The 57,671-nt window shown below is 34.6% G+C and carries 54 protein-coding genes and 1 pseudogene (2 of these 55 cut by a window edge); 22 read left to right on the top strand and 33 right to left on the bottom strand.

The features are described 5' to 3' along the window. The 4 genes and pseudogenes from MRZ19_RS04245 to MRZ19_RS04230 form a co-directional block, all read right to left on the bottom strand. A pseudogene (locus MRZ19_RS04245) lies at positions 1-304 on the bottom strand (type IV secretion system protein) (its annotated part extends 239 nt beyond the left edge of the window); the annotation flags it as partial. A 326-nt stretch (positions 305-630) separates the two neighbouring features. Next, positions 631-2,265: a hypothetical protein gene (locus MRZ19_RS04240; RefSeq protein WP_291030663.1), complete on the bottom strand. Its 1,635-nt coding sequence runs from the start codon at positions 2,263-2,265 to the stop codon at positions 631-633. Continuing rightward, the gene (locus tag MRZ19_RS04235; protein ID WP_291030661.1) at positions 2,262-2,468 is read right to left on the bottom strand and encodes a hypothetical protein; all 207 of its coding nucleotides are present in this window, start codon (positions 2,466-2,468) and stop codon (positions 2,262-2,264) included. Before MRZ19_RS04235 ends, MRZ19_RS04240 begins: the two co-directional genes overlap by 4 nt. A 96-nt stretch (positions 2,469-2,564) precedes the next feature. Then, complete coding sequence (locus MRZ19_RS04230; RefSeq protein ID WP_291030659.1) at positions 2,565-3,185, bottom strand: hypothetical protein; 621 nt, start codon at positions 3,183-3,185, stop codon at positions 2,565-2,567. Between the two features lie 150 nt (positions 3,186-3,335). Between MRZ19_RS04230 and MRZ19_RS04225 the strand changes: the two genes are divergently transcribed. Then, entirely contained in the window at positions 3,336-3,782 is a 447-nt protein-coding gene (locus tag MRZ19_RS04225; protein ID WP_291030657.1) for a hypothetical protein, read from the top strand. 235 nt (positions 3,783-4,017) lie between these two features. Here MRZ19_RS04225 and MRZ19_RS04220 read toward each other — a convergent pair whose 3' ends face one another. Then, positions 4,018-5,394: a methyl-accepting chemotaxis protein gene (locus MRZ19_RS04220; RefSeq protein WP_291030655.1), complete on the bottom strand. Its 1,377-nt coding sequence runs from the start codon at positions 5,392-5,394 to the stop codon at positions 4,018-4,020. Beyond that, positions 5,391-5,927, bottom strand: a complete 537-nt coding sequence (locus MRZ19_RS04215) for a PAS domain-containing protein (protein WP_291030653.1) — start codon at positions 5,925-5,927, stop codon at positions 5,391-5,393. Before MRZ19_RS04215 ends, MRZ19_RS04220 begins: the two co-directional genes overlap by 4 nt. A 135-nt stretch (positions 5,928-6,062) precedes the next feature. Between MRZ19_RS04215 and mqnE the strand changes: the two genes are divergently transcribed. Next, positions 6,063-7,115 carry an aminofutalosine synthase MqnE gene (mqnE, locus tag MRZ19_RS04210; protein WP_291030651.1) on the top strand — a complete coding sequence of 351 codons (1,053 nt, stop codon included), beginning with the start codon at positions 6,063-6,065 and terminating at the stop codon, positions 7,113-7,115. A gap of 86 nt (positions 7,116-7,201) precedes the next feature. On the opposite strand, the gene MRZ19_RS04205 is transcribed toward mqnE, so the two are convergent. Beyond that, a complete protein-coding gene (locus MRZ19_RS04205; protein ID WP_291030649.1) occupies positions 7,202-7,651 on the bottom strand; it encodes a Fur family transcriptional regulator in 450 nt (149 codons plus the stop codon). Positions 7,652-7,810: 159 nt separating this feature from the next. On the opposite strand from MRZ19_RS04205, the gene MRZ19_RS04200 reads away from it, so the two are divergent. Next, positions 7,811-8,122: a DUF2325 domain-containing protein gene (locus MRZ19_RS04200; RefSeq protein WP_291030647.1), complete on the top strand. Its 312-nt coding sequence runs from the start codon at positions 7,811-7,813 to the stop codon at positions 8,120-8,122. An 85-nt stretch (positions 8,123-8,207) separates the two neighbouring features. Beyond that, positions 8,208-8,918, top strand: a complete 711-nt coding sequence (locus MRZ19_RS04195) for a response regulator (RefSeq protein WP_291030645.1) — start codon at positions 8,208-8,210, stop codon at positions 8,916-8,918. 13 nt (positions 8,919-8,931) lie between these two features. Here MRZ19_RS04195 and MRZ19_RS04190 read toward each other — a convergent pair whose 3' ends face one another. From MRZ19_RS04190 to MRZ19_RS04180, 3 genes are read right to left on the bottom strand one after another with little or no spacing between them, the layout of a single operon-like run. Further along, complete coding sequence (locus MRZ19_RS04190) at positions 8,932-9,057, bottom strand: hypothetical protein (RefSeq protein ID WP_291030643.1); 126 nt, start codon at positions 9,055-9,057, stop codon at positions 8,932-8,934. 10 nt (positions 9,058-9,067) lie between these two features. Next, complete coding sequence (locus tag MRZ19_RS04185; protein WP_291030641.1) at positions 9,068-9,436, bottom strand: helix-turn-helix transcriptional regulator; 369 nt, start codon at positions 9,434-9,436, stop codon at positions 9,068-9,070. Positions 9,437-9,445: 9 nt separating this feature from the next. Continuing rightward, positions 9,446-10,306, bottom strand: a complete 861-nt coding sequence (locus tag MRZ19_RS04180) for a DnaJ C-terminal domain-containing protein (protein WP_291030639.1) — start codon at positions 10,304-10,306, stop codon at positions 9,446-9,448. A 118-nt stretch (positions 10,307-10,424) separates the two neighbouring features. Here MRZ19_RS04180 and MRZ19_RS04175 point away from each other — a divergent pair, with 118 nt between their 5' ends. Both MRZ19_RS04175 and nhaA read left to right on the top strand, forming a co-directional pair. Next, positions 10,425-13,226 carry a RecB-like helicase gene (locus MRZ19_RS04175; protein ID WP_291030637.1) on the top strand — a complete coding sequence of 934 codons (2,802 nt, stop codon included), beginning with the start codon at positions 10,425-10,427 and terminating at the stop codon, positions 13,224-13,226. Between the two features lie 9 nt (positions 13,227-13,235). Continuing rightward, positions 13,236-14,561, top strand: a complete 1,326-nt coding sequence (gene nhaA, locus MRZ19_RS04170; protein ID WP_291030635.1) for a Na+/H+ antiporter NhaA — start codon at positions 13,236-13,238, stop codon at positions 14,559-14,561. A 12-nt stretch (positions 14,562-14,573) separates the two neighbouring features. Here the strand turns inward: nhaA and MRZ19_RS04165 are convergent, their stop codons facing one another. From MRZ19_RS04165 to MRZ19_RS04145, 5 genes are read right to left on the bottom strand one after another with little or no spacing between them, the layout of a single operon-like run. Then, on the bottom strand, positions 14,574-17,798 hold the full coding sequence (locus tag MRZ19_RS04165; RefSeq protein ID WP_291030633.1) for a type ISP restriction/modification enzyme: 3,225 nt from the start codon (positions 17,796-17,798) through the stop codon (positions 14,574-14,576). Between the two features lie 9 nt (positions 17,799-17,807). Further along, positions 17,808-18,911 carry a tRNA (uridine(54)-C5)-methyltransferase TrmA gene (gene trmA / locus MRZ19_RS04160; RefSeq protein WP_291030631.1) on the bottom strand — a complete coding sequence of 368 codons (1,104 nt, stop codon included), beginning with the start codon at positions 18,909-18,911 and terminating at the stop codon, positions 17,808-17,810. A 2-nt stretch (positions 18,912-18,913) separates the two neighbouring features. Beyond that, positions 18,914-19,654: a flagellar type III secretion system pore protein FliP gene (gene fliP, locus MRZ19_RS04155; RefSeq protein ID WP_291030629.1), complete on the bottom strand. Its 741-nt coding sequence runs from the start codon at positions 19,652-19,654 to the stop codon at positions 18,914-18,916. Then, positions 19,655-20,488: an OmpA family protein gene (locus tag MRZ19_RS04150; RefSeq protein WP_291030627.1), complete on the bottom strand. Its 834-nt coding sequence runs from the start codon at positions 20,486-20,488 to the stop codon at positions 19,655-19,657. It lies immediately after the preceding gene. Positions 20,489-20,491: 3 nt separating this feature from the next. Beyond that, the gene (locus MRZ19_RS04145; RefSeq protein WP_291030625.1) at positions 20,492-21,256 is read right to left on the bottom strand and encodes a MotA/TolQ/ExbB proton channel family protein; all 765 of its coding nucleotides are present in this window, start codon (positions 21,254-21,256) and stop codon (positions 20,492-20,494) included. A gap of 104 nt (positions 21,257-21,360) precedes the next feature. Here MRZ19_RS04145 and glmU point away from each other — a divergent pair, with 104 nt between their 5' ends. From glmU to MRZ19_RS04110, 7 genes are read left to right on the top strand one after another with little or no spacing between them, the layout of a single operon-like run. Then, a complete protein-coding gene (gene glmU / locus MRZ19_RS04140) occupies positions 21,361-22,668 on the top strand; it encodes a bifunctional UDP-N-acetylglucosamine diphosphorylase/glucosamine-1-phosphate N-acetyltransferase GlmU (RefSeq protein ID WP_291030623.1) in 1,308 nt (435 codons plus the stop codon). Positions 22,669-22,699: 31 nt separating this feature from the next. Further along, complete coding sequence (gene thiS / locus MRZ19_RS04135) at positions 22,700-22,897, top strand: sulfur carrier protein ThiS (RefSeq protein WP_291030621.1); 198 nt, start codon at positions 22,700-22,702, stop codon at positions 22,895-22,897. A gap of 18 nt (positions 22,898-22,915) precedes the next feature. Then, positions 22,916-23,926, top strand: a complete 1,011-nt coding sequence (gene argC / locus MRZ19_RS04130) for an N-acetyl-gamma-glutamyl-phosphate reductase (RefSeq protein ID WP_291030619.1) — start codon at positions 22,916-22,918, stop codon at positions 23,924-23,926. Next, a complete protein-coding gene (locus tag MRZ19_RS04125; protein WP_291030899.1) occupies positions 23,916-24,665 on the top strand; it encodes a metallophosphoesterase in 750 nt (249 codons plus the stop codon). The genes argC and MRZ19_RS04125 overlap by 11 nt, the downstream gene beginning before the upstream one ends. 49 nt (positions 24,666-24,714) lie before the next feature. Continuing rightward, positions 24,715-25,626 carry a chemotaxis protein CheV gene (locus MRZ19_RS04120; protein WP_291030897.1) on the top strand — a complete coding sequence of 304 codons (912 nt, stop codon included), beginning with the start codon at positions 24,715-24,717 and terminating at the stop codon, positions 25,624-25,626. A 23-nt stretch (positions 25,627-25,649) separates the two neighbouring features. Next, positions 25,650-28,043 (top strand): chemotaxis protein CheW, encoded by a 2,394-nt coding sequence (locus MRZ19_RS04115; protein WP_291030617.1) that lies wholly within the window; start codon positions 25,650-25,652, stop codon positions 28,041-28,043. Then, positions 28,043-28,537: a chemotaxis protein CheW gene (locus tag MRZ19_RS04110; RefSeq protein WP_291030615.1), complete on the top strand. Its 495-nt coding sequence runs from the start codon at positions 28,043-28,045 to the stop codon at positions 28,535-28,537. Before MRZ19_RS04115 ends, MRZ19_RS04110 begins: the two co-directional genes overlap by 1 nt. Before the next feature lie 66 nt (positions 28,538-28,603). Here the strand turns inward: MRZ19_RS04110 and hypA are convergent, their stop codons facing one another. After that, a complete protein-coding gene (gene hypA / locus MRZ19_RS04105; protein ID WP_291030613.1) occupies positions 28,604-28,948 on the bottom strand; it encodes a hydrogenase/urease nickel incorporation protein HypA in 345 nt (114 codons plus the stop codon). 81 nt (positions 28,949-29,029) lie between these two features. On the opposite strand from hypA, the gene argF reads away from it, so the two are divergent. From argF to MRZ19_RS04060, 9 genes are all read left to right on the top strand, one after another. After that, entirely contained in the window at positions 29,030-29,950 is a 921-nt protein-coding gene (argF, locus tag MRZ19_RS04100) for an ornithine carbamoyltransferase (protein ID WP_291030611.1), read from the top strand. Then, positions 29,929-30,330, top strand: coding sequence for a DUF2603 domain-containing protein (locus MRZ19_RS04095; protein WP_291030609.1), 402 nt, complete (start codon positions 29,929-29,931; stop codon positions 30,328-30,330). The genes argF and MRZ19_RS04095 overlap by 22 nt, the downstream gene beginning before the upstream one ends. Positions 30,331-30,351: 21 nt before the next feature. After that, positions 30,352-31,713: an oxygen-independent coproporphyrinogen III oxidase gene (gene hemN, locus MRZ19_RS04090; protein ID WP_291030896.1), complete on the top strand. Its 1,362-nt coding sequence runs from the start codon at positions 30,352-30,354 to the stop codon at positions 31,711-31,713. A 9-nt stretch (positions 31,714-31,722) separates the two neighbouring features. Continuing rightward, positions 31,723-33,030: a (Fe-S)-binding protein gene (locus MRZ19_RS04085; RefSeq protein ID WP_291030607.1), complete on the top strand. Its 1,308-nt coding sequence runs from the start codon at positions 31,723-31,725 to the stop codon at positions 33,028-33,030. 70 nt (positions 33,031-33,100) lie between these two features. Beyond that, positions 33,101-34,756 carry a methyl-accepting chemotaxis protein gene (locus MRZ19_RS04080; RefSeq protein ID WP_291030606.1) on the top strand — a complete coding sequence of 552 codons (1,656 nt, stop codon included), beginning with the start codon at positions 33,101-33,103 and terminating at the stop codon, positions 34,754-34,756. An 82-nt stretch (positions 34,757-34,838) separates the two neighbouring features. Next, entirely contained in the window at positions 34,839-36,038 is a 1,200-nt protein-coding gene (locus MRZ19_RS04075) for a bifunctional 2-C-methyl-D-erythritol 4-phosphate cytidylyltransferase/2-C-methyl-D-erythritol 2,4-cyclodiphosphate synthase (protein ID WP_291030604.1), read from the top strand. A 12-nt stretch (positions 36,039-36,050) separates the two neighbouring features. Further along, positions 36,051-36,944: a response regulator gene (locus MRZ19_RS04070; protein ID WP_291030602.1), complete on the top strand. Its 894-nt coding sequence runs from the start codon at positions 36,051-36,053 to the stop codon at positions 36,942-36,944. Beyond that, positions 36,922-38,157, top strand: coding sequence for a sulfate adenylyltransferase (locus MRZ19_RS04065; RefSeq protein ID WP_291030600.1), 1,236 nt, complete (start codon positions 36,922-36,924; stop codon positions 38,155-38,157). Before MRZ19_RS04070 ends, MRZ19_RS04065 begins: the two co-directional genes overlap by 23 nt. Before the next feature lie 9 nt (positions 38,158-38,166). Further along, positions 38,167-38,700, top strand: a complete 534-nt coding sequence (locus tag MRZ19_RS04060; protein WP_291030598.1) for a phosphatidylglycerophosphatase A — start codon at positions 38,167-38,169, stop codon at positions 38,698-38,700. On the opposite strand, the gene MRZ19_RS04055 is transcribed toward MRZ19_RS04060, so the two are convergent. The 17 genes from MRZ19_RS04055 to MRZ19_RS03975 all read right to left on the bottom strand — a co-directional run. Next, on the bottom strand, positions 38,690-39,136 hold the full coding sequence (locus MRZ19_RS04055) for a hypothetical protein (protein ID WP_291030596.1): 447 nt from the start codon (positions 39,134-39,136) through the stop codon (positions 38,690-38,692). The two genes, MRZ19_RS04060 and MRZ19_RS04055, sit on opposite strands and share 11 nt — an antisense overlap. Then, positions 39,120-39,452: a class I SAM-dependent methyltransferase gene (locus MRZ19_RS04050; protein ID WP_291030594.1), complete on the bottom strand. Its 333-nt coding sequence runs from the start codon at positions 39,450-39,452 to the stop codon at positions 39,120-39,122. The genes MRZ19_RS04055 and MRZ19_RS04050 overlap by 17 nt, the downstream gene beginning before the upstream one ends. A 14-nt stretch (positions 39,453-39,466) precedes the next feature. Next, on the bottom strand, positions 39,467-40,426 hold the full coding sequence (locus tag MRZ19_RS04045; protein WP_291030592.1) for a chemotaxis protein: 960 nt from the start codon (positions 40,424-40,426) through the stop codon (positions 39,467-39,469). Between the two features lie 57 nt (positions 40,427-40,483). Continuing rightward, positions 40,484-42,187, bottom strand: a complete 1,704-nt coding sequence (locus MRZ19_RS04040; RefSeq protein ID WP_291030590.1) for an ABC transporter ATP-binding protein — start codon at positions 42,185-42,187, stop codon at positions 40,484-40,486. Between the two features lie 18 nt (positions 42,188-42,205). Beyond that, the gene (locus MRZ19_RS04035) at positions 42,206-44,158 is read right to left on the bottom strand and encodes a PBP1A family penicillin-binding protein (RefSeq protein ID WP_291030588.1); all 1,953 of its coding nucleotides are present in this window, start codon (positions 44,156-44,158) and stop codon (positions 42,206-42,208) included. A 36-nt stretch (positions 44,159-44,194) separates the two neighbouring features. Next, positions 44,195-45,358, bottom strand: coding sequence for an FtsW/RodA/SpoVE family cell cycle protein (locus tag MRZ19_RS04030; RefSeq protein ID WP_291030586.1), 1,164 nt, complete (start codon positions 45,356-45,358; stop codon positions 44,195-44,197). 17 nt (positions 45,359-45,375) lie between these two features. Then, on the bottom strand, positions 45,376-46,410 hold the full coding sequence (locus MRZ19_RS04025; RefSeq protein WP_291030584.1) for a YeiH family protein: 1,035 nt from the start codon (positions 46,408-46,410) through the stop codon (positions 45,376-45,378). A gap of 60 nt (positions 46,411-46,470) precedes the next feature. Then, on the bottom strand, positions 46,471-47,394 hold the full coding sequence (locus MRZ19_RS04020) for a methylenetetrahydrofolate reductase (RefSeq protein ID WP_291030582.1): 924 nt from the start codon (positions 47,392-47,394) through the stop codon (positions 46,471-46,473). Between the two features lie 77 nt (positions 47,395-47,471). Next, a complete protein-coding gene (gene dapE, locus MRZ19_RS04015; RefSeq protein WP_291030579.1) occupies positions 47,472-48,635 on the bottom strand; it encodes a succinyl-diaminopimelate desuccinylase in 1,164 nt (387 codons plus the stop codon). A gap of 30 nt (positions 48,636-48,665) precedes the next feature. Next, on the bottom strand, positions 48,666-49,265 hold the full coding sequence (locus tag MRZ19_RS04010) for a type II restriction endonuclease (protein ID WP_291030578.1): 600 nt from the start codon (positions 49,263-49,265) through the stop codon (positions 48,666-48,668). Positions 49,266-49,304: 39 nt separating this feature from the next. Next, a complete protein-coding gene (locus tag MRZ19_RS04005) occupies positions 49,305-50,378 on the bottom strand; it encodes a hypothetical protein (RefSeq protein ID WP_291030576.1) in 1,074 nt (357 codons plus the stop codon). Continuing rightward, positions 50,375-51,301, bottom strand: a complete 927-nt coding sequence (yhdJ, locus tag MRZ19_RS04000) for an adenine-specific DNA-methyltransferase (RefSeq protein WP_291030574.1) — start codon at positions 51,299-51,301, stop codon at positions 50,375-50,377. Before yhdJ ends, MRZ19_RS04005 begins: the two co-directional genes overlap by 4 nt. 1 nt (position 51,302) lies before the next feature. After that, positions 51,303-52,289: a DNA adenine methylase gene (locus MRZ19_RS03995; protein WP_291030572.1), complete on the bottom strand. Its 987-nt coding sequence runs from the start codon at positions 52,287-52,289 to the stop codon at positions 51,303-51,305. Positions 52,290-52,323: 34 nt separating this feature from the next. Beyond that, positions 52,324-55,653 (bottom strand): type ISP restriction/modification enzyme, encoded by a 3,330-nt coding sequence (locus tag MRZ19_RS03990; RefSeq protein WP_291030570.1) that lies wholly within the window; start codon positions 55,651-55,653, stop codon positions 52,324-52,326. A 1-nt stretch (position 55,654) separates the two neighbouring features. Continuing rightward, positions 55,655-56,362: a carboxy-S-adenosyl-L-methionine synthase CmoA gene (gene cmoA / locus MRZ19_RS03985; RefSeq protein WP_291030568.1), complete on the bottom strand. Its 708-nt coding sequence runs from the start codon at positions 56,360-56,362 to the stop codon at positions 55,655-55,657. Then, the gene (locus tag MRZ19_RS03980) at positions 56,355-57,230 is read right to left on the bottom strand and encodes a bifunctional riboflavin kinase/FAD synthetase (protein ID WP_291030566.1); all 876 of its coding nucleotides are present in this window, start codon (positions 57,228-57,230) and stop codon (positions 56,355-56,357) included. The genes cmoA and MRZ19_RS03980 overlap by 8 nt, the downstream gene beginning before the upstream one ends. Beyond that, positions 57,196-57,671: the 3' portion of a TlyA family RNA methyltransferase gene (locus tag MRZ19_RS03975; RefSeq protein WP_291030564.1), read on the bottom strand. The gene runs 268 nt beyond the window's last position; the window shows 476 of its 744 coding nt (coding positions 269-744); the start codon falls outside the window, past its right edge; its stop codon occupies positions 57,196-57,198. The genes MRZ19_RS03980 and MRZ19_RS03975 overlap by 35 nt, the downstream gene beginning before the upstream one ends.

Below are 57,671 nucleotides of genomic sequence, written 5' to 3'. Positions count from 1 at the left end.
TGTTTTTAACTACACCTTGTTGTGTGGTTGCGATAAAATCCACTAAAGCAACATTTTTACTTAGGATAGAAGTGTTGATAATTTCAATTTCTCTATAAAGATTAGGAGTTGTGTAAATGCTTCCTCGTTGGGTTACTAATCTTTCAAAAGCTTTCCAGACTTTGTTTTCGCTCTGTGAAGCTATCTTTCTGTATCTCTCTTCATCATTAATTCTATTAATCGTTTCTCTATCAAGCACATAACCGCTTATAATGCTTTTTAATAAGGCTGTATCAGCCTTTATATTGTAGTTGCCTTGCACTACTCTTACAAAATTATTGTCTGCATTTTGAAAAGAATACCAAGTAAGGCTCTTTTTCCTTAAGCGGCATTAGCATTAAGATAATCAATAGCGCAAGCATTAATAAGATTGATAAAATTGCAACTAAAAGCAAAAGTGTTTTTTGATGTTTTTTTCTAAACTAAAGATGTAATTAGGGTCTTTTCTTAAATCATTATCGTTAGCTACCATTATTTATCCTAGTATCTCTTCGTATGTAAAACAAGCACAAGGGCTTGTTTTATGGATTTTTGAACCACAACCACTGATGAATATAATCATTCCTGCTGTAAGGATTAATTTGGCTAACATTAACTTTCTCCTTGTAAATATAATTCTCTCCACTTATCCGTGTGGAATCTTTTTAAATCCATCATTCTATTGACATCTAATGCTTCAGAGCTAAAAGTGTTTAAATACCCTCCTAAAGAAGATAAATCCACATCTAAAATTGCGCTTTTATTGAGTCTTTTTTGTTTTAAAAGGATTTTTCTTTCGCTGATTTGTGTTTTTCTTAAAAAGTCAATTTCCCCGCCTGTTAATTGCGCTTTTATTTGTAGATTTTCTAAAACGCTTTCATCAGTTGTTGGAAAAATGATAAAGTTACTCATATTATCAATGAAGCTTTGGCTTTTAGGGATTACATTAAAAAAGTCTAAATTTTGAACTGCCATCATAATAATCCCATTAATTTTTCTAATCTCTAGGATTGATTCACGCATTGTTTCTTCTAATAGGTAGTCTTTTAATTCATCAATGAAAATAAAAAATCCCTTGCCACTATTTTTAGAAACATTTTTTAATTTATGGAATATATAAAGTGCTGATAGGCTTGCTAAGTCTGGATTTTTCAATATGGAATCCATATTTAAGATAGAGAGTTGCTTAGAAAAATCTAAAGTATCTTCTTTATTGTTAAACATAGAATCTAAATATTTTTGGTATTTTGCCTTTAAGTCAATTTCATAATCTGTTGGAAGTGCTGTTTGAAAATCTTGTAGTGTTGGTGTTGTTTTTGTATAGCTTGTTAAAGCCTTTATTGTTTTTGCGACTTGATTAATGTGTTTGTGTTCATTTGTTTTAATGTCTGCCATTTTGCATAAGAAAAAATTTAAAAATTGCTTATTCTCCATAGTGTTTGCTAAAGTAAAGGGGTTAAACTTAAAATCGTCTTCTGCATCATTATACTCCCCACCATAAAATTCAGTAAAAACACGCATTCCACGCAGTTTGTCCATTGCAAAGATATTAATGTTGTATTTAAAAAGGTTTAGCATTAAAAATTGTGTTAGCATTGTTTTACCGCTACCTGTTCCACTCACGATAATGGTATGTCCTGTTGCGCTTTTGGATTCATCTTCGTGAAAATTAAATAAGAATGGACTTCCACTTAAATGCTTGAAATAGGTAATTGGCATTTTTCTCCAACGATTCTCTTTGATTCCTACAATATCATTTTCAAAAGTGATAATGGTGGATAGATTTGAGCTTTGCAGGCTTCTTTTTCTGACATTTAAATTGCCTCTACTTGGAAAGAATGAAAAATAAAGGGGTTTTTGGTTTAGCGTTTCTCTAACAACTGCTAAATTTTGATTTTCAAGTGTTCCTAGTAAATCATTACAATTTTCATTTAAGATTTCCTTAGAATCAGCAGTGACTAAAATAGAATAGCTAACAAGCATTAGTGTTTCTCTGTCTGTATTAATAGCCTTCATTAAATTTTCTAATTCAACTTTTATTTCATCCATTGCAAAAGGCTTTATGTCTTTAATGTGTTTAATTGCCTTGTCTTTTGTGTAGCATTCAGTATGGATAAAAATCATAAATTCTTTATTTTGTCTAAGCACGGAAGTAGAGATTAAACTTGAAACTTCTTCTGTTTCATAGGCTTTTATGCTTAAGAATCTTGCGTAAATTCTTTTTCCATCATTCCTGTGAAAAATCATATAATCATTCTTCTTTCGTGTTCTTGTTCTTGGATTTTATTATTTTCTTTTTTCATAGAAGAAAGTGCATAATTCATTTTGTAAAGAGCTTTTAAAATCTCATTAATATCCTTTGCTTCAATGAGTTTTTCTACACTTCTATCAAAATTTTCTTCTAATTCTTGGATTCTTTCAGAGATTTGTTGCTTACGCTTTAAATACATTTCATCAATGGAATCGGGGCTTAATTCTGCATTTTCTAATTGCGGTGTATTTTCTTTGCTGTTTTGATTGTCTAAAGGCTTGTCTTGTGAATTTTCTTACATAGATTGCTTAAACATCTCTTTTCCTTGTTCTGTTTCTAATTGCTTCAATTCTTCTTTTAAAGCTGTCATTTCTTCTAAGATTTCTAAAGAATCTTTTGCTTTTTCTACACCCTCGCTATTTAATGCTTCTTTTGTTGCATAAATAGCTTGTTCTGGAGTGGAGTTATTTAAAATCTCTTCTACAAGCTCTTTTTTATTTTCTAGCTCGTGTTTTTCGCCTAAGATTTGCATTGCTTCTTGTGCATTAGCTTTTTCTTCTGCAATCCTTGCCTCTTCTATTTTTTGTTTTGCTTCTTCAATTCTCCTACCTTCTTCTAAAAACTCTTCTTCATTAAAGTTTTCTGCAAAAGGTTGTCCATAAAAAGCTAAGGTATCTGCATAATCAGAATATTCAAAAGAGCCTTCCCTTGATACATCATAATAAGGACTTGTTATATCTTGAGTTGCTTCTTTGGATTCTGTTTTTTGCTTAAAATCTTGAAATTCTGTATAAAGAGATTCTTTATTGCTTGTATCTGTTTTATTGTTTTCATTCCCTTCTTCTTTGCTTGTTGTCTCTTTATTTTTGTTATTATTAACTTCATTAACTTCTTGAATTTCTTCTTGTGCTGGCATCTTCACTCCTTTAAGTATAGATTTGTTTTGTTTAAAAAATCTAAATTGTAAATTCTACCTTGAAGCTTGGAAAATCCAAAAAAACGATATATAAAAATGAAAAATTTTAGGTATAATTAAGTTATATGTATGGAAATTGAAGGAATTACAATGGGTGGACAAGCAATACATAATAGCAATTTAGAAACAAGAGAAATATTATCTCCTGTGTTACTAGCCTTTTTAAAACAAAAGATTAAAGAATTAGGGCAAGAGAAAAATGAACAAATTATTATGGAATCCATAAAAATTGTAGCCGATGAGATTGTTAGTAAGCAAGCTATTAATGCAACTGCCATAAGAGAAGAGCTAGAAGAGAGATTAAAAAATGAACTTGCAACTAAAGATTTTGTAAGGGCTGAAATCAATCAAGTAAGAACAGAAATTGCAGAAACTAAGCAAGAATTAAAAGTGGAGATTGCAGAATCCCATAAAAAACAAATGTGGCTTATTATCTCAACAGGAGTTATTTCAGTAGTTACAATCATAGGTGCAAATTTTGCATTGCTTAAATTTCTAATTGATACATTCTTAGCTGCTTTAAATACTAAATACTAATTTAAAATAAGGAGTTACAATGCGTGGATATTTACAACAAGAGAAAAATCAAGAGAAAGTTGAAATAACACGCTGCTATCACAAGAGAACTAACTGATGATACAAAAATCAGCCTTTAGATTATAACAACTTTGATGACTTACTAGAAAGTATTGATTCGGAATTGAAAGCAGTGGGAGCTTGGTTTTATTTTAAATTATTTAAAAATACATAAAACCTCTTTGCCCTTTATCAATCATTCAACATCTAAGAGTGTGATAGCACGCTTAGAAGATTTTTCAATGTCCTCAAAAGTTTCAATAATGGAATCTACATTTTCTTTTGTAAGTGTTTGGCTAAGCTTTTCAAGTGCAGAATTTGTATCCTCAAGCAATGCAACTTTTGTTTGATTTAACCCCTCAATGTCAAGGTTTTCAATTTTTAAAAGCATTTTTTCATCATCTAAATATTTAGAGATAGGATTAATTGCATTAAAGTCACAAGTTTTTTTTCTTAAATTAAAACTCAAATATAAATTAGATTTATACACAATGTGTTCAAGTTTTGAAATGCTATACAATAGGCGCGATGATAGTTTATTAAAGACTTCTTGAAGCGTTACTGTGGTCTGCTCCATTCTACCAAAGACTTCATTAAAATTTGTGATATTACTATGTGTTGAATTTGCATAATCTGAAATTTGTGCAAAATTATCTTGAATCTCTGCAATTTCTTGTTGCATATTTTGAACGACCATTGAGATTCCATTTGTTGCCTTATGCGTTTTTTCTGCAAGCTGGCGCACTTCATCAGCAACAACAGCAAATCCTCTTCCGTGCTCACCTGCTCTAGCAGCTTCAATGCTAGCATTTAGTGCTAGTAAATTTGTTTGGTTTGCAATATCTGCAATGATGTCTACAACTGAACTCACATCTTTTGACTTTTGGGTGAAGCTATCTACGGTTGCTAAATTATCGTTGATAATTACCATTAAAGCATCAATAGATTCCGTAATGCCTGCAACATCTTTTTGTGAATCTTTTGCGCTATTTGTGATGTTTGTAACATTATCATTTACCACATCTAGTTGCTGCATATCTCCGTCTAAGTCTGATGAAATTTTTGTTAAATTTTCATTTTGGCTACCTAAACTCATATCTAGCAATGACTTTGCAAGTGCATTTTGGATATTTTCTTTTGCATTTTCCTCAATTTTTAATAATGCTTTATTGATATAATTAATGTTTTGAATAAATGCTCCTTTTAAACCCTGTGCATAAGCTAAGCGATAATATTTACCTTCTTGGGAGCAATGAACTGCTGTGCTAATTTCACGCATAAAAGCTTCTAAATTATCTGCCACTGTATTGATATTATTTGCTATCTCACATAAATCTTCATCGCCTTGAATATATAGGACGCGTTGTTCAAATTGCCCCTTTTGATACATTTTCGTTACTTTAAGTATATTTTGGATAAGGCGCTCACGCATTGTAAACTTTACAATTCCATACGCTAATATAATTCCAATTAATACATAAATAAGTAAAAAGATGCTAAACCCTTGCATAAACGCTTCTAGCACAAAGCCAATGGCACAAAGTATAATGCCAAGAACAAGTAAATTTCTCATCGGTATCCCCCTGCTTTAGCTTGTTTTTGAAGGCTAATGATAAACTCATTCCATTCTGTTTTGTTTTGTTCTAAATAATCTGACACAAATTGCATACTAGCCTCTAAGCCTTTTTCTTTTTCAAGCAAGAGCAATTGCTTATAGATTTCTATGATTGTTTCAATCCCAACTTTACTTGGTCGGCGACGCACAGAATAATAACCAATTACCCTTCCGTTTTCATCATAAGAGGGTGTTACATTTGCAAAAACCCAATAGGTTTGGCGATTTTTAGAAAGATTGCAAACATAGGCAAAAAACTCCTGTTTTCTTCCCATTGTATCCCATAAAAGTTTAAAAGCAGCGCGTGGCATAAAGGGATGGCGCACAAGATTATGGGGCTCCCCTAAAAACTCATTTTCATTATAGACGCCATATTCAATAAAATCAAGATTTCCATAAGTAATCTTACCTTTTAAGTCTGTCTTAGAAGTGATTAATGTATCATCTTTTAGTAAGACTTCGTTTTTTAGAAGTTTTAATGCAGATTCCACTTATTTATTCCCTTAAAGTATAATAAATTACCAAAATTTGGAGCTTGAAATTATTGTAAAAAAATTATTAAAAGTCAAGATTAAGGGTTTTGAAAATAAAATATACAATAAACTTTTTAGCTTTTAAGGTTAATGATGCAAAATTATCAACAGAAAGATTTTTTAGATTCTAAAAATGCCCTAGAGCTTTATGATTTAGACATTTTTACACTTGGTAAAATGGCAGATTCTCTGCGACAAAAATATTTTAAAAAAAAAGTATTTTTTAACTCTAATCGTCACCTTAACCCCACTAATCAATGTGCTGATATTTGTAAATTTTGTGGCTTCTCTGCGCACAGAAAAAATCCCAATGCCTACACGATGGATAAAGAACAAGTCTTAGAGATTGCTAGGGATTCCATAAAATCGGGCGCATTAGAGTTGCACATTGTAGGTGCACACAATCCAAAGCTTAATTTAGAATGGTATTTAGAACTTTTTAGGACCCTTAAAGCGGAGTTTCCACAGGTGCATATTAAAGCCCTTACTGCTGCTGAAGTCAATTATCTAAGTGGAATCTCAAACAAAAGCCACAAAGAAGTGCTAGAATTAATGGCGCAAAATGGTGTGGACTCTATGCCCGGTGGTGGTGCAGAGATTTTTGATGAAAAAATTCGGAATTATATTTGTAAGGGCAAGGTAGATTCCAACACTTGGCTTAAAATCCACGGAATCTGGCATTCTTTAGGCAAAAAATCTAATGCTACAATGCTCTTTGGACACATAGAATCGCGCGAGCATCGTATTGATCATCTCTTGCGTTTGTATTATCAACAAGAAAAAAGCGGGGGTTTTAATGCGTTTATCCCCCTAGTCTATCAAAAAGAAAATAATTTTTTAAAAGTTACTGAGTTTCCTAGTGGACAAGAAATTTTAAAAACGATTGCAATTGCTAGGATTCTGCTCCCAAATATTCCACACATTAAAGCCTATTGGGCAACTTTAGGGTTAAATTTAGCACTTGTTGCACAAGAGTTTGGTGCAGATGATATTGACGGCACAATTCAAAGAGAAGCAATCCAAAGCGCAAGTGGTAGCAAAAGTGCCTATGGAATTGCAAAAGACACTCTAATTGCAGAAATCAAAGATGCGGGATTTATCCCAGTAGAGCGCGATAGCCTTTATAATATCATTCAAACTTACTAATAAGGGTAAAACTTGCAAAAGTTTTTCGCAAACCAAGTTTATAAATAGATGGAGTTTTTAGAAAGCAGAAGACATAGATTCATAGACTACTTATTTAAGCACTTTTGACAAACTACATATAACATCATATCGTGTCCTACAAGTTTGCCTTTGTAGGATTCTGCTACATCAACTTGAAGTTTTTCAATCTCATCATTACAAAATTCTTCAATCCCTCCACACTCTACACAGATGATGTGATCGTGGTGTAATCCGCTTGCAATTTCATAGCGCTTTCCATTCTTATCTACTTCAATAGAGCTAACAAATCCTTCTTTTTCCAAGAAGGATAAAATCCTATAGATTGATGAAATGCTTGTGTTTTTACAAGTTTTTCTAATAATCGTAAAAATATCTTCAGGACTTAGATGTCCTCCGTCTTCATAAATCACTTTCAGGATTAACTCTCTTTGCTTAGAGCTTTTTAAATTATTTTTTTTAATGGATAGATGCAATCTATCTAAAATTGTCTTGAGAGATTCTTTATATTTTTTCATTATAAAATCCTTATTGATATGTAGTTGTTGCTTGATAATGGCTATTGTATCAAAAAGAATGCAATAAATCAAAGATAAAATAAGAATTATTTTTATTTTATATTAAGTTGATATTAATTATCATTTTATAAATTAAATCAATTTTCAAAAGGAGAAAGAATGTCGGTTTTGGTTATTGGTGGTGATGAGATTACTCCCATTAAAGCAGTTCTTAAAAACTTAGGATGCAAGAAGATTACGCATTGGGATGGGAGAAAAGAAAGCGTAAATCATAAGGACTTACCACAAAATATTGGATGCCTAGTAATGCTTACGAATTTTTTAAATCATAACACAATGCGCAAATTCCGCAACGCTGCAAAGAAAAAAGAGATTCCTGTTATTTGCACTAAACGCAGTGTAAGCTGTCTGTATTGTGAATTTATGAAAACTTTTGGAGCAAATTGTAATAAAACCTGCCCTTGTGAGTAAATACTAAAACTTAATTAATTTTTTAATATTTATAACATACAATTTGTGTTTAAACTCTTATCAAAAGTCATACACAGGGAATGAAATGACACCAGAACTTTTAGAGCCACTAAACACACTAACTTTACTAATTGTTGAAGATGACTCTGTTGCCTTAGACTTGCTTAGGATTCCGCTTGAGCGTCGTTGTAAAAGAATTATTACTGCCAAAAAAGGGGAGCTTGCATTAAAATATTTTAAAAGTGAAGCAATTGATATTGTCATTACAGATGTAAAACTTGATGGCAAGTTAGATGGGATTGCTATGGTTAAAAGTATGCGAAAAATCAATCCAAATATTCCTGTAATCTTTATGACAGCTTATAGTGATGAGGAAAAAATCGCTGAAATGGTCAAACTCAATGCAACATCTTTAATTAAAAAAGCAGTGGATTTAGAAGAGCTCTTTGTGCTTTTGCTAAACATCAATAAGGGCATAAACAAAGAACAAGTTGTAGAACTTGGACAAAATGTTATTTATCGGCGCCGCGATAAGTCTATCCTAAAAGGATTTGCAGTATTTGAACTCACCGATAGAGAATGTAAAATTTTAGACTTGCTGTTGGAAAGTGATGGTTATCCTGTTACTTATGAAGAATTTCGTCAAAAAGTTTGGAATGGGCAACAAATGACAATGGATTCTTTGCGTATGCACATTAATGGCATTAGACGCAAAACTTATTATGAGTTAATCCGTAACCAATCACGCCTTGGTTACAAGCTTCAACCTATCTTAGATGAAGAAACTAAAGAATAAGACTGCAATTTTCTTAAAAACTTAATCTCCATTCTGTATAGCCCGCTCCTCCTTTAGAGTTTGCATAGCCTTTTGTAGAACACGCATTGAAACAAAATATCAAAGATGCACAAGTAAGCAGTGTTAGAACTTTTGGCATTTTATCTCCTTTAATATTTTTCAAAAATAATCACTTCATAGGAACTTTGTTTTTTAACCACAGATTTACTAGGCTGATTTGCCTTAAGTTTTTCCAAGCTCAAGCGCAACTCCTCAATCTCTCTATCTTGTTCGTCTAGCTTATCTTTAAGGCGCATAATAATATCCACGCCAGCTAGATTAACGCCTAAATCCCTAGTTAAACGCAGAATCGTTTTTATCTTATCAATATCTCTTTGAGAATACAGACGCATTTTGCCATCTGTTCTGCCCGGCTCCACAAGCCCTTCACGCTCATATTGGCGCAAGGTTTGTGGATGGATGGATAAAATCTTTGCCACAACGCTAATTAAATAAACCGGTTCATCATAACTATACATTCTCTCTCCTTATAAATATTTCTCTAACGCTTCCTTTAATGCTTCTGGAAGTGTATCGCTATTAGGAAGCACAACATTTGCTTCTAAATATAAATCGCCATAAGTTTTACTTTTGCGATTATAGCCTCCTAATTCTTTAACACGGAATCTTTGAGCATTTTTAGTGTTTTTTGGCACTTTTAGCGTGATGGTTTTGCGCAATGTTTCAATTTCTATTTTACCGCCAAATAAAGCAATCTTTAAGGGAATATCAAAAGGCATTGTCAAGTCATCGCCCTCTTGCGTGTATTGTGGATGAGGAGCAACACTCACTTTTAAGAGCAAATCACCGCTTTGCCCTCTTATGCTATTTCCTTTGCCTTTTAGACGAATGGTTTCTCCGCTTTTCACCCCAGCTGGAATTTTAATGTCATAACTATTATTTTGGATATTAACATTATGCAAGCCCCCCAAAAGAGCAGTTGTAAATGGAATCGTAATTTGCGCATTAACATCAAGATTAGAACTTCTTGCATTTCCAAAACTACCAAAATTTCCAAAACTACCTCCCCCAAAACCGCCTTGTGCAAATCCTCCTCCAAAAATCTGACTTAAAATGTCATCTAAATTCATATTACCATAAGAGCGTCTAAAATCGTGAAAGTTTTGCCCACCAAACATAGAATCGCCAAATTGATCGTATTGTTTGCGTTTATTTTCATCGCTTAAAATTTCATAAGCTGCATTCACTTCTTTAAATTTATCTTCTGCTCCGGGTTCTTTATTGATATCAGGATGATATTTGCGCGCAAGGCGACGATAAGACTTTTTAATCTCATCTGCGCTTGCATTTTGCGCAACTTCTAGTGTTTCATATAGACTTTTTGACATTTGCTTTTTTCCTTAAAATTTATAACTTTTAGTGTATTATATTATAAACCTTTAGCTTATGTCAATCAACTTTATTTTACATTTTTGAAATGTTATAATTCTATTTTTGGAGAAAATTATGCAACATCCGCTATTATCACTAAGCGCAAGTGCAGGAAGTGGAAAAACTTATCAGCTCACAAGGCGTTATTTAAATCTTTTGCTACAAGGTGCAAAACCTGCAAATATCCTGACTTTAACCTTTACAAAAAAAGCCGCAAAGGAAATGGAAGAACGCATCACGCATAACCTTGAAGAACTTTATCATAATAAAAATAATAGAGATTATATAAAAAAACTTGAGCTTATTAATATAAATGATAATGCGAAGGAGGAGGATTGGAAAGCCATAGAGGATAAAATCCATCGCATTTATAAAAGTTTTTTAGAGCAGGATTTAAAAATCACCACTATTGATGCGTTTTTTCAAAAGATTTTAAAAAGTTTTTGTTGGTATGTGGGAGTGGAATATGATTTTAAGGTCCAAGAAGAGGATTTTAATGCCATTTCTGAAATTTTTTTAAACACTTTGGATTCTGCAAGTTTTGATGCCATTTTAGAATTATGTTATTCCACCAAACAGACTTTAGATTCCTTATTGCAACTCTGCATTTTTTTAGATGCCTTTAAGGAATCATTAAATCGCAATCTTTTTGTGCGTAATTTGATAAAATCCCGAGGCAAAGATTATAAACAGCAAGCAATGTATTATGCAAATAGACTTAAAAATACCTATTATGAAACCTTTGAAGAGATAGCAAAAAGCCTGCAATTTAATGATTTTGAAAGTTTGTTAGATAAGGGTAAAACTTGGCTTACAAAAGAAAAATTAGAAGATTATAAAAGGGATAAATTTGCACAAGTGCCTTTTAATGCAGAGGATTTCGCACTTTTAAAAGATTCCCTTCATTCTTATTTTTTAAAAGAGGAATCACAATATCTCCTTATGCTTTATCAAATTTTTAAACATTTCTTAAAGGCAAAAGAATGCTATTACCAACAAAGCAATTCCTTAAGTTTTAACGCAGTGGCTTCTAAAGTGCATAAGCTTTTAAAGGAAAATTTAATCCCTAAAGATTTCTTGTATTTTCGGCTTGATAGCACACTTAATCACATTTTAATTGATGAATTTCAAGACACAAGCATTTTGCAGTATTCTATTCTTGAACCGCTTATTAAGGAAATAAAATCTGGAATTGGACAAAAAAATTTCACGCGCAGTTTCTTTTATGTGGGCGATGTAAAGCAATCCATTTATCGCTTCCGCGGCGGAAATCCTAAGCTTTTTAAAATCGCAAGTGCTGGAATGGAGCATTGCAACTTAGAGTTTAATTATCGCAGTGCTATTAGCATTGTAGAGTTTGTTAATCACACCTTTAAAGATGAGATTGAGGATTTTATCCCGCAGATTCCAAACTCCAAGCACACAGGATTTGTAAGTGTAAAAAGCTATGAAAAAGATGTGCTCTATCAAGGTGTGCTAGAAACTTTACAAGCGCTTAAAGCAATGGGTGTTAAAGAGGATTCCATTGCGATTTTAGTGTTTGATAATAATGCAGTTGTAGAGCTAGCGCAACTTTTACAGAAGCAAACATATAAAGTCGTAATTGACACGAGTGCTAGGCTAGTAAATCACAATGAAGTGCGTGCAATTTTAGAACTCTTAAAATATATCACTACGCAAAATGTGCTTTACAAAAATGCTTTTTTTATGCTTTTAGGATTAAAAAGGGATTCTGCATTTGAAGTTTTTCTGCAAAGCATACAGAGTGTAAAAACCCCTTCACAGCTGATTTTAAAAATAATGGAGCGTTACCATATCGCAAGCTTGAGTAGCAAAAAATTCCTAGAATCCACACTAGAATACCCTACCCTTACGGAACTTTTAGAAAACATTGGAAAAAAATCTTTAGACATAGTTTCTAGCGATGCTTCTGGAATCCGTATTATGACAATCCATAAATCTAAGGGATTAGAGTTTGAAAATGTTCTAGTTGTGGATAAAGCAAACCGCAATAATACACAGCATTCCAAAGTGTTTTTTGATTTTGACACAAATGGAGTAGATATTAAACAGATTTTTCAATATAGCAATCCTGTGCGTCAAAGTTTAGATTCCAACTACGCCAATGCCCTTGCTAAAGAAAAAGCACTAGAAGCAAAGGATTTAAAACATCAGCTCTATGTTGCCCTAACGCGCGCTAAAGAAACAATGCATATTTTAAAACTTAGTGAAAAAGGGGCTTTTGTAGATTTAAACTTACAAGATTCCACTTATGGAATCCTAGAAAAATCTAACATTTTGCCCAAAACAACTTCACAAGATATGCCAATGCTAAATCAAGAATTTAACAACATCATTAAAGAAAAACCTAGTTTAGAAAATCAAGGACGCCAAAGAGATATTCAAACTTCAACTTCCCCACAATACGCACACAATCTCAAAGGAATCTATTATGGAATCGCTTTGCACTTTGCGATGGAACAAAAGCTAAAATTTAACTTAAATGATACCCTGCTCTTAGAAATTCTAAATAACAAAGTTGGATTTTATTTAGATTTTACAGAATTAGAAAAAATTGTTTTGCGTAGTAATTTAGTCTTAAAAAATCAAAATTTTATTGAAATTGTAGCTAAAGGCAAGGTAAAATGCGAAATTCCTTTTTTGTCAAATGGCAGAGAAAAACGCCTTGATCTTTTAGTTGAAGGAGAAAATTCCGCTTGGATTGTGGATTATAAAAGTGGCGAGCAAGAGGATTCCCACGCAATACAAGTGCGTGAATATATGGAATCTGTGCAGCAAATGCTACACAAAAAAACTTATGGCTATGTTTTTTACACCCAAGAAGAGCAAGAAGGAAAACTTATTGAAATTATATAAAGGAAAAGTATGGAAGCAGAAAATAAAAGCGGTTTTTTAGCCACACTTGGCAAAATCACACGGAGTGAGTCTTTTGCTGGCATCTTATTACTTTGTTGTGCGGTGTTAGCGATGATTGTTGCAAATTCTCCGTTAAGTGAAGGGTATGCAGCACTTTGGAAAATGCAATTTGGCTTTACTCTCAATAACACATTTATTGGAATGAGCTTAGAACATTGGATTAACGATGTTTTAATGGCGTTTTTCTTTTTGGTTGTAGGTTTAGAAATTAAGCGTGAAGTGCTTTTTGGCGAGCTTGCAGGATTTAAAAGAGCGGCATTACCTATTATCGCGGCACTTGGAGGAATGGTAGGACCGGGGCTTATTTATATTGCTTTAAATGGTGGCACACCATCCGCACACGGATTTGGGATTCCTATGGCAACAGACATTGCCTTTGCGCTTGGTGTTTTAGCAACTTTAGGCAAGCGTGTTTCAATCTCTGTGAAAGTTTTTCTAGTTTCTTTAGCCGTTGCGGATGATTTAGGGGCAATTATCATTATCGCCGTGTTCTATTCAAGCGGAATCTCTTTAGGTTGGCTTGCCATAGCCGCTGGAATTGTAGTTTTGCTTATTATCTTAAACAAACTTGGGGTAAAAGCACTCACGCCTTATATGCTTTTAGGCGTGTTGTTATGGATTGCAGTGCATAGTTGTGGGGTGCACGCAACAATTGCAGCAGTTGTGCTTGCTTTTACAATCCCTGTTGCGCCAAAAATTGACACGATGCGCTTTATGGAAAAAATCACAAAAATCGTAGATCACTTCAAGCAAGCAGAAAAGGAAAAAGATGGAATCCTTTTGCAAAATGAGCAAGTCCACGCATTAGATGAAATTAGCAAGCAAAAAAAAGCGGTGCAAAATCCTTTATTACGCTTAGAACACGCACTTGCGCCTTATAGCAGCTTTGTGATTATGCCCATTTTTGCCTTTGCAAATGCGGGGGTTACTATTGGCTCAAATATTGATTTTAGTGTGGATTATGTCTTTCTTGGAATCTTTTTAGGGCTTGTAGTTGGTAAACCTGTGGGGATTTTCTTATTCACATTCTTAGCAGAAAAATTAGGAATCGCAACGCGTCCAACAGGTGTAACTTGGACAGAAATCTTTGGTGCAGGTGCATTAGGGGGAATTGGATTTACAATGTCAATGTTTGTAACAAACCTTGCCTTCTCTGGCGAACACGCACTTATTGCTACTAATGTTGCGAAAATCTCTATTTTGATTTCCTCCCTAACCGCTGGGATTTTAGGGGCTATCTTTTTCCTTGTGCGTGATAAAGTTACGCACCATTAAGAGCTTTTGCTCTTAATTTAAATTTTTTAAAATTTTCTCTATTTTTAAAGTTGCCTCTATGGCTTTACAGATTTTTTCTAAATGCTCTAACTCCGCCCTAGAACAAGTGTAATCATTTCTATAACTTAACCATTTTTCAATCACTTTATATCCACCAATGGTGTAATGATAGACTTCGTGGTTTACTTCTTTTAAACATAAATCCTCATTAAGAATAATAGAAGAATCTACAAAACGCTCTTTGGCGTTTAGTTTTTCTATTGTATAGCTTGGTTGTTTTGTTGTAGGGCTTCTAAAATCTAGCATAATGCTAGAATCTTTTAGCAATGTTTCTAGCAATGGAGAGTCTTTTAATAGGTGTAAATAAACAAGTTTTTCACCTAAATCTTGTAATGTTTCAAATTCCTTTTGACTCACTTCAAAATTAATGCGCGGAAATCCTATTTGTAATTCCTCTGCATATTTTTCTCTAAAGTTTGGATTATAAAGCGTGGCATAAATGTAATAAAAAATCTGTTCTGGGGTTTTATTTTTTAGATTTTTTTTAGATTTAGAATATTTTAAAAAATCATCTGTGAAATTCACGCTTTTTTCCAATTTTTCATCTTGAGATTCCATATCATAAAGGGGGGCTACATAACATTGTCCGCCATTGTAATGAATATCAGTGAGTAAATGCGTAACAAAAGGCGCATCATAATATCCCCAATAATCTTTTGTAAAACACAAGCCTAAATTTTCACCCAACATAAAATGTTTTGATGCTTTTGCCGATGGAGTTCCCCAAAATCCTCTGCTTTTTCCGCTAAAAAATGTGTATCGCACATCAAAAGGACGATAGGCGATTGTTTGAATTTTAGATTCCATAGTTTCCTTGTGCTCTATAACATCAGCCTTCGCTCTTTCTATGCTCCAATCCCTAGTATCTTTTTTGAGCTGGTATTTATGGCGAATCTTTTGAGTATCTAGCTCCATAAAATCTTGCAGCACATCTCTTAAGTGTTGCTCATTAAAATGCAAGCAAATTTTATCCCGCTCCGATTTATTTCCGCTCCTATAAATTTTAAAGATTGCTTTAGTATCGCCCAACGCCTTATCCTCACCTAAAGCCCAAAAGTTTTTATAATTTGTGGAATCCAAATTGCGTGGGATAAACCAATAAAAAGGTGCTTCACATTTTAAAGCATTCCACGCAATGCTTTTTAATCCTTGCTGTGCGATTTTGTTTAGTAAGGCGTATTTTTCTACCCTTTTATAAATTGCATTTTCGTGCGTGGAGTAGTAGAAAACTTGCGATTCTCTTTTTTCTTTATGTTTAATAAAGAGTGATATGCACACACCTATGCGTATGTCAAAAACATTTTCATCATTTTTTTCATCTTTTTCATTATCTCCGTGAAGATTAATGATATAGATAGTGTCAAAGGAATTAAAAAGAGATTCGCGCATTTTGCGATGTGTGCGCCCCCATATAAAAGAATTTGGCGTAATAAAACCCATAAGTCCATAATGTGTGCTGTCATTAAATAAGCTTAGAGTAGAAGGGTTTGTTCGCTCTAAAAGCTTCCATTGCGCAAAGCGGATAAATTTAATGTAATCATTGTTTAAAGGCTGAATGTTTTGCTCTTTTAAGCCAAGTTTGTAAAGATTGTGTAAATTAATAATTTCTAAAAGATTGTTTTTAGAATTTTGATAATAAGGCGGATTTCCTAAAATCACCAAAACTTCCTCTGTGTGCTTAATGCTATGCGCTTTTTGCTCCTGTTCTTCTAATAAAAAGAGTGGCATAGAGATTTGTAATTTTGCTTGTGTGCTTAAATCTAATGTGTTTGTCAAAAAAATTTGTAATTTATTTGTTTCATCTAGCACATCAAATCCGCGCGCTTTAAGAATGGCTGAAAGTTTAATATGCGCTACAATATAAGGAACAAAGCTAATTTCAAAACCATAAATGTCTTTTAAAAATTTTTGCTTTATTGCATCATTTTTCCAAAAGTGTGATTTTTCTTCTTCTAAAATAATTTCAAACACTTTTGCTAAAAAACTTCCCGTCCCTGTGGCAAAGTCTAAAACCTTAACCCCCTCTTCTAAAAACCCCCTTTTCTTATCAAATTCACTCTTTAAAAGAGAATGCAGGCTTGAAGTGATGCAATTTACAATAGATTCTGGCGTGTAGAACACTCCACCTTCCTTACGCTTCTCGCTTCCGCGCAAATCATCATAAGCCTTTAAAAAATCTTCATAAAGATAAATTGCAATGGATTCTATTTGCGTGTTTAACATTTTTGCAATGGCAGCTCTATCAATGAGCGCGATTGTTTTTTTAATATTTTCTAACGCATAAGCAATGGGGGCTGGAATGTGAAAAGCAGGAATGGAAAAATAAATAAACTCGCTTAAAATTTGAAATTCCTTTGGCAGAAGTGCCACAATACTATCAATGCTAATTGCCTCAAGTTTAATAGTGTCTTTGTGATTGTTGCTTTCTAAATGCGCCACAAGTAGCCCATAAACAACACTTTGTCCTAAAATATCACAAAACTCTTCAATGCTAAAATCATAAAGCATATCCCTAAAACCATCAAAAGTTTTTTCAAAATATCTATGAAAAGTTGAAAATGGGGTTGTTTGATAAAACTCCCTAGTCTTTAATCCTAAATAAAAACTCTGTGTTGATAGCACTTTTATAAGCTCTTGTTTAGTGGTAATATTTGCGTGTGTAGAATGAAAAAAGTCAGATAAAAGCGTTGAAAATTTTTGCACAACTTCAACATCTAAAATATTGGAATCGTGTGTAAAAAGATTAGAATCCATACCATAAGGAAACAAAAGCACATCAGCAATCACCTCTCCAAAATTAATTAAAATAAAGCGATTGTAATCTGTCAGTAAAATATTGGGACAAATGCTTAAATATTTATGGATTTGACTGCTTTTTAACTCTTTTTCTAGCTTTTTGCCCCACTCTTTGCACTCTATAAAGCCAACTAAAGCATTGTAAGTGAGTGCATCTTTAGAATCTACTTGTTTATACACTTTAAAATCAGGACGAATATCCCCCTGCCCTACTTCTGCCTTTGGCTCTTGTATCACGCGGATAAAATCTTCTTTTAGAGCATTAAGAAGATTTTGGAGTTGCGTGCGATAGCTATGCTCATTTGAACGTTTAAGATTAGCTGTTTCTTGCAAAGCATTCTTATAGGCTAAAATTTTTTCTAAAACTTCATTGTATAACATCACTTTTCCTTATTTCTCTAAAATTACTCCGCATTCTAAATGTTTTGTATGGGGAAACTGGTCAAAAAATGCTGCGTGTCTAATATGATGTGTTTTTTTAAGAATCTCTAAATCTTTCCCTAAAGTAATTGGATTACAGGAAATATAAATGATTTGTTTAAAACGCTTTAAAAACTCGCACACTTCCACTCCAAGCCCACAGCGTGGAGGATCTACAAAGACGCTACTAAAATTAAACGCACTTAAATCAATGTGCCTTAGGCGATTAAACTCTCTTATACCATTTAAGGCTTCAATGCACTCTGCCCCACTTAATCGCACGCAAAAAATATTTGGAATCTTATTTTTCTCACAGGCAAATTTTAACGCATTTATGGAAGTTTTAGAAATTTCAGTGGCTAGGATTTTATCAAAACAAAAGGATAAAGGGATTGTGAAGTTTCCACAGCCACAATACATTTCTAGCAAATCCCCGCCCCCCTTCAAATGCTTTAAAACCCAAGCAATCATTTGCGCATTTATTGCAGTATTTGGCTGACTAAAAGCCCCTTCATTATAGCGATAATAAAACCGCTTCCCTAAAATCTCTAGCGTTTGTGTTAAATAATCCTTCCCTAAAACTAACTTCACACCACGCGAACGCCCTACAATCTCAAAATGGAATCCTAAATACTCTTTTAGCCTTGTTGCTAAAACTTCTGCGTCTAAAAGCCAAGATTTTTCTAATTTTTTGTGGTAAATTAGCGTTAAAAGTAAGGTGTTATTTTGACTTGCGAGAATCTCTAAGCTAAATAAACGCTCTTTAAATGCACCAAATTCTTTGGCGTTAAAAATTTTTAAAAGAATGGGCAGTGTTTTTTGGATATTTGGCAAAAGGTTTTGACAATTTTTAATTTTCACAAAGCGTTCTTTTTCTCCGCGCATTGTGTAAAAAATCTCCCCATTATCGTGGTAGATTCCAAGCTCTGCACGCCCTCTAAAATGCGATTGCTCACTTTTAAAAACTTCAAAATCTTTAAAGCTTAAAAGACTAGAAGCAAAAGCAATTTTGGATTCCAATGTCGCCCCAACACAACCCCCACATTTGCCCAAATATTCACAAACTAACGCCATTGCTATCGAAAGCTTTGCACTAGATTTATTGTTAAGAGATTAAAACCATCTACTAAAATAAAAATTAGAATCTTAAAGGGCAGAGAAATCATTGTGGGTGGTAGCATCATCATACCCATTGCCATTAAAATGGAGCTAATGACCATATCAATGACTAAAAAAGGCAAGTAGAGCAAAAAGCCAATTTGAAAGGCTGTTTTCATCTCACTAATAATAAAGGCAGGCAATGCAATGCTTAAAGGCACATCTTGTGCGGTTTGTGGGTTTTCAAGGTTGCGGATTCTATAAAAAAGAGCTAAATCCTTTGGGCGTGTGTTACGCATCATAAAATCCTTAAAAGGTTCTGAAGCAAGCAAAAACGCCTCATCATAAGGAATCTCTTTTGCAATATAGGGTTTTATACCTTTTTCATAACCTTCTTTTGCCACAGGCTCCATAATAAATATTGTTAAAATTAACGCAAAAGAAACTAAAAGTTGCGTGGGTGGGGATTGCTGTGTTCCCATTGCAGTGCGCAAAAAAGAAAGAACGATTAAAATCCTAGCGAAGCTTGTTGCCATTAAAATCAAAGACGGAGCTAAAACAAGTAAAGTTAGAATCGCAACGATATTTAATGTAGTAACTAAATCTCCCGGTTCTGTGGGCGCACTAAGGGTTAAATCAATGGTAGGAATCGTAGGGGTTTCAGGGGCTGCAAAAAGCGCAATAGCTCCAAAGCATAAAACAAAAACTAAACGCAGCACTTAAGGAATCCCTACTACATTGGCATCTCTTAGCCTTATTGCTTCGTTATTTTCTAATTCTTTTTTTTCAATGATTTGTTCTAAAATGCTTTGCCTTCTTTGCAAATGTCTGTCATCTGGATAGAATCTAAACTCTACGCGACGATTTCTTTGACGATTTTCTTCGCTAGTGTTTGGCACAACAAAATTTGTTGCACCATTACCAAATGCTGTCATTTTCTTTGGATTGACACCATTTTCTAGCAGCACTCGCTCTACCCCAAGTGCTCTAAGCGCACTTAGCCCAATGTCATCTTTATATTTTGGTGTAGGAGCAATGGAGCGATTATCGGTGTAACCAATCACATCTAAGTGCAAATTAGAAGGCATTTTTTGCAAAATTAATGCAAGCCGTTTAAGAAAGAGCATTTCATCAGCATCATTAAGTCCCGTTTCATTCTCATCAAAGAGTAATTTTCCATTAAAGCGTAAAATAAAACCTTCACTTCCATCATCAATGATATTAGAAGGACCTAAAGAAGTTTTAATATTTTCCTTAAAGTCTAAAATTGTGCTTTCAATTAAGCGCACTTCTTCAGCACTCTCTGGCTCCACGGTAATATCTGCTTGTTGTTGGATTCTTGTGTTATCTGGTTCAATTTTAATTCCACCGCTAAGTAGCGATAATGAACCTTTTAAACTAGATTCCGCTTCTGTAAGCTTTTTTGCATCAAAGGTAACCATTGACAAAAGCAGAATAAAGAAAGTAAGAATAAGCGTAACCATATCCCCATAAGTCCCTATCCAAAGTGGCAGGACATTAGGGCAATCACAAGGAGGACAGCGTTTTGCCATTTTCTACTCAAATTGGCTAACGCGTTGATTTGGCGGTAAGAAAGTTAGCAATTTCGCTTCAAGCGCGCGTGGATTATCGCCGGATTGAATGGACATAATCCCTTCAATAATAAGAAGCTTTACTAATGCTTCATCATTAGCGCGAACCATCAAAATGTTTGCAATAGGAGAACCCACAATATTTCCAATAAAAGAACCATAGAAAGTTGTAAGAAGCGCAACTGCCATTGCAGGACCAATAGAAGCAGGATCGGACATATTTAAAAGCATTGCAACTAAACCAATTAATGTTCCAAGCATTCCATATGCCCCCGCATATGCTGCCCAAGTGTCAAAAATGCCGGCATTTGACTTATGGCGATCTAATGTCCTATCCATATCCGTTTCTAATAAATCGCGAATGCTATCAGGTTCAGCACCATCAATTGCCATATTTAACCCGCGCTTTAAAAACTCATTTTCTTCTTGATTGGATTGTTGCTCTAGTGATAAAATCCCATCACGCCTCGCTTGTGTAGAATAATCCACAAGCTTTTTAATCAGTGCTGGAACATCAAAAGTTTGTGGCTTAAAAGCAATCATGAAAAAAGCAAATGCCTTTTTCATACTCTCCATTTTGTAACCAATTAACAAGCTTGTAATAGAGCCACCCACTGTAATTAAAATGGAAGGAATGTCGAAATAAGGACCAATCCCTACCCCCAACATCATCGCAGTTCCAAGCAAAATAAGAGATAATGACATCCCTACAACTGTTCCTAAATCCATACTTTTCTCCAATAATCTACATTCTAAATAAACTTAAAAAATGTGCGAATTCTAAACTTTATTGTGTTAAAATCAGATTAAATTTATTTTAAAATGGAATCGTAATGCAAAACAACACCCTATCAATCGTAATTTTAGCTGCTGGCAAGGGAACAAGAATGCAATCTAGCATCCCAAAAGTATTGCATAGGATTTGTGGCAGGGAAATGCTCTATTATAGCATTAAAGAATCCTTGCTTTTGAGCGATGATGTGTGTGTGGTTTTAGGCTTTGAAAATGAAAAAATCCAAGCCAAAATGCAGGAATACTTTGGCAATAAAATCCGCTTTGCAATCCAAGATACACAAAACTTCCCTGGAACCGGCGGTGCGCTAAAAACCTACTGCCCAAAATATGAAAAAGTCCTTGTGTTAAATGGAGATATGCCATTAATCCAAGCAAATGAGCTTAAGCAGTTTTTGTATAAGGATGCAGACATTATTATGAGTGTGCTAGATTTACCAAATGTTAGTGGATATGGGCGTGTTGTGATGAGCAAAGATGAAGTTCAAGCAATCATAGAAGAAAAAGATGCAGACTCTAAAACCCTAGCCCTTAGCACCTTAAATGCAGGAGTTTATTGCTTTAAAACTCACATTTTAGATTCCTATATTCCAAAGCTTACTAACAATAATGCACAAAAAGAATATTATTTAACTGATATTATCTCTCTTGCGCGTCAAGATAATATTAAAATCATTCCGCTTTTTGTGAAGCTTGAAAACTTTAAAGGCGTTAATGACAAGCTAGATTTAGCAAATGCTGAAGAGATTTTAAGCAAGCGCATTAAAGAATTTTGGCTAAAACAGGGCGTGATTATGCGCCTTCCAAAAACTATATATATAGAGGAAGGTGTGGAGTTTAGCGGTGAGTGCGTCGTAGAAAATGGTGTGAGCATTTGTGGGGATTCTAAAATTACAAATTCTTACATTAAAGCGCACAGCGTAATAGAATCTAGCATTGTTGCAAATAGTGATGTAGGACCTTTAGCGCATTTACGCCCACAAAGTGTGCTTAAAAATTCGCATATTGGAAATTTTGTAGAAGTGAAAAAATCCACACTCAATGGTGTAAAAGTGGGGCATTTAAGCTATATCGGTGATAGTGAAATTGAAAGTGGCACTAACATTGGGGCTGGGTTTATCACTTGTAATTATGATGGCAAAAATAAACATCAAACAAAAATTGGCAAAAATGTGTTTATTGGTAGCGACTCCCAAGCAGTTGCCCCCATTACAATAGAAGATGATTGTTTAATTGGTGCTGGAAGCACAATAAGACGGAATCTAAAAAAAGGAGAGTTGTTTATCACTTGTGGAAAAGAGATTCTTAAAGAAGGATTTTTTTATAAATTTTTCAACAAAAAAACATAAAATAACAAACTTTTTCAAAAGGTGGAAGATAATGCAAATTCAACTCAATGGAAATCTCATAAATACGGAATCCAAAAACATCTTAGAACTTTTAGTGGAATATGCTATTGAGCAAAAAAGCATAGCAGTGGCTGTAAATACGGAAATTATTAAGCAAGAAAAATGGCAATCTTATACGATAAAAGAAAATGACACGATTGAGTGTTTGACTTTTATGGGTGGTGGTTGAAGCGCAAAAAGGAAAGTTATGTATATTAAAACTGCAATCATCGGAGTGAGTGGTTATACGGGCTTAGAGTTAGTGAAACTTTTACTCACGCATCAACATTTTACGCTAGCTGGTGTCTATGCAAGCGAAAACCATCAGGACATTGTAAGCTTACACCCTAGCTTAAAAAATGTCGTTAAACTTCCTATCCAAGAAGTGAATATAGACAAAATCACACAAGAATGCGAGCTTGTTTTTCTTGCCTTGCCCCACCAACAAGCAATGGAATACGCAAAAACTTTACTCAATAAAAATATTAAAGTTGTGGATTTATCCGCAGATTATCGCCTAAGCCTAAAACAATACGAGCAATATTATTGCCCACACAGCGATAAAGAAAATCTCCAAAAGGCTGTTTATGGGCTTCCAGAATACAACCGCCTAAGCATTAGTCAAACAAATCTTGTTGCAAACCCCGGCTGCTACCCCACAGCAACCTTACTTGCACTCCTTCCTTTTGCAAAATATCTTAATAACACACAGAGCGTTTATATTGATGCAAAAAGTGGTGTAAGTGGTGCAGGAAAAAAGCTTGCACAAACCTCGCATTTTGTAACAATTAATGAGAATCTTTTTGCCTATTCACCCATTAACCACCGCCACTCCCCAGAAATCAATGAACAGCTTCAAAAAATTGCTAAAGTTCAGCTAAAAACACTCTTTGTTCCGCATCTAATTCCTTTAACACGGGGTATGTTGGTTTCTATTTATGCGCGTTTAAAAGAACAAATTGATCCGCTTGAAATTTTATGCGAGCGTTACAAAAATGAGCCTTTTATTAGAATCCGTGAGAGTTGCGCACAAATTAAAAATGTTACGGGGACGCATTTTTGTGATATTTATGCTAAGGCAGATGGAGAGGATTTATTCATCACTTCTAGCATTGATAATCTCTTGCGCGGTGCAAGCTCTCAAGCTATTGCAAATGCGAATTTAATGTTTGGGTTAGATGAAAACTTAGGATTACCACAAATTGCGTATGTGCCATAATTTACCAATTACCATAGAAGAAGGCGCAATTTTTATCGCCGACTCTCATCATAATAGCCTTTATCAAAACACTTTGGATTCCATCTTTACTGAGCTCTTAAAATCCAAAAAACGCCAAATTTTCCTAATGGGCGATATTTTTGATTTTCTTATTGGACCAATTTTGCAAAGCATTAAGGATAATCAGCGCACCCTAGAGCTTATAGAAGAATTGTCTTTAAAACACACAATCTATTACCTAGAAGGCAATCACGATTTTTTGCTAAAAACGATTCCGTATTTTAAGAACATTCATTATTTCCCCTTAAACGCACAGCCTGTTTTGTGTCGATTGAATAATCAAAACGCTTACCTTGCGCACGGAGATGTGTTTTTAAGCTGGCACTATAAATTTTTTTCAAAAATTATCAGAAACCAATCTTTTATCATTTTTCTAAATCTTTTTGCAAATATTTTGTATCCTAAAATCATACGCTTTTTACAAAGCAAAAACATTAAAAAGAAAAATAATCCCTACACTCCCCAAAATTTCACACAATTTGTACAAATGCGCATTAAAAAATATCTCAAAAAAATGTCTATTCCAAGTAACTCTTATATCATTGAAGGACATTTTCATCAAGGGAATTACACAAAAAATCAAGACATTAATTACATCGGGTTGCCCTTCTTTGCTTGTAAAAAAAAATATTTTATTGTAAAATGCGCAGACAATTGTTTAACGCTAAAGGAGTCTTAAGGTGTCGAGCTTCGAAAAAAATGATACTCTAAAAGTAGGAACCAATGAAATGGAGTTGGTGGATTTTAGAATCCACAAACTTGAAAAAGGCAAGCAGTATGAAGGAGTTTATGGTATTAATGTTGCTAAAGTGAATGAAATCATACGCCTACCCGACCTTACAGAATTGCCAGGTGTTCCAGACTACATAGAGGGAATTTTTGATTTACGCGGTGTTGTTATTCCTGTTATTAATCTTGCAAAATGGATGCATGTAGAAATTCCAAAGAATAAAAAAATTAAACCGCGTGTGATTATTGCAGAATTTAATAACATTATGATAGGTTTTATTGTTCACGAGGCAAAGCGTATCCGTCGTATCAATTGGAAAGACATTGAACCTGCACATTTTAGCTCCTCTGCTGATACAGCGATGGATAAAAATAAAATTACTGGTGTAACTAGAATTGAAGGTGATCAAGTTTTATTGATTCTCGATTTAGAGAGCATTGTGCAAGAATTAGGATTTTATCAACCAGAAATTGACTCCGAAAGAACTTATAATAGATTTAGCGGGCTTGCACTTGTACTAGATGATAGTGCTATTGCTAGAAAGATTATAAAAGAATTTTTAGAGAAAATGGGCTTTGATGTTACAGAAGCAAATAATGGAGAAGCTGGCTTAAGAAAACTTGAAAAACTTTATGAAGCTTATGGTGATGATCTTACAAAAACTCTAAAAATTATTATTTCAGATATTGAAATGCCACAAATGGATGGATTCCATTTTGCCGCAAAAGCAAAAGAAGATCCAAGGTTTTCTAAAGTTCCTATTATTTTCAGCTCATCCATTAGCGATAAATTTAGTGAGAATCGCGGGCGTGAAGCAGGAGCGGAATCTTATCTTGTTAAATTTGATGGCAACAAATTTCACGATGAAGTTTCAAGAATTATGAATAAATACAACACTCAAACTCATTAAAATTTTTAAGGAAAGGGTATATTATGGATGAAATGCAAGAAATACTAGAAGATTTTCTCATTGAAGCGTTTGAAATGATTGAACAGCTAGACCAAGATTTGGTTGAACTAGAAAATCATCCCGATGATTTAGATTTATTAAACAGAATCTTTAGAGTCGCACACACAATTAAAGGTTCGGGTTCATTCCTCAATTTTTCTGTGCTTACAAAATTAACACACCATATGGAAGATGTTTTAAATAAAGCAAGACACGGAGAATTAACTATCACTCCGGACATTATGGATGTTGTTTTGGAATCCATTGATTATATGAAAAAATTACTCAATGCAATTAGAGATACAGGGACTGATGGCAATACAGGATTAGAGGGCGATATTGATAATACAATTCAACGCTTAGATGCAATCTCAAGAGGGGAATCCGCAAACGCAGTGCCTCCTGCTGAAAATGCTTCCGCAGAAACCTCACTGCCAGAAGAAGAGCCTGAATTAGATTATGCAAGTATGTCCCCAGAAGAAGTGGAAAAAGAAATTGAACGCTTGCTTAATAAACGCCAAGAAGAGGATAAACAAAAGCGCGAAGCAAAACGCGCTAGAGGAGAACTTGAAGACATTCAAGCCCCCAGTGAAATTTCTGCTGATGCAGCTCCAAGCACACCTAAAGAAGCTGCTCCTTCAAAGCCTGTTACGCCTAAACCAGCTCCAAAAGCAGAAAGCGCATCTCCAAAAGCAGCCCCTCGTGCTAGCAATGACGACAACAAAACTCCAGCAACAGCAGTTGAACAAACAATTCGTGTTGATGTTAAAAGACTTGATAGTTTAATGAATCTTATTGGAGAATTGGTTTTAGGTAAAAATCGTTTGATTAAAATCTATAACGATGTAGAAGAACGCTATGAAGGGGAAAAATTCCTAGAAGAGCTCAATCAAGTTGTTGCTTCTGTTTCAATGGTAACCACAGATATTCAGCTTGCAGTTATGAAAACAAGAATGCTGCCTATTGGTAGAGTGTTTAATAAATTTCCAAGAATGGTGCGTGATTTATCAAGAGAGTTAGGAAAAAACATTGACTTAATTATCACTGGGGAAGAAACGGAGCTTGATAAATCAATTGTTGAAGAGATTGGTGATCCTCTTGTGCATTTGATTAGAAATGCGTGCGATCACGGCATTGAATCCAAAGAAGATAGAATCGCTGCTGGCAAAAGTGAGCAAGGGACTGTTCATTTAAAGGCATACAATGAAGGGAATCATATTGTAGTAGAAATCAAAGATGATGGACACGGAATGGATCCTGAAGTGCTTAAATCTAAGGCAGTAGAAAAGGGGCTTATTAGCGAGAGAGAAGCTGACGCAATGACGGATAAAGAAGCCTATTCATTAGTCTTTAAAGCAGGTTTTTCAACAGCTAAAATTGTAACAAATGTTAGCGGTCGTGGTGTTGGAATGGATGTTGTTAAAACAAATATTGAAAAATTAAACGGAATCATTGATGTAGATAGTGAGTTGGGCAAAGGAACAACGCTTAAATTAAAGATTCCATTAACGCTTGCAATCATTCAATCTCTACTTGTTGGTGTGCAAGAAGAATATTATGCAATCCCGCTTGCTTCTGTTATTGAAACGGTTAGAATTTCACAGGATGAAATTTACACTGTTGAGAATAAAAGCGTGTTGCGTTTAAGAAACGAAGTCTTACCTCTCGTGCGCTTGGCGGATATTTTTGGTGTAGATTCCGTGTTTGATAACTCTGAGCAAGCTTATGTTGTTGTTATTGGGCTTGCAGAAAATAAAATCGGTGTAATTGTTGATTTCCTAATTGGACAAGAAGAAGTCGTTATTAAATCACTTGGTTCTTATCTTAAAGGAACAGAAGGGATTGCTGGGGCTACAATCCGTGGTGATGGTAGAGTAACTTTAATTGTAGATATTGCCGCAATGATGCAAATGGCTAAAAATGTAAAGGTGAGCATTAATAAGCTTAAACAAGAAAGTGAGAATAAGAAAGAAAAGAGTTCCCCAAGTGATTATAAAGTCTTAATTGTTGATGATTCTATGACTGATCGTAGCATTATGAAGAAATCGTTAAAACCTCTTGGAATCTCCATTTCAGAAGCAGTAAATGGCGTAGAAGCTCTTGATATTGTTAAAAACAGCGATAATAGTTTTGATGCGATTCTTATTGACATTGAAATGCCAAAAATGGATGGTTATACATTAGCTGGTGAGATTAGAAAATATGCAAAATTTAAAAACTTACCACTGATTGCTGTAACAAGCAGAACTAGCAAAACAGATAGAATGCGTGGTGTAGAATCTGGAATGACAGAATACATCACAAAACCTTATTCTCCAGAATATTTAATGAATGTTGTTAAACGCAATATTAACCTAACAATGGAGGTAACAGAATAATGAGTAATCAACTAAAAGATGTTTTACAAAAACAACAAGAACAAAAAAAGCCCGCTGCAGAAACCGAGAATATTATCCAGCTTGTTGCCTTTGTGGTTGGGACTGAAGAGTTTGCTGTGCCAATCCTTAGTATTCAGGAAATTATTAAGCCTTTAGAATACACAAGAGTTCCGGGAGTGCCAGATTATGTCTTAGGCGTATTCAATATGAGAGGTTGGGTTGTGCCATTGATTAACTTGCGTTTAAAATTTGGTTTGCCTTATGAAAAGCCAACTGAAGATACGCGCTATATTGTCATTAGAAATCAAGAGGAGCGTGCAGGTTTTATTATTGATCGCTTAACAGAAGCGGTTAGAATCAAAGAATCCGATATTGATCCAACGCCTGAAACAATTACGCATCAAGATGAAAATCTTATCTATGGTGTGGGAAAAAGAGATGATAGACTCATTACTATCTTGCATCCAGAAGAATTACTAAAGCGCACATTTTAGTTGATTTAAGCAATCTTTATGTTGCTTAAGTCTAAAAAGTTGGAATCCTAAGTTTAGATTCCAACTTTATTCCATTTCTAGGCGTAAAAGCAGCATTTCATTTCCACTAGAAATAAATACATTTTGACTTTTACATTTTGGGCATTCCGTATAATTAACCTCATTCACTTCGCTTATAATTCCACAATTTTTACAAGTTAGCCCTACTTTTTTATAAGTAATCTTAAGCTCTGCTTCCTCACATTTACTTCCTACTTTAAACGCACTAAAAGCACTCTGCAATAATACAGGATTTACTCCGCTCCGCTCTCCAATCTCCACATATACCACAAGAATCTTATCTGCTTTGTTTTCTTTAGCAATTTCTTCACAAGATTCCAAGAGAGAAGAAACAATAGAAAATTCGTGCATTTTAACCCTTTTTTAAAAAAATATTGTATTATACAAGTTTTATTTTGTATAGAATTTAATCCTGCGCTACAAGGTTTATTAATGCGACATTTTTTGACTTTAGCTGATTTTAGCAAAGAAGAAATTTTAGAGATTATAGAGATTGCCAAAACGCTAAAAAATGAAGTTAAATCTAAAAAATATAGTGCTCTTCTTGCTAACCAAACACTTGGAATGATTTTTGAAAAAAGCTCTACAAGAACACGCATAAGCTTTGAAACTGGAATCTATCAGTTGGGTGGGCAAGGCATTTTTCTTTCCAATAATGATACACAGCTTGGACGCGGAGAACCTATAAAGGATACAGCTAGAGTGCTCTCATCAATGGTGGATTTAATTATGATGCGCACACACGGGCACGATCGCCTAGAAGAGTTTGCTCACTATTCTAGTGTGCCTGTCATTAATGGATTAAGCGATGATTTTCATCCTATGCAATTGCTCGCAGATTATCTAACGATGCAAGAATGCGGCAAAGATAATAATCCAATAGTTGCCTATATTGGCGATGGAAATAATATGGCACATTCTTGGCTGATGCTTGCTGCAAAATTAGGCTTTGAATTGCGCATCGCTTCCCCAAAAAACTATGCAATCTCCCCTAAAATTTTTCAAAAGGCACAAGAGTTCATTAACATTTCTGGTGCTAAAATCATCATAGGAGAAGACCCCAAAGCAGCCATTATGGGTGCTGATGTTGTGGCAACAGACACTTGGACTTCTATGGGACAAGAAAGTCAAAAGAAAGCAAGAGAAGAAGCCTTTAAAAGCTACTACATAGACAATGCACTAATGCGACTTGCAAAAAAAGATGCAATTTTTTTGCACTGCTTGCCAGCATATCGCGGAGAAGAAGTCAGTGAAGAAGTTTTAGAATCCCATCAAAGCAAAATTTTTCAAGAAGCGGAAAATCGCTTACACACACAAAAAGGAGTAATGGTTTGGCTACACCAAAACCGCTAGAAGCAAAAGAAAACTACAAGACAATTAAGGAAGTGTTAAATCACAAAAATATGGAATCGCTCAGTTATGCTTCCACACTTAAAGAAAATGGAATCTACTCCTTAGTAGATAGCAATGCTCAAGAATTCTATCTCATTCCCAAAAAGGTGATGCATTCTCTTATGCGTGAGCTAAAAAACCTTGAAAGCGATAAATATCTCTTTAAGCTTGAACAAGAAATCTATAAAAATATGCCTGTGGATTTTGATGATGTGTGGTGCGTTGCACTAAAGGAAGTCAGAGATTATAAAAAAGAGCCAAAGGCAGTAGTAAAGCATCTAAAAAAGCGTTATCCTTATCTATTTCTTGATTTTTTAGAACGACTTGATGCACCAAAATAAACCTTAGGATCTCCAATGTCAATGATAGATTTTAAAAAGTTTGCAACTTATTCAAAGCCCGGACCGCGTTATACAAGCTACCCAACTGCAATAGAATTTAATGAAAATTACACTTTGGATTCCTATTTGCAGGATTTAAAAGCAGACTCTAATCCACTCTCTCTTTATGTGCATTTACCCTTTTGTCGCAGTGCCTGTTATTTTTGTGGCTGCAATGTTATTTACACAAGCAAAGAGGAAAATAAAACTCTTTATTTAGAATATCTCAAAAAAGAGCTTGCACTCCTAAAAAAAGTAATGGACACACAAAAGCCTGTGTATCAGCTCCATTTTGGCGGAGGAACTCCTACTTTTTTTGATGCAAATGAGCTTGAAATGCTGATTTTTCTTTTAAAAGAAACTTTTCCTAACTTTGCAAAGGATGCAGAAATTGCCTGTGAGATTGATCCGCGTTTTTTCTCCGTCCATCAAATGCAAACTTTAAAAAATGGTGGATTTAATCGTTTAAGCTTTGGAATCCAAGATTTTGATGCCAATGTGCAGCAAGCCATTCACAGAATCCAGCCCTTCTCCCTTGTGCAAGATTCTATTAATCTTGCACGAAACTTTGGAATCCATTCAATTAATTTTGATTTAATCTATGGACTTCCCTTTCAAAATCTTCAAACTTTTAAAAATACATTAGAGTTAGCACTCAAACTCAATCCCGATCGCTTTGCAATTTTTAATTATGCGCATGTGCCTTGGCTTAAAAAAACAATGCGCAAAATTGATGAAACCACACTTCCAACACCAGATGAAAAACTTAAAATTTTAGAATTTAGCATTCAATTTTTACAAAATAAAGGTTACAAAATGATTGGAATGGACCATTTTGCAAAGCCTGATGATGAACTTTTTAAATCCATTCAAAAAGGGCAGTTGCGTCGCAATTTTCAAGGTTACAGCACTAAAGGTGGCACGCAAACTATTGGAATTGGGCTTACTTCTATCGGAGAAGGTAGCAATTATTATGCGCAAAATTTTAAGACATTACCAGAATATCAAAATGCAATTGATAAAGGAATCCTTCCCTTCCACAAAGGTATTAAACTTAGCGCAGATGATATTTTAAGAAAAACCATTATTATGCAACTAATGAGTAATTTTAAATTGGATTTCCGCACAATTGAAGCACAATTTAAGATTAATTTTATGAAGTATTTTGCCGATGCACTTGAAGCGTTAAAACCTCTAGAGTATGCAGGGCTTATTCATATCAATAAAGACGGAATCATAGTTAGCCAAACAGGAGCTTTGCTAATCCGTAACATCACAATGCCTTTTGATGCGTATTTAAAGCGTTTAGGTGCAAATCAAAAAATTTTTAGCAAAACAATTTAAAGGGCGCAAATGGCACATTTTCAAGATTATAATTATCTCAAAACAAGTGATGCTTGTGTGAAATGTGGTAAATGCTTGCCAGATTGCACCATTTTTAGTATTAATGGCGATGAAGCAACTTCGCCTAGGGGTTTTATTGACTTACTAGGTGCTTACCAACGCAATGAGATTCCACTAGATAAAAACGCAAAAAATATCTTTGAAACCTGCTTTTTATGCACAACTTGCGTAAGCGTTTGCCCAAACTCCCTGCCAACAGATACCCTTATTGAAAACATCCGCTATGAAATCGCCCAAAAATATGGAATCGCTTGGTTTAAGCGTGCTTTTTTCTATCTTTTAAAGCATCGTAAAATAATGGATATTAGCTTTAAGTTAGGTGCTATTTTCACTCCTTTATTGTTCAAAAAAACAAACGATGGTAACTCCATTATCCCCCGCTTCAAACTCCCAATAATAGGAAATAGAATTTTTGGCGCAATGGCAAATACGAGCTTTTTAAACTCCCATTGTGAAGAGTTACACTTCAATAAAGAATCTACTCCAAAAAAATCTAAAAAAGTTGCAATTTTTATTGGTTGTTTAGGCAATTATAATTACAAGGGAATTGGTGAATCCTTGCTTTTGATTTTAGAAAAACTTGGCATTGACGCAAAACTTGCTAAGGGACAAAAATGTTGCGCTGCTCCTGCGTATTTTACAGGAGATTTTGAAAGCGTTGATACGCTCATTCGCCACAATGTAGAGTATTTTGAAAGTTTTATTGAGGAAGTTGATGCGATTTTAATCCCAGAAGCCACTTGTGCAGCAATGGTTTTAGAGGATTGGGAACGCTTTATGCAAAAGGATTCCTTAATGCAAGAGAGAATCAAGAAGCTCTTACCAAAAATCTATATGGCAACACAATATTTAGAATCGCAAACGCAACTCATAGAATATCTAGCTTCATTGCAAGGGAATTCCCCAAAGACGGAGAGTATCACTTACCACGATCCCTGCCACGCAAGAAAAGTGCTTGGAATCTACAAAGAACCACGCAATCTTTTAGCACAAAATTATCAACTCATTGAAATGGAAGATTCCAATGCTTGCTGTGGTTTTGGCGGAGTAACTATGCAAACTGAACGCTTTGAGCTCGCACAAAAAGTTGGGAGCAAAAAGGCAAAAATGATTGCAAAAACAAATGCAAATTTCGTAGCCGCTGAATGCAGTGCTTGCCGTATGCAACTTAGCAACGCATTGCACCAAGAAGAAATAAAGATTCCTTTTTCCCATCCCTTAGAACTGATTGCAAAAGTGATACGCAGCCATAAATAATCTCTACTTAAGGAAAATTTTGTTAGCTTATTCTATTACCCGCCAAAATTGCTTTTAAAAAGGAGATAGTATGCCAGGTAGAAACTTGTCTTTAAAAGCTCAGCTTATTGTAGGGTTTGGGGTTATTTTATCGCTTATCGTGATTATTGCAGCCATTGGATATTATAAAATCAACTCTGTCCACGAAGCCATAACCCTCATTGATGATGTTAATGATGTCAAGCAGCATTATGCGGTTAATTTTATGGGGAGTGTGCACGATAGAGCAATTGCTGTGCGTGATATTCTTATCTTAAAGGATATTAATGAGATTGAAACAACACTTCTGCTTATTAAGCAATTAGAGGATTTTTATAAAGATTCTGCTGCTAAGATGGATGTTATTTTTCAAGATCCTGCAAAGTTTGATGCCGAAGGTAAAGAAATTTTAGAACAAATTAAAGCAACAGAGGCAAAAACAATGCCTCTTATTGCAGAAATTTTAAATAAAAGAGCACAAGGTGATTTAGAAGGAGCAAATGCACTCCTTATTAATCAAGCGCGCGATGCTTTTCAAGAGTGGTTAGGAATCATTAATGCCTTCATTTTTCATCAAGAGGAAAAAAATCATATTTTAGCCGACTATGCAAGAGAAGAAATTAAATCTTATTTAAACATCACGCTTTGGCTATCTTTCATTGCTTTTTTAGTCGCCATTGGTGCATCTGTTTATACCACATTCCTTATTGTCTCCTCGCTTGGTGATGAACCAAAAAGAGTTATCAAAATGGTTTCCAACATTGCAAACGGGAATTTAAATGCGCCTATTAAAACAAAATTTAAAGAAAGTATGCTTGCATCTCTTGCAGAAATGCAAGAAAAATTACGCATCATCGTTAAAGAAGTCATTCACTCTTCAGAAGAACTTAATATGCGTTCCAATGAACTTGCTCACATCTCTGAAGAATTTAAGATTGCCTCACACAATAGAGCAGAAAATGCAGAAGGTTCTGTGGCACAAATTGTTGCGCATATCAAAGAAATCGTTGGAGCTGTTAATGGCATTTCTAATATTGCTAAACAAACCGAAGAAAATTCTGGCTACACAACAGAACTCTCTACCAAAGGTAGAGAAGCGATGCAAATCACAATAACTGCTATAAAGAAGGTTACAACAACTGTTACTTCATCTTCTGAGCATATCCGTATGCTACAAAAAAATTCACAAGACATTAGCGGAAGCGCAGAACTCATCAAAGAAATCACAGACCAAACAAATCTCTTAGCTCTTAATGCTGCCATTGAAGCAGCAAGAGCAGGAGAAGCTGGACGCGGATTTGCTGTTGTTTCTGATGAAATTAGAAAACTAGCAGAACGCACAGGTGTTGCTACTTCTGAAATTTCAAAAATGATTGAAATCATCCAAAGCGAAACACAAACTGCTGTTGAAGCTATCCAAAACGCTGTCCCACAAGTAGAAAATGGTATGCAACTCGCCAATGAAGCAAGTGAAATTTTAGATCAAATCAATGCGCAAGCAACAGATTCTTTAAATAAAGCAAAAGAAGTTACAAAAGCAACAGATGAACAAGCAAGGAATATGGAACATCTTGTTGCTGAATTTGATAGTATGGCTAAAGATTCCAAAGCAACAGCGGAATCAATAACCCATACCGCAGATGCGGCACAATCTCTAAAAAATCTTGCAGATGTTCTAAAGCAACATATTAGTTTCTTTAAAATCTAATCTTTTTAGAATCCATAGCAAATAAAAGGGATTCTAAAACTTTAAAAATGTATAATTCCGCAATTTTTTTCAAGGAAGGTTTTTGTCTAAAATTGCTTTAATCTTACTAGCTGCTGGTGAAAGCAGGCGTTTTAAGGACTCCATACAAGATTCAACACAAAATCATCTTAACCAAAACGCCGTTACAAAATTGCCCAAAAAGCAATGGATACGCATAGGAGAGATTCCACTTTGGCTAAAAGTAGCAAAAGAATTGCAAGCTGTTTATCCCTTTTGTGATTCTGTTTTAAGTGCCACAGAGTTTGAGATTCCTTATATGCAAAAATATTTAGATTCTTTTAATTTGCATTTTAAATTATCTCGTGGTGGAACAACACGCCAAGAATCCTTAAAAAATGCCATTGACACTTTAGATTCTACAATAGAATTTGTTTTTGTTAGCGATGTTGCACGCTGCAACATTCCTGCGCTTTTAAGCACTAGAATTTTACAAAAAATTGATGCATACGATTGTGTTGTGCCTTATTTAAATATCCAAGACACCATTGCTTATGATGATTCTGTCTTGGAATACTTAAAAAGAGAGCATTTAAAAATTATCCAAACTCCACAGCTTAGTAGGCTATCTATGTTAAAAAAAGCCTTCAAGCAAGGAGATTTTACTGATGAAAGTAGCGGTATTTATGCTATTGGTGGAAATATTGGTTTTGTAAAGGGTGAACAAACTGCTAGAAAACTAACCTTTTTACAAGATTTAGAATATTTCAAACTCCCCTACCCTAGCAATCAAACTTTAGTTGGTATGGGTGGTGATATCCACGCACTTACAAGCGGAGATGGCATTGTTTTAGGAGGAATCCCTATTGCTTGCCCTTACAAGCTCCTTGCACATAGTGATGGTGATGTATGTTTACACGCCTTATGTGATGCAATTTTAGGTGCAATTGGGGCAGGAGATATTGGCGAATGGTTTCCAGATAGCGATTCTAATTACAAAGGAGCGGATTCTAAAAAGTTATTGGAAAAAGTTGTGGATTTTGTTTATAGTGTTGGCTACTCTCTTAAACAAGCCGATGTTACAATTTTTGCCCAAAAACCAAAACTCTCACCTTTTAAAAATGCTATGGAATCGCAAATCGCACAATTGCTTGGAATCCCAAAATTTAAAGTCAATGTCAAGGCTACCACTACGGAAAAACTAGGTTTTGTAGGGAGAGAAGAAGGAGTCTTTGTGCAAGCAAATGTTGCGCTTGAATATTTTAATTGGAAAAACTTATTATGATAAAGGGAATTTATGAAAATTTTAATCATTGAAAATGAAATCTATCTAGCACAGAGTATTACAACAAAACTTAGTCAATTTGGTTTTGTTTGCGAGATTGTTTCAAGCATTGATGAAGCACTGAAATTTGAAAGTATGGATATTATTCTGCTCTCTTCTAATATTCCCGGACAAAACTTCTATCCTGTCATTGAAAAATTTAAATCTTCCATTATTATTATGATGATTCCTTATATCAATGATGATACCGTTACAAATCCCTTAAAATCGGGAACTAGCGATTATATTGTTAAGCCTTTTATGATGGATGAATTAATCCGTAAAATTGACCACTACATTGAATTTTACCAACTGCAAAAAGAAATCACTTTCTACCGAGATTATTTTTGCAATTCTCTTTTAATGCCCGCATACACGATTAACACCAAAGTTTCATTCCCGCTTATTATTAAAAGCGTTTCACAAAAAGCCATTGATATGTGTGTTGTTAATTATGCCATTCATAAAAAATTTACCATTAATTTTATCTCACTTTATAAGGATGCAACACATTACAAAGGAATCCTAAAAAACGCTCCAAAAACACAACTTACCTATGTTGTAGGCTTTGAAACATTGCCTAAAGAAGAGAAAGAAGAGTGCGTTAAAGCGTTAAAAAATATTCCCGTAATGCTTTCTTGCTTAGGTGGCGATGTCAGTGGCTTTAAAAACATTTTTGAAATTAACATCAAAGAAATTGCATACGGATTCCAAGATGATGTGATAAGCGTTGATGAATACATTAAAACAATGATTTTAAAGTTTGAAGATCGCTACCCAGATACTGAGCTTAGCAAACGCTTAGGAATGTCTCGCAAAAGTTTATGGGAGAAAAGAAAAAAATATGGAATCACAAAAAAGAAATAATTCCCAAAAAAAGGTTAAAGCGTTCACAAATGCCTTATTTGTAGATAAGGAAGCTGTTTTTGCTCTGCTTTTATGCCAAGAAGGGCTATTAGCACCCGTATCACATCTAATGGATAAAGAAGAAATGCAAGAAGTAGATGCAACAGGGCTTTATAAAGGGCAAAGCTTTCCCTTTTCTTTCATTTTAGCACCTTCTGGAAAACGCAATGCTGCCATATTGAAAAACGCAGAAAAAGGAAGCACTCTTACGCTTGTGTGTGAAGGCAATGTGTGCGGAGAACTCATTGTGGATTCCGTCTTTAAAATTAATAAAAAACAACGCCTCTTTAAGATTATGAGCGGGGATATTTACTCACAAAAAGCCCAAGACATTTATCGCCGTTTAGGAAATTACGCAGTCTGTGGTGTATATCGTTTATTTTTAGAAAATGCACAATTTGACTTTATGCGACACATCAGCAAACAAACAATCCTGCATACCAAAAAAAATCTCCAAGCTGAAAGTGCTACGGCAATGGTATTAGACGCCTCCCCTGTAACGCGCATCCATGAGCGTATTTTTCGCTTTGTTTTAGATGAAAGTGATTTGCTTGTGCTTATCCTTTTACGCCATCAAAATGAAGGATTGCTAGATTTTCACATTCGCAAAACCTGCCTGCAAAATGTGATTGATAACTATCTGCCAACAAATCGTATTTTGATTTTTCCATTAGATGATATTTATCTTTTTGCAGGAGCGCAGGGCATTATTCTTGATGCAATTCTAGCCCAAAATTTAGGTTGTGATAGAATCGTTATTGGTGAAAACTACCCCAACTTGACTATTTATTACGATAAACAAAAAATTTATTCCATCTTTGATACAATAAAAGACATTAAAATTAATGTGAAACTCTTACACGAGTTTGTGTATTGTAGCCAATGCAATACGATTGTAAGCCTTAAAACCTGTCCGCACGGCAACCATCACCATATCCATTACCATTCTGGCTTTTTGCAAGAAATCTTACAAGCTGGATTGATTCCACCAACAATTCTTATGCGCAAAGAAGTTTCTGCTAAGATTTTAAGCTATCTCTATCCTAAACGCTTTTATCCGCTTTTAAAGCAATTTGGAGCAATGTTTGCAAACAATGGAATGATTGAAGAGCAAGACGATGAAGATTTTTACTTAAAGCTTATTGATCTTTATCAAACTCACTCGCTAAAATAGGAATCCAAAATGCAATCTGATAATTTTTTTAAAACCTTCTCTAGCACAAAAGATTTTTTGCAAAAAATGTTTTTAACCTTATTTTTTAGCGGATTATCCCCCATTGCTCCCGGAAGCATTGGTGCGCTTGTAGCATTGCCCTTAGGGTTTTTGATTAGCTACTACATTGCACCTAGCACACTACTTCTTAGCGCACTTTTGATTGCTGCTATTGCGATTAAAACCATTAATGCTTACGAACAACAAGGCTTACCACACGATTGCAAGCAAATTGTAATTGATGAGCTAGCTGGCGTTTGGATTAGTATTGCAATGATTGGGCATAGTCTTTTTGGGCTTTTTTTGTCTTATGTTTTATTTAGAATCTTTGATATTTGGAAGCCTTCTGTAATCGGAAAAATTGATAAAAAAGTTAAAGGTGGTTTAGGTGTAATGGGAGATGATTTGCTTGCTGGATTTTTCGCAGGGCTTTTAGGGCTTATCATCATAGGAGCAATGCAAAAGGTAGAATCCCTAACGCCGATTTTAGAGTTTAGCTTCTAGTGTTAAGCTCATTTTGGATATAGGAAATATAGCCATTTAGCATTTGTGGGGCTACATAATGTTTTGCTTGTGCGACATTTTCTTTCTTTAAGCCTTTTAATTTTACCCTTTTATGCACATACAAAAAGCTATTCTGCCAATACCACCACGCAATTCTTTCATCACACCAAAACTTAGGACGCAAAATATCATAGCAATCATAACCTCTTGCTAGAAACTTATCTGCCCAATATTGTGGTGGTTGGCAATTTATATGGTGCGTTCCGGGTTGAAAGGGAATCGCAGCAGAAAATAAAACAATATCGCTTAAGCTCGTTAATAAATCAATAAAATTTTCCGCATAAAGCATATCAATATGTTCAGCAACTTCTAAGGATTGCGCAAGAGTAAATGGCTTAATTCCTTCAATTATGCTAATATTATTGGGGGGGGGCAAAATGTGAAGTAATTTGTTTTAGAAGATTTGCACAAGGTTGCGTAAGATTAACTTCAGCATAAGAGCTAAGTGGAATCCAATAGTATTTTTCATCTACACTATTCCCATCAATCCCTGCAATTTGAATCTTAGGGTTTAAATCCTTCCACGCTTTTAGCCAAGTCCCAACACCACAACCTACATCAATCACGCTTTTAAGATTAGGTAAAACACCTTTTAAATACTCTAGTATAAAGGTTGCTGATTGATAGCTTAATTGCGCTTGTTGTTTATAAAAATCTGCGTTGTAGATAGATTCTATTGTTTCTTTTTTCATTCCTAGCTATTCTTTTATTTAATCATAAACTTACGCAATGTCTCTTCAACCTCTACAGGATTGGATTTAGAAATAAATTCATCAGCATTAAGCGAGCGTGCCATATCTTCATTACTGCTTCCGCTCATAGAAGAATTAACAATAACTGGGATTTTTGAAGTTAGTGGGCTTGCCTTGATTTGCTTAATAACTTCAAAACCACTTGCTTCTGGCATTTCTAAGTCTGTAATGATAATCCCAATTTTAGAAATATCTGCATCAGCACCAAAGACATAGTCAAGCAATTTTTGTCCGTTTGTAAAAATTTTGTAACTCACTCCTAATTTATTCAAAATGTTCTGCATTGTCTTAATAACACTTGGAGAATCATCAGCTAATAAGACTTCCTTATCTGTTACGATTTGCCTAATGCTATTCATCTCAGTATTTTTTTCATCTTCAATCCAAGGAAACACATCTACAAGCATTTTTTCAATATCCACAACCTGCACTAAACGCCCATCAAAATAACGCGTCCTGCTCACAAGCTTACTATTTAGCCCAGAATTTCCAATCCCAGCACTCTGCTCAATTTCTGTCCATTTTTTATTTAAAATTCTATCTGCCTCATAAATTCTAACACCAACCGTCCATCTAGAAAATTCGCAAATCATAATCACTTCATCTTCACCGGGTTCTCTTTTAACGCCATAACCTTCTAAATCCTTCCCCCTTTCTTTAGCATCGTAATAAAACCATTTGCGCAAGTCAATCAATGGAATCGTAAGCTCTCTAATAGTAATAAGCCCTTCAATCAGAGAGCTTCCTTCGTGTGAAACAACGGTAACCTCTCCACGATACTTTACAACTTCACGGATTTTAAATACATTCACAGCATACAAATCTTTATCTTTTTCAAGTCTAAAACATAACAATTGTAATTCATTGTTTCTGTAGAGATTGGTTATTTGATCAACATTAGATAAATTAGACATTTTAAAACCTCAAATCTTAAAAATTTCCGCTGATTATAGCATAAAAATACACACCTTTTAAATGCTTTTATAATATTCTCTAAATGGCGCACATTTTTCAAACAATTCCGCCTGTGTTCCGCTTGCTAAAATCTTACCCTGAGAGAAAAAATAAATCCTTTTTGCCAAAGAAATGGTAGAAAATCTATGCGCAACAATAATCACAATTCTATCCTCTAACAATGCGCTTAATGCTTCCCTAAACTCCTCTTCTGTTTTATTATCCAATGCACTTGTTGCTTCATCTAAGATTAAAATTTCAGGATTCTTATAAAGTGCGCGTGCAATGGCAATTCTTTGCCTTTGCCCACCGCTTAAATTCACACCAAACTCATCAAGCTCTGTGTGGATTCCATTAGGGAGCGTTTGCACATAATCAAAAATCCTAGCTTGCTTTAGCGCAAGTGCAATGCGCACTTCATCAATCTCGCTTCCATAAGCAATATTACGCGCAATGGAATCGTTAAAAATAAAAATCCTCTGTGTAACAATTGCAATTTTAGAACGCAAGGAATTTTGCGTAAAATGCTTAATATTTTCGCCATTAACCAAAACTTCTCCATTGTCTGCATCATATAATCGCAAAAGCAAATTCACAAGTGAGCTTTTGCCCCCTCCACTATTTCCAACAAATGCAATACTCTCCCCCCTCTTTACTTCTAGGCTAATGTTGCTTAATGCTTGTTTTTGTCCATAATACAAATCCACATTGTTAAAACTAATCGTTGCAATGGGGGCTTGTAGCTCTTTTTTGCCATCTTGTATTTTTGGATTCCTATCTAGCATTTCAAAAATTCTATCCCCTGCTGCAAAAGCAATTTGAATCTTGCTATAAAGACTGCTTAATCGTTTAAAAGGAGTATAAAGCAAAAAGAGTGCAGTTGTAAAAGAAAAAAATTCTCCTGTGGTTAATTCTCCGTTAATGACTTTATATCCGCCTACAAAAATTACAGCAGCAATAGCGATTGCACCTAGTGTTTCCATTAAAGGTGAAGTTAGCTCTGAAATCCGCACAGACTTCATTGATAGTTTAAAAAGTTCTTGATTATGGCTTGCAAACTGCTCGTGCTCTATCTTTTCTCCCGAGCTTGCCTTGATTAATTCCATATTATTAAAAATCTCAATGAGCTTAGAGGATAAATCAGCATTTTTTTCTTGCAATTTTTTAGAAGTTTTACGCATTTTTCTAGCAATTAATGCGATAGGATAAAGCGCAAGTGGCATTACAATAAGCCCATAAAACGCAAGTTCTGCGCTTTGATACACCACAACAAACACAAGCCCAAAGATTGTTAAACCTTCTCTAATGCCTTCTATGAAGTAATTTGACACAGCCCCCTGCACCGCTGCAATATCGCTTGTTATGCGTGAGATTAACTCACCATTGCGATAACGATTAAAAAATCCCATTTCAAAAGTTAGCATCTTATCAAGCAAAATATTTTTTAACCGCTTGACAATATCTTGCCCTATATAATTCATATAATAAGATTGAATGTAGATTCCAAGTCCTTTTGAAAAATACGCCAAAACAACTAAAAAAGGCAAGATTTGAAGCATATTAGCATCTTTTGCTAAAAAAATATCATCTAGCACGGGTTTTACTAAATATGCACTTGCTGCTGTTGCTAAAGAAACCAAAAGTGTCCCTACAATTGCATAGAAAAAATAAAGTTTATAATCTTTAATGTAAGGCAACAAACGCTCAAAAAATCGCTTCAACTCTACCCCTTATGGAATCTAAAAAATAATTGTGTCGTGATTAACCTTTGGCACACTTCTAATTGGCGAGTCATCAGTATAATAAAACTGCTCACCATCTATGTTTTGAGAACGCACCCCCTGTGGAATCTTAAATTTGCGCTCTAATCCTGGATCAATCTCTAAAATGTTACTAAAGAAATAAGAAAACGCTGGAGCCGGCGCAACACCGCCTGTTTCACTATAACCCATAGGCGTATTATCATCCTTTCCATACCAGACAATCACTTCTATGCTTGGAGAAAATCCACAAAACCACGCATCTATATTGTCATTTGTTGTGCCAGTTTTTCCAGCAAGCTCAATTCCATCTACCTTAGCACGCCTTCCTGTTCCCACATTAACAACATCGCGCAAAATATCAAGGATTAAAAAGCTCTGCTCTTCTTTAGAGAGTTCATATTCATTGGGCGTAAAATATGCCACATTTCCTTTAGTATCCACAATGTAATCCATTAACATTGGATCAATCACCTTTCCATAATTAGAAAACACCATAAAATTTCTAGCCATTTCAAGCGGAGATGCCCCAAAACTCCCCAATGAAATAGTTAAATCTTTAGGCACATTACTAAAACCATATTTCAAAACATCACTATAAATTCTATCAAATCCCACCTCTTCTACAAGGTTAATTGTTGCAAGATTTAAAGATTTTGTTAAAGCTGTCTTTAAAGACACGAATCCACTCAAAGAGCTTCCATAATTTTTAGGTTGCCATTTTTTACGCTCTTTTCCGTCTTTATATTCATAAGTTCTAGCAATATCTGGAATCTGATAATTTTGCGCCACACCTGAATTTATGGCACTTAAATACAAAAAGGGCTTGACACTACTTCCAATTTGACGCTTACTCTGTGTAGCGCGCGAAAAATTACTCTTTGCATAATCCACGCCACCAACAAGAGCTAAAATCTTCCCGCTTTGATTCTCTAACACCACAAAGGCACCATTTAACTTTTCTTTTAAACTTTCATCTTTCTTGTGTCTTGATAGAATCTGCTCATAACCAAAATACAATGCCTCCTGCGCAAGTTCTTGGTAATCTAAATCAATGTTTAAATAAATTTTATACCCAGCCGTTTTTAAATCCGTTAGTCTAGCAAGCTGACGCTGCACTTCATCTACCACATAGGGAGCAACATTTTGCGTGAGTGTATCATCATAAACCCTTGGACGCTCACTGCTTCCCTCATCAAACTCTTCTTTTGAAATCCAACCTAGCTCATACATTCTTTGTAGGACATTATTTGCTCTACCTAGTGCAAACTCATAATTTTTTGTAGGATCATAAAAGCTAGGTGCGCGCGGTAAAGAAACAAGTATTGCTATCTCTTTAAGAGATAGTGCTTGCATTTCTTTTCTAAAATATCCAAGAGATGCAGTTTTTACTCCATAAAATCCGTGTCCAAAATAAGTATGGTTTAAGTAACGCTCCAAAATCTCTTCTTTACTAAGAATCGTTTCAAGCCGTATTGCAAGCAAAACTTCTTTTATTTTTCTTTCAATGGTTTTTTCACGCGTTAAGACAATGTTTTTAATGAGTTGCTGTGTAATTGTGCTTCCACCTTCTGCATAGCGCGCATTTTGAATATTTTTAAGCATTGCACGCATAATTGCATCTACATTGATTCCATAATGCTCAAAAAATAAAGTGTCTTCAATGGCTAGCAATGCTTCAACAAGGCGTGGCGGAATCTCTTCAAAAGTCGCATAAAAACGAAATTCCTTATCAAATAAATTTGCTACCAAACGCTTTTGTCTGTCAAAAATCTGTGTGGCAACAGGCGGTTTATAATGCACAATCTTATCTGTATCATTGCGAATTTCTACATACACTTGCATAACAAAAATAATAATTCCAATTGCAATAATAATTCCAATACCACCAAGTATTCTTAAAAAGCTTTTCAAAAATTCCCTTTTAATCAATAAAATCTTAGGATTCTAACACAGAATCAATAAATGTTACGCCATTTTTGCTTTTTTGCTAATGGATAACACAATGCCCACCATAATACTTGTTGCAAGAATTGAGCTCCCTCCGTAACTTAAAAATGGCACTGCAATCCCTTTAATAGGAATCAATCCAGAGATTCCAAAAGCATTAATTAAAAAAGAAAATCCCAAAATGACTGCCACACCAGAACAAAATAAATAATACACATTATTGGCACAACGATTTGCAATTTTCAAGATTCTAAAAATAAGGGCTACAAAAAGCAAGCTAATGCAAAATAATCCCAAAAATCCAATCTCTTCTGTAATTCCTGCTAAAATCACATCCGTATGCACCTCGCTTAAAAACCCAAGCTTAATTAATCCATTGCCTAAACCTTCCCCTAAGATTCCACCATTGACAATCGCATTTAAAGAATGTTGAATCTGATAAGGTTCAGGTAAATTTTCTACACGCAAGGAATTTGCAATAGATTGTGGAAAAATAGACAGAATCAAATCCTGTGCCCCTGCCCACCAAGTCTTAATCCTAGCAATCCTATGCGTGCTTGTAATAATCACAACAATAAAAAGGGCAAAAGCTGCACTTAAAAGATATAAAAATAATTTAAAAGATGAACCTGCAAAAATCATCATAATTGCCAAAGTTGTGCCTAAAAGCACGATTTGTCCTAAGTCATTTTGTAAAATTGCAATTAAATACACAGCGATTAAAAAAACTACAACATAGGGTAGAAATGTAATAAATTCCTCTTTTAAGCTTTTTTGTTCTAAAAGCGAGAATTTACGCGAAAAGCTCCACGCAAGAAAGGCTACAAATCCGATTTTAAAAAATTCCACAGGCGCAAGTGAGAAAAAAGGCAATCTTATCCAACGCTTTGCTCCACCAGCACTTGTTGCTAAGGATTCTGGTAAAAAGTGCATAATAAACATCACAAAGATTCCGCCAAAAAATAAAATAAACCCAAAGCGCAACACAAAATTATCTGCATTGCAGCGCGAAATTCCCCACATCAAAAGCACACCCAACACCCCCGCAATGCTTTGACGCAGCATAAAATGAAACTCACCATAATCATAATACAAAATTGCAAAAGACGAGAGAGAATAGGAAAACAAAATGCTAATTGTGATTAAACTCACACTAATAATAAACAAGGGACGATCAACCATTTTCACCCTCTAATTTTCTAAACACCATAATACACAAGCAAGAATCCTCCAAAAGTTAGAATCCCAAATAAGATCAAGGCTAACACAAATGCTTTTCTACCGCATTCTAATAACTTCTTAAAATCCACTTGAAGCCCTAAAGCACTCATTGCCATAACTAGCGAAAAATTAGAGAGAAATCTTAAGACTTCCACAATCTTCTCTGGCAACTGCACAAAAGAATGCACAATAACAACACCTAAAAACCAAAATGCAAACCAAGGAATGTGCAATCTTTTGCAATTTCCCTCTTTCTCTTGCATAAAAAAATAAGGCACAATAAGCAAAACCGCCACTAGCAAAATCACACGAATCATTTTGACAATCAATGCGATTTCTTGTGTTTGGTGAGAAATTGCTCCTCCAGCACCCACAACATTTGCCAACTCGTGCAATGTAAGTCCGATAAAATAACCCATTTCAGCCTGTGAAAAAGGTAAAATCCCAACTGCATAAACTAAGGGATACAAAAACATTCCCAAAAGTCCAAAAAGCACAACCATCCCAACAGCAATCACGCCCTTATAAGGCTTAGATTTAATAGACGATTCTAAAGCCAAAACCGCTGCCGCTCCACAAATCGCACTCCCACCACTGACTAAAATTGCAATCTCTCTATCAAGCTTTAAAAACTTCACACCAACAACATATCCAAGCACCAAAATTACCCCCACCACAACAATACTTAAAAGGATTCCATTTAATCCCACAGACACAATACTGCTAAGCGTAACATTAAAACCAAAAAGAATAATCCCAAGCCTTAAAAGCTTTTTAGCACTAAAGACAACAGCCTTTTCACAGCTATTTTGTGCAACTCTAAACAAAGGCGCAGCCAAAATTCCAAGAAGCACACTTAAAATCAAAGGCGATAAATGCAAGCTTTGCACCACAGGCAATGCACTCACATAATAACTTGCAAAAGACACTAACAAAACAAGCACAAAGCCGTTAGTATAATCCTTATAAAATTGCTTTTTTAACAAAAATTTCTGTGTTTTTTGAGCTTGCACAATCTCGCCTAAATATTGGAATCTAAAAGCACAAAGTGTAGCAAAGTTTTTATAAATTTTCTAAGCTTCTAAAATGCTTGCGATGATTTCAGGCTTGTTTGCGCTCATAAAATGGAATCTTTTTTGCAACACACTTAATCCTTGGAACAATTCTTTACTTTTTTGCAAGCCCACTTCTTTTTCATCGCCTTGTCTTTGCGCTACTTCTAGTGCATCAAGCCAAGTTTTTGGCACAAAAACTCCGGGCAATTTGTTGTGCAAAAATAATGCAGTTTTATAAGAAAGAATTGGAAAAAAGCCAAACATAAGCACGCATTGTGCACCCTGTTCTAAATTAATCTTAGCGCACCACTCTAAAAGCTCTTCTGCAACACCAATATCATAAATAGGTTGCGTAAAAATCATTAGCGCACCATTTTGAATCTTTTCACGCATTTTACGATAAAGACCTTCTTTACTTTTTGTATAGGAATTTAACACACAAAAGGGATAAATCCTTTTGGCATTACCTCCTAAACTCTTGCCATTAATGTCTTTATTAGCATTTAAAGCAGCAATAATTTTTAATAAAAGCCTACTATTCCCTTCAAAAACACCCTTAGCTTGCGGTTGATTACCAAGCCTTAAGGGATCTCCTGTTAAAGCCAAAATAAGGCGCAAGTCAAGACTATTCATTCCAATCAACTCACTTTGCAATGCAAGCGTATTTTTATCGCGCATAGAAATTGTAGCAATGCTTGGAATTCCAAATGCATTTTGTAGCTTCAAACTTGCCAAAATAGGACTATGCCTTAACTTCCCTAAAGGAGAATCTGTGCACACAAAAGCATCCAATGCGTTAAGAAAAGAATGACTCTTAAGCGCATCAAACAAATCTTCTAACAAAAAACTAGCAGGGGCTGAAAATTCATAGGTGTAACACTTGTCTGCACTTTGAAGATTATTAATAAAAGACTCTATTTTCTGACCATCAAAACTTTGCATAAAATTGACTCTCTATTTTTAAATTGTATGGTAAAGATTTTAGCAAATAAATATAAATACAAGTTGAATTTTAACTTTTAAAATCTCCGCAATAACTCCAAAAAACACTTCTGCAAGGCTTCCACTTCGCTAATTTTTACTCTTTCATTAAGCGAGTGGATTCTATCATTACACACGCCACATTCTACAACGCCCACTCCAAACTCCGCAAAATAGCGCGCATCGCTTGTGCCACCGCTTGTGCTTAAAATTGGCGCAAAGCCATTTTGCGCCTCCAACACTTCTACCATTTTTGTCACAATTTTATTCTTTGTATCTGTCAAAAAAGGCTTAGAACTCTGTTTTAATTCCAAAGAATGTGGAATCTTTTTTAAAAGATTTTCTAAATACCCTTGCAAATCCTCTAAACTTGTGGCTGTGGAGTTGCGCACATTAAACATAATCTTTAAAGCATTTGGCGTTACATTAACAACTTCCATTCCCCCGCGTATATCAGTAATCACAATTTTACTAGGCTCAAATTCCGTGCTTCCTTTATCTAAATCAAATCCCGCAATCTTGCTTAACACAGGTGCAATTAACTCCACAGGATTAATGCATTTGCTAGGATATGCTGCGTGTCCTTGCTTGCCTTGTATGATTAACTTTCCATTAATGGAGCCACGCCTACCAACTTTTATCATATCGCCAAATTTTTCCACACAAGTAGGCTCTGCAACCACTGCAACACAGGGCAATAAATCAAGCTTTTTAAGCGCATTTAATGCGTGCTTTGTGCCAAAAACCGCCTCGCCTTCCTCATCGCTTGTTAAAAGCACAGATAAGATTCCATTAAACCTAGCCCCAGAATCAACAAACTCCTTTATCGCACTTATAAAAGCCGCCACTCCCCCTTTCATATCCTGTGCCCCACGCCCATAAATAAAACCATCTTTCTCCAGCGGCACAAAAGGCTCACTCTCCCAACCCTCTCCAGGCGGCACAACATCAATGTGCCCTGCAAAGCATAAATGCGTGGATTTTGTGCGTTTGGATTCTAACTTTTTGGATTCCACATTCTCGCCTTTCACTTCACGCTCACAAAAATCCTTATACAAAAACACATTTTTCACACCATTTTTGTGAAACTCTAACACCTTAAATTCTTGTAAAATCCCACGAATAAACGCATAAATCCCACATTCTTTTGGCGTAATGCTAGGGTAAGTAATCAGTTGTTTTAAAACTTCTATGGCTTGCATCTTAATCCTTTATATCATCTTAAAGTTTAGTTACATTTTTACTTCTTTGCGTTTGATTTTCTTTTCTCTATTTTGTGCGTTAGCTTGAAGTTCTGCGTGTTGGTTTTTTATTTCAAATGGCCAGTCTGCTCCTTGTTCTTGTACATTCCACTCTGGGTGTTCGCTTTCCACACTTAAATAATCTTCCACACAACACTGCTCTGTAAATTTATAAGAAATGGAAACATTTTTGACTTTTTTTAAGCCAAACAACCCTTTGACTTCTTTTTCAAAATTCTCTTGGTATATCATATAAAATTCTATTTTTTTACCCTGTAAAATCGTATGATAGAGAAAATACCACACGCCAAAACTTCTAATGCTTGGACGCCCTTTTACTCCGCCGTCTCTATAAATTTCTAAAGTGCTTTTGATTCCCCCTATTGCTTGGCTTCCACCAATTTTTTTAATCTCGCCATCTACTACGATGAGATACACTCTGGCTACATTTTCGCTTAAAATTTTTTGTGGCATTGCCTTGCCATTTTCATCTTTTAAATCTTTTAAGTAATTAAAATTAAGCTTTGTGCTACCGCTTACAAATTCCACATCAGCGATTTTAAATGCCGTTTTGACTTGCTCTATTTTCATTTTACTCCTTTATAATACTTTGTTTGCTATTACTTATTTTTATTGTTTTAATAAATTTAATTCTAACTTATAATATAAATCTACATCTTTAATCAATAAATATATAGAGTTATTGTCTAGTTTTTCAAGCCATAAGATAAGTTCGTTTATGGTAATAATCTCTTCAATAGCCTTGTTATATCGTTCTTGTATCACTTTCATACCTTGAGATTTTTGAGAAATATATTTTTTAAAATCTTGCAAAATTTTATCTTTAGAATCCTTTGTTTTAATTACAAAAGTGATAGGAAAATGTAAAACCTTATCAATATCTAATAGATATTTATCATAATGATTAACTTCGGTAACTTGAAAAAATCGTCCTAATGGACGCATAACAAAATCAATCCCTCCATCATTTGCATTTGTTCGTCCTGTTTTGTATAACTCCAAATATTGCTCTTTTATGGAATTTAGAGTTTTTCCAATATAAATTTTTTCATTCTTATAATGATTTTTAAGAATTGCATAGGAAATAATCTCAAAGATTCTTGCTTCACAATCTTCTTGTAGTAGATTTTTTATAGTTTCTTTTTTGTGTAAATTGTCTTCGCTCTGTAAAAGGGATTCTAAAAGTGATATTAGAGCAGAATCTTTTTCTTGTAGCTGTTTAATATAGGACTCTATTATCTCTAAGGCAATATGTGAAATATCTATATCATTAACATATAAATATTGTATATGTAAAAAATATTTCCCATTATTTATAATAATTAAATCATTATCATTTTCTCTTACAATCTTATTTTTAAATTCTCCATTAACCCTTGAATTTAAAGCGTGATTTTGTAATTTTTCTCCCCCATACAAAGAACGATAAAATTTAAAAAGTTTTGTATATTCATACCCCTCAAATACCTTATATGTTTCTTTATTTTTGTAAAAATCCTGTTTATAAAAATATAAAATTGCATATACCGCGTAGAGATTGGCTAGGCTTCTCCTTGCTTTTGTATTGCTATAGATAGCTGAAGTTTTAAGGTTGAGATATTGCAATAATGGGCTTTTCTCATAAAATTTTATAAAATCCGCCCCAAAACTTCGTAACAAAATATCCCGTATAAAATCTTTCATAGTGTGTCTCCTACCACATTTTTAAACAAATATTGATTTATCAAATGGTCTTTTTTGCTTTTATTGGTTGTTTTTCTTACTTTTATTTTTTCTAAACTTTCATTGTTGTAGCTTTGTGTAATATTGCATCTCCTAAGTCCTATTTTAAAAAAATCTTCATTATTGTCTATACCTATTGTTTTGCGCCCTAAGTCCAAAGCAACCTTACAAGTAGTAAAACTTCCTGCAAATGGGTCTAGCACAATATCACCCTTATTGCTTGAGGTTAAAACAATGCGTTTTAGTAAAGATTCTGGTTTTTGCGTGGGGTGATTTTCATACTCATTCATTTTGTATCGCACACGATTAAAATACCACACATTGCTTGGAATCTTAAGGCTATTATAAGGCTTTGGCGGTGTTTTACGATAATCTATTAAGCCTCTTTTTGCTCCAGTTTTAGCTTCTACTAAAATATCGCTTGTGTTAAAAACATAAGGCGAATTTTTGCTGTGCGTTATCATTAAAATTGGCTCATAGCTTGAGCTAAATTTATTTTTTGGTTGCACCCCAGCAGAATCATAGCTCCAAACAAGGCGGTTAATCACAAAAAATTTTTCACTTACATAACAATCTAAAAAAGGCATAAATTGCGTTGAGCTCATAAAATACATCGTCCCATTTGGCTTTAGAATTCGCATACAAGAATCAATCCAAATTTTGCACCATTCTAAATAATCACTTGCACTTTTAAAACTATCCCTTGAGATTCCAAAATCCTTACCAATACCATAAGGTGGGTCAGCAAATATTAAATCTATACTTTGTGATTTTATATCATCTAAAATTTTCAAGCTATCGCCCAAAAGTGCGATGACATTATCATTGTATTGATATGTGGTTTTTAAGGTTTTAAATGCCGTTTTGACTTGCTCTATTTTCATTTCACTCCTTTATAATCAAAAGTTCGTGGCTTTGTTTGGTGTTGTCTGTATCGCCTCGCATTACACGATTTTTACCTATTCTTGTTTCGCCTTGTCCCATTGTGTATTGCCATTTTGGTTCTAAGATTTTAAAATCCTTATAAGCTTCTCGCACAAACTTACAATCATTATAACTTAAAATAAACTTGCCTTTATGGCTTTTAAGACATTCGCTCAAAAGCTCGTGATGAAAGCTATTGTGATGAATAGGGAAATTTCGCATAGGATAAATCCCTTTAAACATTTTAGAATCCCCTTCCAAAAAATACGGCGGGTCGCAATAAAAAAAATCAGTGGGATATTTTTCAAATACCACTTCAAAACTTGACATTTCTACTTTGAGATTGCCTGTTTTAAAATCTCTAATTTTTTCTAAGGCTTTAAAATAGCGACTTTTATCCTCATAGATTTTACTCATCCAGCCTAAAAATCCAGGTCCATAGCTTAGATTAAAATTAAAATAATAATCCCTTGCAAGAGTTAGAGAATCTAACTCTATCTTGGGCTTATTGTTAGGATTTTTATGTCTTTCATTCCAAAATAAACTCAGCTCGTTTTTGATTTTTGCATAATTTTCTTTTGTGGGTTCTAGCTTTAAAAGCTCATTATAAAGTGCGTTAGAATCCTTACATAAAACTTGCCAAAAATTCACCAAAATATCAAATATATCAAAAGCTAAAACTTCAATATCAAGCTCTAAAGCTGCTGCTACTTCCACGCTCCCACCGCCAATAAATGGGCTAATAAGTCTCTTTATATCATTAGGAATTTGCTCTAAAATTAATCCCACCGCTAAAGACTTGCCTCCACCATAACGCAAAGGGCTTTTTGTGTAGCGTTTATAAGTAAGATTTTTGCTTTTGAGCTTTTGTAGAAACAAAGCTTTAGTGAAAGAGGTTGAATATTCTTCCGTAAAAACATCATAATAAAATAAATCTTGCTGTGTCATAAAGCTACCTCAATTCCCCAAACTTTCTTGCATTTTAATCCTTTATCTCAATTTCTGTGATTTTAGATTCTAACTCTAGGCTTTTATGTAGCGTTTGGATTATCTTTTGAAAATATATGTAATCTATGGCTTCTCCTTTGTGAGATTTTAGGTATTTATCTAGCACAGCATAGCCACCGATTTTATACTCCCATACACTACAATCCACATTATCAAAATACAAATCATTATTAATAAAAAGCCTTTTAGATTCCATCATATAATGGGATTTTTCTATGATTTGACTCTCTTTCTTACTTATCTTTCTTAGGCAACCTATACTAAAATCTAGCGCATTGTCTTGTAATAAATGCAAGGTTATAAGGCTATTTCCAAGCGTGCTTAGGGCTAAAAATTTCTCTTTAGATTTTACAAAAGGAATCTTTGGGAAATCGATTTTTAAAAAGTCTAAATATTTCTCTCTATACTCTTTATGGAATAAAATCGCATAGATATAACCTAGAATTTGCTCTGGGGTAAAATGCTCTTTATAGTGTTTGTCTATAAATTTTCTAAATTCTACGCTTAAATTTTCTTGTTTTTTCAAATCATATAAAGGGAAAATATTGCTCCCACTTCCTACCAAATGCAAATCTATCAAGCCATTTGCGATAAAAATATTATCCAGCCCATTTGCACCACATCTTCTATAACACACCAAGCCCACATTCTCAAAATCTTGTAAAAACTTCTCTGAAACAATAGGAACAGGCCACCCTACAAACCCCCTAGATTTAGCACTATAAAACATATATCTCATATCAAAAGGGCGATAATGGATTTTTTGAATCTTACTTTTATCATTATTATTAAGCACATCTTGTCTAGCCCACTCATAACGCCAATCCCTTACATCAGGTGGCAATTTGTATTTTTTATAGAATATATGCTTTTCTAAATTAATAATATCTTGCATTGCTTCCCACATTTTTTCTTTGGTTTTTTGGATACACAAATTATCTCTTTTGGTTACAACGCCCGTATTTGAAACCCTAAAAATATCCTTCACACTCCATTCCTTTTTCATCTTCGCATTAAAAGGGATGAAGTTATAAAAGGGGCTTTGTGGTTTTAAAATTTGCCATTTTACAGATTCTATGTGATTGCTAGAGAGAAAGCCATATTTCTCTTTACGCTTGCCATAGACATCATAGTGATGGAGTTTTGCAAAATTATTGGAATCCTTTTTTGTTTTAATAAAAATATTAATGCTAACCCCTTGCTGAATATCAAAAACATTATCATCCTTAGTGCCACTTGGCGTGGTTTCAGCCTTGCGCGCATTGCCGTGTAAGTTTAGGATATAGATTTTATCAAAAGTCTTTAGCAAATAATAGCGCATCCCGCGAAATGTGGGATTATCTAAAAAGCTATTATTAGAGATAAAAGCAAAGACACCACTGCCTTGTCTTTGAATCTTACTCTCAGCAAAACGGATAAACTTCACATAATCATCAAGTAGCCATTTAGAAGTTTTCTCCCCTTTAATATTATGCTTTTCTAAAAGTTCTTCTAAGCTTTTTAGCCTCCCATTTTCTAGGATTCCTGTAAAGTTGTGTTCTTCTAAGAGTTTTTCAAGTTTATAGGGATTATCTTTAAGTTTGCGACATTTTAAGATTTCTTTAAAGGTTGAAAGAATGCAAGCATTACTTTTGTGCCAAGCTTTAAGAGCTTCTGGTTCTTGTGGCATTTTTATTTTAGCGTCAAAATATGCTTTCATCTTATCAAGCTGGGTTGCACTAAGTGTAGCTAGGCTTGGCTCTAGCCCATAAGTGGAGCGCACCTCATCTTCATATAAGCCTTTATTTGCGCTAGCTCCGCTATAAGGTGGATTTCCTGTAATGATTAAAATCTCTTTATTTTTAATGGTCTGTGCTTTTTCAAATTCTTTAGTTAGCTCTTCAAAAAGCGGAAGGGGCTTTTGTCTATTATCATTAAAGTAGAGCGTATTTGTAAGCGTGATATTTAGGCTATCACATCCCTTGTCATTGCTTTTTAATTCTATCCCAAACTCCTCTTTTAGCACTTGAGAGATTTTTAAATGCGCGATGGTATAAGGTGCGATTAAAAATTCAAAGCCATAAAATCGCTCCAAAAGTGGCTTTAGCATAAAGCTAGGCGTGGATTTATCGCTAGTTTCTAGTGCTTTTCTAAAGGCTTCTAGTAAAAATGTCCCTGTGCCTGTGGCGAAGTCTAAAAGCGTGATACTCTCATCAGTAATCGCTGACTTTAAGCCTTGCTTGTTAAAATCTTTTTGTAAAATTAAATCAATAGAATCTATGATAAATCTAACTACAGGGGCTGGCGTATAATACACGCCCCTTAACTCTCTTAGCGTGGAATCATAATTTGCTAAAAAGTCCTCATACAAGTGCAAATAAGGGTCTTTATACATAAATTCGCCTAGTAAATCCTTTTGTGAAACCTTATTTAAATCTTGGATAATCGCCCTAATATCAATGTGATTAATAATCGCAATCATCTCTTCTAAAAGCCATTTGATAGAATCTAGCTCATTTAACTCGCGCAAAAACTTGCTCATCGCTTGGATTAAGGGGAAGGATTTAGGGATGAAATTATAAGCATTGTCTAAAGTAATTTTTACTTCTGTGTTGTTATTAAGCCTTGCTAGAAAAAGACTATAAGTTAGCGTTTGTGCAAAACTATCTGCAAAAATGATAAACTTTAAATCCCTATAAAGCGACTCTCTAAAAGCATTTAAAAGCACTTGGATAGAAGCATTAATTTCATTTTCTATCATCTCATCTTTTAAAATCCTAGTTCTTTGCGCTAGGGCTTTTGTGAAATCTTTTGCCGTGTTTAGGGGGTTAGGATTTTGTGAAAAAAAGAGTGTAAAAAGATTGTTTAACTCTTTTGCTTTTAATTCCATATCATAAAGCTTAGGGTTTTTCACTAGAGCTTGAAGTTCTAAAAGCTCACAAATCCTGCATTCTTGCTTGATACTTATCACTCCATTTTCATCTTGGTGCAAAAGACAGAATCGTAAATAATCTGTCAAAATTATATTAGAGCTTAAGAGAAAATATTTTTGAATCTGTTTGCTTTGTGCGATTTTTTCTAAATCTGCATTGACGCGCTTTGTCTCAATATAACCAAGTGTTAAAGAATCCTTTGTGATTAAAAAATCTGGCGCACCCCTGCCTTCTTTGTCATTATTTGGCTCGTGGATTGAATTAATTTTTTTATCATATTGCTTGGCAACACTTTCTAAAAGCTCAAACAAATGCGGGCGAAAAGTTTGTTCCCTATCGCCTTCTTGCATCTCTTTGATTTTAAATAAATAAGCGTTTAATCTCTCCTGCATCTTAATCCTTTATCGCAATCAAAGTTGCAAAATTTACCCAGCAAAAAAGCATTTGGATATGACTAAAACCTGCATTTTTAAGCATTATTTTATTCTCATCTTCACTATAAGGAATCAGCACATTCTCTAAGGCTTCACGCTTCTTGTTGACCTCAAACTCACTATATCCGCGCTTTTTCTTACTCTCTAAATAATACTGAATCATCTTAAAATCTAGCGTTTTATTCTCACAAATTACCTTTTCAGAAAGAATAAACACTCCCTTAGCATTGAGTGCATTAAAGATTTTTTGCACCAACTTTTCACGCTCTAAAGGACGGATAAACTGCAAGGTGTAATTTGCAATCACCACATCGCATTTGGGAAATTCCTCTTGTAAAATATCTCCACAAATCAAATGCGCCTGCACCCCATAAGCGTCTAACTTCCTTTGCGCATACTCTAGCATACTTGGTGCATTATCCATTCCATAAAGATTTAAAGGAATCTTAGCTTTTGAAGCAATTTCTAAAAGCATAGCCCCCGTAGAAGTCCCAAGATCTAAAATTACGGAATCCTTTTTTGCATACTCTAGCGCAAAATCCGCACTTAAAGCTAAAACTTCTTTATAATAAGGAATGCTACGACTTAGCATATCGTCAAATACGCCCGCCACATTTGCGTCAAACTCAAATTGTTTGTGTATCTCTTGTGTAAAAACCTTATCCACTGCGCTCTACCTTTAAGATTCTATAAGCCTCGCTAATATCATAATAAATCTGCTCTTTTAAAGATTCTAAATCCTTAAACTTACGATTATTGCGGATTTTTTTTACAAAATAAAATCCCGCTTCCTTCTCTTTAACCTCCACTTTCACACCTAATAAATGTCCCTCTATTGAAAATGATTTATCTGTGCTTAGACGATTTCCTAAAAAAATCACAGCAGGACATTGTTTAGATTCCATATTATGTTCCCCAAGCTGAATAAACCCCGCATACACTCCCTCTTGTGGGAGCAAAAAACCATCATTTTGGAGATTAATTGTTGCGTGTAATTTTCTTTTGCCAAGCCCCTGCCCTTTGATAATCTCACCCCTAATCCCATAAAATCTCCCCAAAAGCTTACTTGCTTGCTTCACATTCCCATTAAGCAATAACTCTTTGATAAGCCCACTATGCACGGAAAGCTTTTTATAAAACACCTCTTTAACAACAACAACCTCGCCTTTAAAATATTGGGATAAATCAAAAGGGTAATAAAATCTATCCTTGCCAAACCTAAAATCATATCCCACTACAATGCGCTTAAGATTTGGCAACACACTTGTCAAAAAATCCACAAATTCCTTATCATTCTTATTGCGCACAATCTCTAAATCAATGTGAAAAATCGGATATTCCACATAAAAAGAGCGGTATTTCTTAGGCAACAACACCCCCTCTTCTTGCTCAATACATAAAATCGCACCCTTTTCATCCAACTCTTTAAATAACGCTTGATGCCCTAAGTGCAAACCATCAAACTTCCCTAACGCAAGGCTTGTAATACTCTTTGCAAGCTTAGAGTTTTTGGCAAGCGATAAAAAACTCAACATTCCCTTCCTTTCCTGTAATTTCTGATTCTCCACATTTTAAAATTTCAAATCCTCTGCTTCTTAGCATTTCTAACATTCCTTCTAATGCTGCTTGCACCGCCATTTTATCTTGCACCACACCCTTTTTATTGCGCTTAACTCCCCTGCCTACTTCAAATTGTGGTTTAAAAAGTAAAATCACTTTATCTTTTGATAGCGCAATGATGGAATCTAAAATTTCTTTTAATCCGATAAAAGACACATCACACACCACAATATCAAATCTCTTTTTATGCGCTGCTGCAAACTCCCTAATGTCTGTGTTTTCATAGCTTTTTACACGCTTATCCTCTCTTAAAGAAGAGTGCAACTGATTGCTTCCTACATCTACACACACCACAGATTCCACGCCCTTCTCTAAAAGCACTTCACAAAATCCCCCTGTGCTTGCACCTATGTCTA

The organism is Helicobacter sp. (assembly GCF_022770205.1).
Taxonomy (GTDB): domain Bacteria; phylum Campylobacterota; class Campylobacteria; order Campylobacterales; family Helicobacteraceae; genus Helicobacter_D.
This window is presented reverse-complemented; position numbering and strand designations above follow the sequence as displayed.

Coding starts and splice junctions, on each gene's coding strand:
- hypA (WP_291030613.1), bottom strand. CDS start 28,948: ATGCACGAATTTTCTATTGTTTCTTCTCTCTTGGAATCTTGTGAAGAA.
- nhaA (WP_291030635.1), top strand. CDS start 13,236: ATGGAAGCAGAAAATAAAAGCGGTTTTTTAGCCACACTTGGCAAAATC.
- MRZ19_RS04175 (WP_291030637.1), top strand. CDS start 10,425: ATGCAACATCCGCTATTATCACTAAGCGCAAGTGCAGGAAGTGGAAAA.
- MRZ19_RS04005 (WP_291030576.1), bottom strand. CDS start 50,378: ATGAAAGATTTTATACGGGATATTTTGTTACGAAGTTTTGGGGCGGAT.
- MRZ19_RS04045 (WP_291030592.1), bottom strand. CDS start 40,426: ATGTCTAATTTATCTAATGTTGATCAAATAACCAATCTCTACAGAAAC.
- yhdJ (WP_291030574.1), bottom strand. CDS start 51,301: ATGAAAATAGAGCAAGTCAAAACGGCATTTAAAACCTTAAAAACCACA.
- MRZ19_RS04240 (WP_291030663.1), bottom strand. CDS start 2,265: ATGATTTTTCACAGGAATGATGGAAAAAGAATTTACGCAAGATTCTTA.
- MRZ19_RS04225 (WP_291030657.1), top strand. CDS start 3,336: ATGGGTGGACAAGCAATACATAATAGCAATTTAGAAACAAGAGAAATA.
- argC (WP_291030619.1), top strand. CDS start 22,916: ATGTATATTAAAACTGCAATCATCGGAGTGAGTGGTTATACGGGCTTA.
- argF (WP_291030611.1), top strand. CDS start 29,030: ATGCGACATTTTTTGACTTTAGCTGATTTTAGCAAAGAAGAAATTTTA.
- MRZ19_RS04230 (WP_291030659.1), bottom strand. CDS start 3,185: ATGCCAGCACAAGAAGAAATTCAAGAAGTTAATGAAGTTAATAATAAC.
- MRZ19_RS04205 (WP_291030649.1), bottom strand. CDS start 7,651: ATGAAAAAATATAAAGAATCTCTCAAGACAATTTTAGATAGATTGCAT.
- MRZ19_RS04125 (WP_291030899.1), top strand. CDS start 23,916: ATGTGCCATAATTTACCAATTACCATAGAAGAAGGCGCAATTTTTATC.
- trmA (WP_291030631.1), bottom strand. CDS start 18,911: ATGGCGTTAGTTTGTGAATATTTGGGCAAATGTGGGGGTTGTGTTGGG.
- MRZ19_RS03990 (WP_291030570.1), bottom strand. CDS start 55,653: ATGCAGGAGAGATTAAACGCTTATTTATTTAAAATCAAAGAGATGCAA.
- MRZ19_RS04180 (WP_291030639.1), bottom strand. CDS start 10,306: ATGTCAAAAAGTCTATATGAAACACTAGAAGTTGCGCAAAATGCAAGC.
- MRZ19_RS04085 (WP_291030607.1), top strand. CDS start 31,723: ATGGCACATTTTCAAGATTATAATTATCTCAAAACAAGTGATGCTTGT.
- MRZ19_RS04080 (WP_291030606.1), top strand. CDS start 33,101: ATGCCAGGTAGAAACTTGTCTTTAAAAGCTCAGCTTATTGTAGGGTTT.
- MRZ19_RS04030 (WP_291030586.1), bottom strand. CDS start 45,358: ATGGTTGATCGTCCCTTGTTTATTATTAGTGTGAGTTTAATCACAATT.
- dapE (WP_291030579.1), bottom strand. CDS start 48,635: ATGCAAGCCATAGAAGTTTTAAAACAACTGATTACTTACCCTAGCATT.
- MRZ19_RS04050 (WP_291030594.1), bottom strand. CDS start 39,452: ATGAAAAAAGAAACAATAGAATCTATCTACAACGCAGATTTTTATAAA.
- MRZ19_RS04220 (WP_291030655.1), bottom strand. CDS start 5,394: ATGAGAAATTTACTTGTTCTTGGCATTATACTTTGTGCCATTGGCTTT.
- hemN (WP_291030896.1), top strand. CDS start 30,352: ATGATAGATTTTAAAAAGTTTGCAACTTATTCAAAGCCCGGACCGCGT.
- MRZ19_RS04195 (WP_291030645.1), top strand. CDS start 8,208: ATGACACCAGAACTTTTAGAGCCACTAAACACACTAACTTTACTAATT.
- MRZ19_RS04150 (WP_291030627.1), bottom strand. CDS start 20,488: ATGGCAAAACGCTGTCCTCCTTGTGATTGCCCTAATGTCCTGCCACTT.
- MRZ19_RS04165 (WP_291030633.1), bottom strand. CDS start 17,798: ATGTTATACAATGAAGTTTTAGAAAAAATTTTAGCCTATAAGAATGCT.
- MRZ19_RS04200 (WP_291030647.1), top strand. CDS start 7,811: ATGTCGGTTTTGGTTATTGGTGGTGATGAGATTACTCCCATTAAAGCA.
- MRZ19_RS04010 (WP_291030578.1), bottom strand. CDS start 49,265: ATGAAAATAGAGCAAGTCAAAACGGCATTTAAAATCGCTGATGTGGAA.
- glmU (WP_291030623.1), top strand. CDS start 21,361: ATGCAAAACAACACCCTATCAATCGTAATTTTAGCTGCTGGCAAGGGA.
- MRZ19_RS04120 (WP_291030897.1), top strand. CDS start 24,715: ATGGAGTTGGTGGATTTTAGAATCCACAAACTTGAAAAAGGCAAGCAG.
- MRZ19_RS04060 (WP_291030598.1), top strand. CDS start 38,167: ATGCAATCTGATAATTTTTTTAAAACCTTCTCTAGCACAAAAGATTTT.
- mqnE (WP_291030651.1), top strand. CDS start 6,063: ATGCAAAATTATCAACAGAAAGATTTTTTAGATTCTAAAAATGCCCTA.
- MRZ19_RS03995 (WP_291030572.1), bottom strand. CDS start 52,289: ATGACACAGCAAGATTTATTTTATTATGATGTTTTTACGGAAGAATAT.
- MRZ19_RS04185 (WP_291030641.1), bottom strand. CDS start 9,436: ATGTATAGTTATGATGAACCGGTTTATTTAATTAGCGTTGTGGCAAAG.
- MRZ19_RS04020 (WP_291030582.1), bottom strand. CDS start 47,394: ATGCAAAGTTTTGATGGTCAGAAAATAGAGTCTTTTATTAATAATCTT.
- MRZ19_RS04235 (WP_291030661.1), bottom strand. CDS start 2,468: ATGTATTTAAAGCGTAAGCAACAAATCTCTGAAAGAATCCAAGAATTA.
- MRZ19_RS04115 (WP_291030617.1), top strand. CDS start 25,650: ATGGATGAAATGCAAGAAATACTAGAAGATTTTCTCATTGAAGCGTTT.
- thiS (WP_291030621.1), top strand. CDS start 22,700: ATGCAAATTCAACTCAATGGAAATCTCATAAATACGGAATCCAAAAAC.
- MRZ19_RS04070 (WP_291030602.1), top strand. CDS start 36,051: ATGAAAATTTTAATCATTGAAAATGAAATCTATCTAGCACAGAGTATT.
- MRZ19_RS04145 (WP_291030625.1), bottom strand. CDS start 21,256: ATGGATTTAGGAACAGTTGTAGGGATGTCATTATCTCTTATTTTGCTT.
- MRZ19_RS04065 (WP_291030600.1), top strand. CDS start 36,922: ATGGAATCACAAAAAAGAAATAATTCCCAAAAAAAGGTTAAAGCGTTC.
- MRZ19_RS04190 (WP_291030643.1), bottom strand. CDS start 9,057: ATGCCAAAAGTTCTAACACTGCTTACTTGTGCATCTTTGATATTTTGT.
- MRZ19_RS04110 (WP_291030615.1), top strand. CDS start 28,043: ATGAGTAATCAACTAAAAGATGTTTTACAAAAACAACAAGAACAAAAA.
- MRZ19_RS03980 (WP_291030566.1), bottom strand. CDS start 57,230: ATGTTGAGTTTTTTATCGCTTGCCAAAAACTCTAAGCTTGCAAAGAGT.